At 39.5% G+C, this 57,671-nt stretch carries 43 protein-coding genes, 1 tRNA gene and 1 pseudogene (2 of these 45 running past the window's edge); 28 read left to right on the top strand and 17 right to left on the bottom strand.

Going from position 1 to position 57,671, the window contains the following annotated elements:
• The 11 genes in view from ACOQO1_RS14590 to ACOQO1_RS14540 are tightly spaced (at most 46 nt apart) and all read left to right on the top strand, a layout consistent with a single transcriptional unit that may run on beyond the window.
• On the top strand, positions 1–209 hold the end of the coding sequence (locus ACOQO1_RS14590) for an ABC transporter permease (RefSeq protein ID WP_420603614.1). The gene continues 2,176 nt to the left of window position 1, outside the view; 209 of the gene's 2,385 nt are visible here — the last part of the coding sequence; the start codon falls outside the window, past its left edge; it ends in the stop codon at positions 207–209.
• 46 nt (positions 210–255) lie between these two features.
• The gene (locus tag ACOQO1_RS14585) at positions 256–2,628 is read left to right on the top strand and encodes an FtsX-like permease family protein (RefSeq protein WP_420603613.1); all 2,373 of its coding nucleotides are present in this window, start codon (positions 256–258) and stop codon (positions 2,626–2,628) included.
• Positions 2,629–2,638: 10 nt separating this feature from the next.
• A complete protein-coding gene (locus ACOQO1_RS14580) occupies positions 2,639–5,098 on the top strand; it encodes an ABC transporter permease (RefSeq protein WP_420603612.1) in 2,460 nt (819 codons plus the stop codon).
• Between the two features lie 21 nt (positions 5,099–5,119).
• The gene (locus ACOQO1_RS14575) at positions 5,120–7,555 is read left to right on the top strand and encodes an ABC transporter permease (protein ID WP_420603611.1); all 2,436 of its coding nucleotides are present in this window, start codon (positions 5,120–5,122) and stop codon (positions 7,553–7,555) included.
• Between the two features lie 21 nt (positions 7,556–7,576).
• Positions 7,577–9,985 carry an FtsX-like permease family protein gene (locus ACOQO1_RS14570; RefSeq protein WP_420603610.1) on the top strand — a complete coding sequence of 803 codons (2,409 nt, stop codon included), beginning with the start codon at positions 7,577–7,579 and terminating at the stop codon, positions 9,983–9,985.
• Positions 9,986–10,017: 32 nt separating this feature from the next.
• Entirely contained in the window at positions 10,018–12,417 is a 2,400-nt protein-coding gene (locus ACOQO1_RS14565; protein ID WP_420603609.1) for an FtsX-like permease family protein, read from the top strand.
• A gap of 17 nt (positions 12,418–12,434) precedes the next feature.
• Positions 12,435–14,852, top strand: coding sequence for an ABC transporter permease (locus ACOQO1_RS14560; RefSeq protein WP_420603608.1), 2,418 nt, complete (start codon positions 12,435–12,437; stop codon positions 14,850–14,852).
• 17 nt (positions 14,853–14,869) lie between these two features.
• Complete coding sequence (locus ACOQO1_RS14555) at positions 14,870–17,233, top strand: ABC transporter permease (protein ID WP_420603607.1); 2,364 nt, start codon at positions 14,870–14,872, stop codon at positions 17,231–17,233.
• 17 nt (positions 17,234–17,250) lie between these two features.
• Positions 17,251–19,668 (top strand): ABC transporter permease, encoded by a 2,418-nt coding sequence (locus ACOQO1_RS14550; RefSeq protein WP_420603606.1) that lies wholly within the window; start codon positions 17,251–17,253, stop codon positions 19,666–19,668.
• A 20-nt stretch (positions 19,669–19,688) separates the two neighbouring features.
• Positions 19,689–22,055, top strand: a complete 2,367-nt coding sequence (locus ACOQO1_RS14545) for an ABC transporter permease (protein WP_420603605.1) — start codon at positions 19,689–19,691, stop codon at positions 22,053–22,055.
• 20 nt (positions 22,056–22,075) lie between these two features.
• Positions 22,076–22,741: an ABC transporter ATP-binding protein gene (locus ACOQO1_RS14540; protein WP_420603604.1), complete on the top strand. Its 666-nt coding sequence runs from the start codon at positions 22,076–22,078 to the stop codon at positions 22,739–22,741.
• Here the strand turns inward: ACOQO1_RS14540 and ACOQO1_RS14535 are convergent.
• From ACOQO1_RS14535 to pdxA, 7 genes are all read right to left on the bottom strand, one after another.
• A complete protein-coding gene (locus ACOQO1_RS14535; RefSeq protein ID WP_420603603.1) occupies positions 22,738–23,856 on the bottom strand; it encodes an NAD(P)/FAD-dependent oxidoreductase in 1,119 nt (372 codons plus the stop codon). The two genes, ACOQO1_RS14540 and ACOQO1_RS14535, sit on opposite strands and share 4 nt — an antisense overlap.
• 34 nt (positions 23,857–23,890) lie before the next feature.
• Positions 23,891–25,243 (bottom strand): acetyl-CoA carboxylase biotin carboxylase subunit, encoded by a 1,353-nt coding sequence (gene accC, locus ACOQO1_RS14530; protein WP_420603602.1) that lies wholly within the window; start codon positions 25,241–25,243, stop codon positions 23,891–23,893.
• An 81-nt stretch (positions 25,244–25,324) separates the two neighbouring features.
• Positions 25,325–25,813 carry an acetyl-CoA carboxylase biotin carboxyl carrier protein gene (accB, locus tag ACOQO1_RS14525; RefSeq protein WP_420603601.1) on the bottom strand — a complete coding sequence of 163 codons (489 nt, stop codon included), beginning with the start codon at positions 25,811–25,813 and terminating at the stop codon, positions 25,325–25,327.
• 26 nt (positions 25,814–25,839) lie between these two features.
• Entirely contained in the window at positions 25,840–26,835 is a 996-nt protein-coding gene (locus ACOQO1_RS14520) for a beta-ketoacyl-ACP synthase III (RefSeq protein WP_420603600.1), read from the bottom strand.
• A 173-nt stretch (positions 26,836–27,008) separates the two neighbouring features.
• Entirely contained in the window at positions 27,009–27,209 is a 201-nt protein-coding gene (gene rpmF, locus ACOQO1_RS14515) for a 50S ribosomal protein L32 (RefSeq protein WP_097044276.1), read from the bottom strand.
• Between the two features lie 7 nt (positions 27,210–27,216).
• Entirely contained in the window at positions 27,217–27,750 is a 534-nt protein-coding gene (locus tag ACOQO1_RS14510) for a YceD family protein (protein WP_420603599.1), read from the bottom strand.
• A 108-nt stretch (positions 27,751–27,858) separates the two neighbouring features.
• Positions 27,859–28,911: a 4-hydroxythreonine-4-phosphate dehydrogenase PdxA gene (gene pdxA / locus ACOQO1_RS14505; protein WP_420603598.1), complete on the bottom strand. Its 1,053-nt coding sequence runs from the start codon at positions 28,909–28,911 to the stop codon at positions 27,859–27,861.
• Between the two features lie 58 nt (positions 28,912–28,969).
• Here pdxA and ACOQO1_RS14500 point away from each other — a divergent pair.
• From ACOQO1_RS14500 to ACOQO1_RS14490, 3 genes and pseudogenes are all read left to right on the top strand, one after another.
• Positions 28,970–29,560: pseudogene (locus ACOQO1_RS14500) on the top strand (riboflavin synthase).
• Positions 29,561–29,588: 28 nt separating this feature from the next.
• Positions 29,589–29,831 (top strand): hypothetical protein, encoded by a 243-nt coding sequence (locus ACOQO1_RS14495; protein WP_420603597.1) that lies wholly within the window; start codon positions 29,589–29,591, stop codon positions 29,829–29,831.
• Positions 29,832–29,971: 140 nt separating this feature from the next.
• Positions 29,972–30,220 (top strand): hypothetical protein, encoded by a 249-nt coding sequence (locus tag ACOQO1_RS14490; RefSeq protein ID WP_420603596.1) that lies wholly within the window; start codon positions 29,972–29,974, stop codon positions 30,218–30,220.
• Positions 30,221–30,262: 42 nt separating this feature from the next.
• Here ACOQO1_RS14490 and ACOQO1_RS14485 read toward each other — a convergent pair whose 3' ends face one another.
• Positions 30,263–31,351 carry an acyltransferase family protein gene (locus tag ACOQO1_RS14485; protein ID WP_420603595.1) on the bottom strand — a complete coding sequence of 363 codons (1,089 nt, stop codon included), beginning with the start codon at positions 31,349–31,351 and terminating at the stop codon, positions 30,263–30,265.
• Positions 31,352–31,358: 7 nt separating this feature from the next.
• Positions 31,359–33,170 (bottom strand): sodium:solute symporter family protein, encoded by a 1,812-nt coding sequence (locus ACOQO1_RS14480; protein ID WP_420603594.1) that lies wholly within the window; start codon positions 33,168–33,170, stop codon positions 31,359–31,361.
• A 214-nt stretch (positions 33,171–33,384) separates the two neighbouring features.
• Here ACOQO1_RS14480 and ACOQO1_RS14475 point away from each other — a divergent pair, with 214 nt between their 5' ends.
• Positions 33,385–34,140 carry a sulfite exporter TauE/SafE family protein gene (locus tag ACOQO1_RS14475; RefSeq protein WP_420603593.1) on the top strand — a complete coding sequence of 252 codons (756 nt, stop codon included), beginning with the start codon at positions 33,385–33,387 and terminating at the stop codon, positions 34,138–34,140.
• 17 nt (positions 34,141–34,157) lie between these two features.
• Here the strand turns inward: ACOQO1_RS14475 and ACOQO1_RS14470 are convergent, their stop codons facing one another.
• Entirely contained in the window at positions 34,158–34,574 is a 417-nt protein-coding gene (locus ACOQO1_RS14470; RefSeq protein WP_420603592.1) for a response regulator, read from the bottom strand.
• 3 nt (positions 34,575–34,577) lie between these two features.
• Complete coding sequence (locus ACOQO1_RS14465) at positions 34,578–36,389, bottom strand: PAS domain-containing protein (protein WP_420603591.1); 1,812 nt, start codon at positions 36,387–36,389, stop codon at positions 34,578–34,580.
• Positions 36,390–36,516: 127 nt separating this feature from the next.
• Here ACOQO1_RS14465 and ACOQO1_RS14460 point away from each other — a divergent pair, with 127 nt between their 5' ends.
• The 3 genes from ACOQO1_RS14460 to ACOQO1_RS14450 all read left to right on the top strand — a co-directional run bounded on the left by ACOQO1_RS14460 (position 36,517) and on the right by ACOQO1_RS14450 (position 38,376).
• Entirely contained in the window at positions 36,517–37,116 is a 600-nt protein-coding gene (locus tag ACOQO1_RS14460) for a Crp/Fnr family transcriptional regulator (RefSeq protein WP_420603590.1), read from the top strand.
• A 75-nt stretch (positions 37,117–37,191) separates the two neighbouring features.
• Entirely contained in the window at positions 37,192–37,638 is a 447-nt protein-coding gene (locus ACOQO1_RS14455; protein ID WP_420603589.1) for a DMT family transporter, read from the top strand.
• A 6-nt stretch (positions 37,639–37,644) separates the two neighbouring features.
• On the top strand, positions 37,645–38,376 hold the full coding sequence (locus tag ACOQO1_RS14450; RefSeq protein WP_420603588.1) for a GNAT family N-acetyltransferase: 732 nt from the start codon (positions 37,645–37,647) through the stop codon (positions 38,374–38,376).
• A 178-nt stretch (positions 38,377–38,554) separates the two neighbouring features.
• Here the strand turns inward: ACOQO1_RS14450 and ACOQO1_RS14445 are convergent.
• Positions 38,555–38,628, bottom strand: a tRNA-Ile gene (locus ACOQO1_RS14445).
• Positions 38,629–38,688: 60 nt separating this feature from the next.
• Positions 38,689–39,096: a methylmalonyl-CoA epimerase gene (mce, locus tag ACOQO1_RS14440; RefSeq protein ID WP_420603587.1), complete on the bottom strand. Its 408-nt coding sequence runs from the start codon at positions 39,094–39,096 to the stop codon at positions 38,689–38,691.
• 102 nt (positions 39,097–39,198) lie between these two features.
• On the opposite strand from mce, the gene rbfA reads away from it, so the two are divergent.
• Positions 39,199–39,591, top strand: coding sequence for a 30S ribosome-binding factor RbfA (rbfA, locus tag ACOQO1_RS14435; RefSeq protein ID WP_420603586.1), 393 nt, complete (start codon positions 39,199–39,201; stop codon positions 39,589–39,591).
• 2 nt (positions 39,592–39,593) lie between these two features.
• Complete coding sequence (locus ACOQO1_RS14430) at positions 39,594–40,805, top strand: ABC transporter permease (RefSeq protein ID WP_420603585.1); 1,212 nt, start codon at positions 39,594–39,596, stop codon at positions 40,803–40,805.
• On the opposite strand, the gene dusB is transcribed toward ACOQO1_RS14430, so the two are convergent.
• A complete protein-coding gene (gene dusB / locus ACOQO1_RS14425; protein WP_420603584.1) occupies positions 40,802–41,794 on the bottom strand; it encodes a tRNA dihydrouridine synthase DusB in 993 nt (330 codons plus the stop codon). The two genes, ACOQO1_RS14430 and dusB, sit on opposite strands and share 4 nt — an antisense overlap.
• Before the next feature lie 51 nt (positions 41,795–41,845).
• A complete protein-coding gene (locus ACOQO1_RS14420) occupies positions 41,846–44,263 on the bottom strand; it encodes an outer membrane beta-barrel protein (protein WP_420603583.1) in 2,418 nt (805 codons plus the stop codon).
• A 157-nt stretch (positions 44,264–44,420) separates the two neighbouring features.
• Here ACOQO1_RS14420 and lepA point away from each other — a divergent pair, with 157 nt between their 5' ends.
• A complete protein-coding gene (gene lepA / locus ACOQO1_RS14415) occupies positions 44,421–46,217 on the top strand; it encodes a translation elongation factor 4 (protein WP_420603582.1) in 1,797 nt (598 codons plus the stop codon).
• Between the two features lie 12 nt (positions 46,218–46,229).
• Here lepA and ACOQO1_RS14410 read toward each other — a convergent pair whose 3' ends face one another.
• Positions 46,230–46,490 carry a hypothetical protein gene (locus ACOQO1_RS14410; protein ID WP_420603581.1) on the bottom strand — a complete coding sequence of 87 codons (261 nt, stop codon included), beginning with the start codon at positions 46,488–46,490 and terminating at the stop codon, positions 46,230–46,232.
• An 11-nt stretch (positions 46,491–46,501) separates the two neighbouring features.
• On the opposite strand from ACOQO1_RS14410, the gene ACOQO1_RS14405 reads away from it, so the two are divergent.
• The 3 genes from ACOQO1_RS14405 (at position 46,502) to ACOQO1_RS14395 (ending at position 50,575) form a co-directional block, all read left to right on the top strand.
• Positions 46,502–47,278, top strand: coding sequence for a response regulator (locus ACOQO1_RS14405; protein ID WP_420603580.1), 777 nt, complete (start codon positions 46,502–46,504; stop codon positions 47,276–47,278).
• 178 nt (positions 47,279–47,456) lie between these two features.
• Positions 47,457–49,109 carry a sensor histidine kinase gene (locus tag ACOQO1_RS14400; protein ID WP_420603579.1) on the top strand — a complete coding sequence of 551 codons (1,653 nt, stop codon included), beginning with the start codon at positions 47,457–47,459 and terminating at the stop codon, positions 49,107–49,109.
• A gap of 65 nt (positions 49,110–49,174) precedes the next feature.
• Complete coding sequence (locus ACOQO1_RS14395; RefSeq protein WP_420603578.1) at positions 49,175–50,575, top strand: hypothetical protein; 1,401 nt, start codon at positions 49,175–49,177, stop codon at positions 50,573–50,575.
• A gap of 9 nt (positions 50,576–50,584) precedes the next feature.
• On the opposite strand, the gene ACOQO1_RS14390 is transcribed toward ACOQO1_RS14395, so the two are convergent.
• Positions 50,585–52,411 carry a cation:proton antiporter gene (locus ACOQO1_RS14390; protein WP_420603577.1) on the bottom strand — a complete coding sequence of 609 codons (1,827 nt, stop codon included), beginning with the start codon at positions 52,409–52,411 and terminating at the stop codon, positions 50,585–50,587.
• A gap of 185 nt (positions 52,412–52,596) precedes the next feature.
• Here ACOQO1_RS14390 and ACOQO1_RS14385 point away from each other — a divergent pair, with 185 nt between their 5' ends.
• From ACOQO1_RS14385 to ACOQO1_RS14370, 4 genes are all read left to right on the top strand, one after another.
• Complete coding sequence (locus ACOQO1_RS14385) at positions 52,597–53,385, top strand: universal stress protein (protein ID WP_420603576.1); 789 nt, start codon at positions 52,597–52,599, stop codon at positions 53,383–53,385.
• Positions 53,382–55,604: a SulP family inorganic anion transporter gene (locus tag ACOQO1_RS14380; protein ID WP_420603575.1), complete on the top strand. Its 2,223-nt coding sequence runs from the start codon at positions 53,382–53,384 to the stop codon at positions 55,602–55,604. The genes ACOQO1_RS14385 and ACOQO1_RS14380 overlap by 4 nt, the downstream gene beginning before the upstream one ends.
• An 85-nt stretch (positions 55,605–55,689) precedes the next feature.
• Positions 55,690–56,556, top strand: a complete 867-nt coding sequence (locus ACOQO1_RS14375) for an MBL fold metallo-hydrolase (protein ID WP_420603574.1) — start codon at positions 55,690–55,692, stop codon at positions 56,554–56,556.
• Between the two features lie 28 nt (positions 56,557–56,584).
• Positions 56,585–57,671: the 5' portion of a S8 family peptidase gene (locus tag ACOQO1_RS14370; protein WP_420603573.1), read on the top strand. Its footprint extends 563 nt past the window's final position; only the first 1,087 of its 1,650 coding nucleotides appear in the window; it begins with the start codon at positions 56,585–56,587; its stop codon lies beyond the right edge, outside the window.

Here is a 57,671-nt window from a genome sequence, read left to right as displayed (position 1 = left end):
TGATATTGATTGCAGGAGTGTTTGCAACTCCAATCGCATGGTATTTAATGGAGCAATGGTTACAAGGATACACCTACAGAACTGAAATACATTGGTGGGTATTTGCATTGGCCATACTGTCCATAATGGCCATCACATTGTTTACCATCAGTTATCAAACATTAAAAGTGGCCGTGGCCAGCCCGGTTAAAAGCCTAAGGACAGAATAATCAAAACTTACCCTGAGTAAAGTCGAAGGGTCAAAAACGAACGATCATGTTAAAGAACTATTTAAAAACCGCTTGGAGAACCTTACTCAAGAACAGGGTGTATTTGTCCATAAACACCATAGGATTGTCCATTGCCATAGCGGTTTCCTTTTTGATGCTACTCTGGGTTTTTGACGAGTATGGCATGAACAAGTTCCATGAAAAGGACGATCAGTTGTTTTTGGTGAAAAGAACCATTCCTTTGGAAGAGGGTGTGTTCGATGTATATAGTGGCATATCATATCCACTATTGAAAACCGCCAAGGAAAAGTTTCCCGAGGTTGAGGAATACATTACACTTGGAGCTACTTTTCAAGATAACCTTCGAATTGAGGATACCGATTTTAGGGCACCGGGGGCATTTACCAATGCTGCCTTTTTCAAATCATTCTCTTTTCCTGTACTTGCGGGAGATATCAATGCCTTAGATGAAAAACCCGAAGCTATTGCAATCTCTGAGCGTTTGGCCCAACGGTTTTGGGGTGATGAATGGCCTCAAAAAGCATTGGGTAGTCCTGTTCATATCTACGACAATGGGGATTTTGCAGTAGAAGCTGTTTACAAAAATTTTCCAACGCAATCTTCTATACAAAACGATTTTTACTACGGCTTCGAGCGGCACCTAAGCCAAAATGATTGGATGTTGGAATGGGGTAACAATGGTATGCAAGGAGCCTTTTTACTTCGTAAAGATGCTAATCCGGAAGCTGTTGCAAAAAAAACTGAAACCCTCTTTCAAGAAAACATTACTGGTGAATTTAAGGAAGGTATTCTGATGCAAAAGTTTTCTGAAAGCTACCTTTATAACCGTTTTGATGAACAAGCAAAAGTATCGGGTGGCCGCATAGAATACGTTAGGATATTTACTTTGGCTGCAATCTTTCTTTTGATCATTTCCTGTATTAATTTTATCAATCTTTCTACAGCATACGCTACTAAAAGATCAGGCGAAATTGGTGTGCGAAAGGTGGTTGGTGCAAAGAAAAATATGTTGGTGGGGCAATTTTTCATGGAAACCTCTATAATTACCTCTCTTGCTTTTTTTATAGGTTTATTGCTTTCCGCGCTGCTTTTGCCTTCCATAAATACCCTTACCGGTAAGCAGCTTGCCATTGATATTGCCAGCCCACAGCTTTGGCTCATTATTTTTGGTGTTTTCACTTTTACCACACTTTTATCCGGAGCATACCCTTCTTTGATTATTTCATCCTTCAAACCTATTGAAGCCCTAAAAGGAGTTGGTAGAGAACAAAAGAATACCATCTCTTTACGAAAAGGATTGGTGGTGCTGCAATTCTCTTTATCCATCCTGCTTATCATTTCAGCCCTTGTCATTCAAAACCAGATAGATTATGTGAACAAAAAAGATTTGGGGATTGCTAAAGACCATATCATAACCATACACCAAGATCAAGTAATTACCGAAAAATATCAGGCCCTAAAGAATGAGCTAATCGCCTCGACCGGCATTGAAGATGTCACCTTGGTTGGCCCTTCACCTTTGGCAACACCTGCATCAAGTAGTGGGGTAAGTTGGCCAGGTAAAACCCAGGAGCAAGAAAACATTGAATTTGCACTTTTATGGACTGCCCATAATTTCCCAAGTGCTTTTGACATCCCTATAGATAAGGGTGACTATTATAGAGAAGGTTCGCAAGACACCTTGAACTTGGTAATCAATCAAACGGCTGCTGACTTAATGAAATTGGGCGAAAATCCTGTTGGGAAAACAGTCCAATTATGGGGGGCGCAACGGCAGATCATTGGTGTACTCAAAAATTTCCATAACAGATCACTGTACGAGCCTATACAACCAACCGTTTTTTTATTGGAACCTGATAACGCAGGTGAATTGATCATCAAATTGGATGGTGCGCAAACGAAGGAAGGATTGGCTTCCGTTCAAACCGTTTTTGAAAAAGTATTGCCCGACACACCCTTGCACTATGATTTTCTGGATGAAGAATATGCGGCAAATTACAGGACGGAAATGTTGACAGGTACTTTGGCGCGTTATTTTGCCATAATTTCAATCCTATTGTCTTGCTTGGGATTGTTTGGCTTGGCCACATTTATGGCCAAACAGCGTACCAAGGAAATTGGTATTCGGAAAGTCCTTGGGGCCAGCATCAACAACATCACATTTTTAATTTCCAAAGACTTTTTAAAATTGATTGCTATTTCAATATTAATAGCATCTCCTTTGGCTTACTATTTTATGACCGAATGGCTAAGCGATTTTGCCTATCGAATAAACATCCCTGTTTGGGCCTTTGGGCTAGCCGGTGTACTTACACTATTGGTAACACTTATCACCATAGGTTTCCAAGCAGTGAAGTCGGCCATGGCCAATCCGGTAAACAGCTTAAGAACCGAATAAAGAAAAGATTATGTTCAAAAATCATATTAAAATAGCATGGAGAAGTCTTAAAACCCAGCCATTCTTTACCTTTTTGAACATTTTTGGACTATCCGTAGGAATGGTGGGGAGCTTGCTCATTTCTCTTTATATATATGATGAGATGAGTTTTGATACCATGTTTGCTGATGCCGACAACATTCATAGAATTAACATTGACAACACCAATGGTGGTGAAACCAACAAATATGCTTCGGTTGCAGCTCCTTTAGGCCCTACTTTGGCGCAAGATTATCCCCAGATAAAAATGGTCACAAGGTTCAGGGATATGAATAGTGTTCTCCTCAAAAAAACGGAAGCTGAACAAAATATAAAGGAAAATCATGTTATTGGTGTTGACTCTACTTTTTTTGACATGTTTGGGTTAACCCTTTTAAAAGGCAACCCCAAAACAGCGCTCAAAGAACCAAACACCTTGATTTTGACCAAAAGTGCGGCTCAAAAGCACTTTGAAGATAGCGAGGCTTTAGGACAAGCAGTACTCTTGGACAATAAAGACGTTTATACCGTTACCGGAATTATTGCCGACTTGCCCAAAAATTCTTTTTTAAGGAACCATTCCATTTTTATTTCGATGGCGAGCTTTCCAGATGCCGAAAGTCCTTCATGGGCCAACTGGAGTTTTTCAACATTCATTAAACTTCATCCAGAAGCAAAAATCCAATCCTTAGAGGCTCCCTTGAATACCATATATGAAACCTATATGATTCCTTGGATCCAAACATTTGATCCCAGCATGACGTTAAAAAAATTCAGGGAAAGTCGCAAAGCATCTGGTAATAACATGGTCTGGAGTACTATCCCCTTGACCAAAATCCATTTACATTCTTTAAATAGAAAAGGAGAGCTGAGCCCTACCAATGATATTGAAAACATTTACATTCTCTCTGCTATTGGTTTGTTTCTTATTATACTGGCCAGCGTTAATTTTGTAAACCTTTCAACAGCGCAAGCGTTAAAAAGGGCCAAGGAGGTTGGCATAAGAAAAACACTGGGGTCTAAAAAATTTGGGCTTATCAAACAGTTCTTGTCTGAAGCTGTCATAATTTCATTCTTTTCACTAGTGCTTGCACTGATTATTAGCGCTATTGTTCTTCCTTTCTTTAACGAGCTTTCAGGGAAAACTATTTCCTTGCCTCTTGGCAGTCCTGTTTTCTGGATTCTTCTACTTCTTTCCGCTGCTTCATTGGGCCTGTTATCAGGTTTTTATCCCGCATTCTTCCTTTCAAGATTTAACCCCATAACTGCACTCAAAGGTGGTAGCAAAAGTGGAACGGGCAATAGCAAGGTCAGAAATTATCTGGTAGTGTTCCAATTTGCCATTTCCATATTTTTAATTATTGGAACTGTAGTGATTTTTCAGCAATTACAGTTCATTCAGAATAAGGATTTAGGTTTTCAGAAGGATCAAGTAGTAGTTATAGATGATGTGGATGCATCTGGAGATCGCATTCAATCCTTGAAGCAAGAGGTTGCTCAAGTTGGTGGTGTCAAGAATGTGTCATTAAGCAGTTTTTTGCCTACTCCTTCCGCACGCAACGGTATTACTTTTTTCCCGGAAGCGGGTAGTGGAGTAAAACATGATGGGTACATTTTTGAAAAGTGGGGTGTTGACCATGATTATGTGAATACTTTGGACATGAAAATTATTGCAGGTAGAAACTTCAACAGGGAATTCCCCACCGATTCCTCTGCGATAATTTTAAACGAATCAGCCGTAGCCATGTTGGGACTACAAAACGAAAACGTACTTGGCACAAGATTGACCCATGATTTTAAACGCCCAGATAAGGAAAACATGGAGTACTTAACCGTAATCGGTGTTGTAGAAAACTTTCATTTTGAATCATTGCGAAACGAAATCAATGCCATGAGTCTTTCCTTGGGAAGTAATTCCAACAGAATGTTGATAAAATTGAATGCCGGTGATTTCACAAATACCATAGCCCAAGTTGAACAAATATGGGATACCGTGGCGCCTGGCCAGCCTTTTCAATTTTATTTTATGGACGATTCGTTCAACGATACCTACAAAGCCGAACAACGACTGGGAAGTATTTTCATTGTCTTCACTTTCTTGTCCATCCTCATTGCATGTTTGGGCTTATTTGGTCTTGCGGTGTTCAATGCGGAAAAGCGCACCAAAGAAATTGGAATAAGAAAAGTGCTGGGTGCCAGTATTAGAGGAATTGTGTATACGCTCACTGCCGATTTCTTAAAGTTGGTTGGCGTAGCAATTGTAGTTTCATTGCCCATTGGTTGGTACGCTATGGACAAATGGTTACAAGACTTTTCATATCGAATAGAAATTGATTGGTGGGTTTTTCTACTAGCTTCAGCATTGGCTGTAGCAATTGCCCTATTGACTATTGGCTTTCAAAGTGTAAGGGCGGCCATTGCAAATCCTGTAAACAGTTTAAGAACTGAATAAACAAAACTAAAACGAACTATCATGTTAAAGAACCATATTAAAATAGCTTGGAGAAGTCTTAAAAAGCAGCCCTTTTTTACCTTTCTCAACATTTTTGGCCTTGCCATTGGAGTAGCCGGAGGCCTTCTCATCTCTCTCTATATTCTTGACGAACTGAGCTACGATACCATGTTTGCCGATGCTGATCGGATTCACAGGGTAAATGCCGATATCAAGTTTGGAGGTGAGGACCGTAAATTTGCTGTTACCCCAGCTCCCATTGCAGAAGCCATGAACAATGATTTATCTGAAGTGGAGCTCACTACAAGGTTTCGCACCCAAGGAAGTATGCTGATTAAACGAACTGGAACAGAAGTCAATGTAAAGGAGCTGCAATCCACTTTTGTGGACTCCACTTTCTTTAAAATGTTTGGTCTCAAACTATTGGCGGGAGATGAAAAAACAGCCTTAAAATCGCCTAACACTCTAATTCTGACCAAAACTGCCGCTGAAAAACACTTCGACATCAACAATGCTGTAGGCCAAACCCTACTACTAAACAATACCCAAACTTTTACGGTAACAGGGGTTATTGATGATTTACCTAAAAATTCCTTTTTAAGGGAACATACTGTTTTTATGGCAATGGCAGGTTACGAGGATTCCCGAATCGTAAACTGGGGCAGCAACAATTACCAAACCTTCATCAAACTAATTCCTGCGGCCAATATAGCCGATATTCAACAGCCATTACGTGACTTTTTGGGAAAATATGTTATCCCAGGGGTACAACAATTCATGCCCGGTATCACCGAAGAACAGTTCAAAGCTGCCGGCAATCATTTAATTTATAGTACCATTCCTTTAACAGATATTCATCTGAACTCTGATAGAGTGGCTGAAATAAGTCCCAACAACTCTATTCAAAGCATTTATATTTTGAGTTTTATCGCTGCCTTTCTCCTTGTTTTGGCCAGCGTTAATTTTATGAACCTTTCCACAGCACACTCATTAAAAAGAGCCAAAGAAGTTGGTGTACGGAAAACGTTGGGTTCAAACAAAATAGATCTGATTCGCCAGTTTTTGGTGGAATCTGGATTGGTTTCCTTTGGAGCCTTACTATTTGCAATTTTAATCGCGGTTATAGCACTCCCTTTCTTTAACGAGCTTGCGGACAAAGATATTTCCATGCCCTATGGCAATCCTTTTTTCTGGCTAATATTGTTGGCCGCCGGAATCGTTCTTGGTCTTTTTTCTGGAAGCTATCCCGCTTTTTTCATGTCAAAATTTATTCCTGTGGAAGTGCTCAAGGGTTCCAACAGCAACAGTCTTGGCGGAAGTAGGGTAAGAAATGGTCTGGTGATATTCCAGTTTGCCATTTCCGTTTTTCTCATCGTTAGCACCCTGGTTGTTTATCAACAATTGAAATATATCCAAAACAAGGACCTTGGCTTTTCCAAAGATCAGGTTTTGGTGGTCAATGATGTGTATGCCCTTGGTGACCAGACCGATTCGTTTAAAAAAGAGGCAAAAAAATTGGGGTATGTTAAAAATGCCTCCCTAAGCAGCTTTTTTCCTACCCCTTCGGCGAGAGGTGATAGCACTTTTGCCCCTGAAGATGGAGCAACTGACCAAGAAAGAGCAGTAAGCATGCAAACCTGGGGTGTAGACCACGATTATATCTCAACTTTGGGATTTGAAATCGTTGCAGGAAGGGATTTTGAAAAACAATTTAAAAACGACTCCACTAGTATCATCATCAATGAATCGGCAGTTTCAACAATTGGCCTTCCCCTAGAAGAGGTAATTGGTAAACGATATACCCAGGATTTAGGTTCAGACAACCCAAAATTTTATACTATAGTAGGTGTGGTGAAGGATTTTCATTTCTCTCCGTTCAGGGAAGATATTGAAGCCTTAAGCTTGCACCTTAGCACTTATGCAAGTGCTATGGCCATTAAACTGAATACTACCGATTTTCAAAATGCCATTAATGGTGTTGAAGATATCTGGAACAAGCTAGCGCCAGGTCAACCTTTTGATTACTACTTTATGGAAGATTCTTTTGAAAGAACGTATAGAGCAGAACAACGCCTAAGCCATATTTTTTTCATTTTCACCACGCTTTCCATTCTTATAGCATGTCTAGGGCTGTTTGGACTGGCCGCTTTCAATGCAGAAAAACGCACCAAAGAAATAGGTGTTAGAAAAGTATTGGGAGCCACTGTTGGTCAAATCACCTACAAGTTGACCCAAGATTTTCTCAGGTTGGTCGGTGTTGGCATCTTGGTGGCGCTTCCCATTGGTTGGTTTGCCATGGACAAATGGCTCCAAGATTTTTCCTATCGAATCAATATAGGATGGGAAGTGTTTATAATTGCTCCTTTATTGGCGGTGACCATTGCAATTTTTACAGTGAGTTATCAAAGTATAAAAGCGGCTGTAGTGAATCCGGTTAAAAGTTTAAGGACCGAATAATCAATCAAAAAACAAACCATCATGTTAAAGAACTATATAAGAACGGCCTGGAGGAATATCCGAAGGAATAAACTTCATTCATTTATTAATATTATGGGACTTGCCATAGCGTTTTCCGTAAGTATTGTGTTGTTCTTGGTGGTATATTTTCATCTTAGCTTTGATTCCTTTCATGATGGAAAAAGCCAATTATTCAGGACTTCCCTATTTACGAATTCCATCCAAGGCGCGGGAATCAATTCTACAATGCCCTTGCCCTTAAAAGCGGCCTTGGAGAATGATATCCCTGATATTGAAACCGCCGTAAGAATAATGGGCACAGTAGAAACCATTTCCTATCAGGATAAAAGTATAGAAAGGTCTATTACTAGAACTGATTCCGAATTTTTCGAAATGTTCAATTTTCCAATTCTAGTTGGGGATAAAACCATTGCCCTTTCAAACCTACAAAGCGTTGCTTTAAATGAAAGTACTGCAATTGCAATTTTTGGAGATGCCAATCCTCTAGGAAAGGAAATTAAAATAGGTAGAAAAGGGAGTGAAAAATCATATACTGTGTCCGCTATTATTAAAGATGCCCCAAGAAATTCCAGTATTAGATTTGACGCCATCGCCAGAGTCCAAGCACTTGATGATTATGCAGTAAACAATATGAGATGGGATGTTAACACTTCCAATATTTTCATTAAGCTATCTAGCAATAGCAATAGCCAATTAATGCAAAGCAAGTTGAATTCGTTGGTAGAGAAATACTATCCTGAGCAATTGGCGCAACTGAAACTGGAACATCCTGAAGTCAAGAATACTTCCGACTTAATGAGTTTGAATTTGACCAACATTGAAGACATTCATTTTTCAGGTCCAAAAAGTGCGCCCTTACTATTGATTTATGCAATTATGGCGTTAGGAGCATTTATTCTTTTGATTGCCTGTTTCAACTTTGTTAATCTTAATATAGCCCATGCTTTTAAAAGAAGTCGTGAACTTGGCGTTCGAAAAACCTTGGGCGCTTTTAAAGGGCAGCTTTTTGCCCAATTATGGGGAGAGGCTTTTCTTCTCTATTTTATCGGCTTCGTACTTGGAATTGTTCTTGCAACTCAATTAATACCATTTTTTAACTCACAATTTGGTGGAGGCATAAATGTTTCGACCTTGTTCGAAGCTGATTTTATTGCTATTATTTTTGGAGTCTTCTTGATGGTCACTTTAATTGCCGGAGGGTATCCGGCCCTTAAGATGACCAATTTTAATCTTGTTCAAATTTTAAAAGGAAATGTTTCTACGAAAAAACCCGGAGTACTTCAAAATACATTGTTGGTATCACAATTTGCTATTTCGAGTTTACTTATTTGTGTAAGCATAATTGCTGGTCAACAACTTGATTTCTTAAGACAAAAGCCCATTGGTTTTGATAAAGAACAGGTGGTGAGCATTCCGGTTGGCACTACGGAAGATGGTCGAAAAGTACTGGGTCTAATGCGCGATAAACTTGCAGGTGACCCTAGTTTTGTTTCCGTTACTGGCAGCAAAAATAATTTAGGCCGTGGAAAAGATAGAAGAACTTCTACAGAAAACGTGGATTTTATATACAATCAGAACCAAATCTTTACAGATTGGGTTCTTGCTGATTTTGATTATCTAAAAACCCTTGGAATCCCTTTGGTACAAGGAAGGGATTTTAGTCGCAATTTCGCTACCGACTCTGTAAACGCCGTAATAGTTTCAGAAAGCTTTGTAAAGGCCATGGGAGAGAAAAATCCTATCGGTAAGTTCTTTGGAGGAGAAACCAGCACTTCGGGCAATCGGATAATAGGTGTGGTCTCTGATTTCAATGTTAAATCGCCTTCCGCGGAAGAATTGCCTATTGTGATACATCTATCGGCCAGTGAAGCCATCAATTATATTTTCGTCAAAACCAGATCAGATAATCCGCAGCTTGCAATCCAAAAACTTTCTTCTGCTTGGGAAGAAGTGACTTCAGGCTCAGAGTTCAAAGGTTCTTTTTTGGATGAAAACCTTCAGGCCTGGTACGAAGTTGAAAAGACAATGACCACTATTTTTGGACTTGCATCCACAATAGCCATTTTCTTATCATGTCTGGGTCTTTTTGCCATTTCATTACTGGTTATTGAATCGCGCACGAAAGAAATCGGTATTCGAAAGGTAATGGGAGCGTCCGTTAATAATGTTGTCGGGATGATTTCATTTCACTTTTTAAAACTAGTGTTGGTAAGCCTATTACTTGCCCTTCCAATAGCTTGGTTTATTGCTCAAAGTTGGGTTGAAAACTATGAATATCAAATGGCTATTAACCCGTTGACTTTTATTTTGGTCGGAATATTAGTGGCTTTAGTTGCATTGGTTACAGTTGGTTTTCACACCATTAAAGCAGCCTTGACCAACCCGGTAATATGTTTGCGCACCGAATGAAATAGATAATTATCATCAAAAAACAACCCATCATGTTAAAGAACTATTTAAAAATCGCCTGGAGGAACCTTACCAAAAACAAGGGTTATACTATTATAAATGTAGGGGGGTTGGCTTTGGGTATGGCCGTTACCTTGATCATTGGTCTTTGGATGGAAGACGAGCTTACCCATAACGATTATTTCAAGAACAGGGATAAGATTGCACAAATAATGCAATCACAAACCTTTAATGGTGAGATAAATACCTGGTCAGCCATTCCACGTCCCTTAGAGAAAGCACTTCGTGACGGTTATATGGACAATTTTGAGCATTTGGTAATGTCTTCTTGGCAAAATTCGCAGTACCTAAAATATGAGGAGACCAGTATTTCCAGACAAGGCAATTTTATGCAAAGAAAGGCTCCGGAAATGTTGAACTTAAACATACTAAAGGGAGAAAAAGATGGCATTCGCGAAATCAATTCCATTATGCTGTCTGAAGAAACTGCCAACACCTTATTTGGCAATGAAGATCCCATTGGCAAGGTAATCAAGGTCAATAGCCAATTCGATATGATGGTTACCGCGGTCTATGAAGATATCCCTTTCAACAACTCTTTTTCCAACCTTGATTATTTAATGCCCTGGGATAAATACATCACCACACAAGAATGGATAAAAAAAGCAGAGGATAGTTGGGGCAATAATTCCTTCCAAATGTTTATCCAGATTGTAGGTAATACCTCAATGACCAAGGTGGAACAAACCATTAAGGATGTAAAGAAAAATGCGTCCGAGGAAACTCTAGAATACAACCCCCAGCTGCATCTACTGCCAATGGGTGATTGGCATTTGCGTTCTAATTATGAAAATGGTAAACAGACAGGTGGAAGAATTAAAAATGTTTGGCTTTTTGGTATTATTGGTGCTTTTGTATTGCTTTTGGCCTGTATCAACTTCATGAACCTGAGCACAGCCAGATCAGAAAAGCGTTCCAAAGAAGTGGGGATACGAAAATCCATTGGATCACAAAGAAGTCAATTGATCAATCAATTTTTGGGCGAATCTTTTTTGGTTGTTGTATTTGCATTTGTTGTCGCCCTGTTGATAGTTCTAATTTCGTTGAATGGTTTTAATGAGTTGGCGCGCAAGGAAATAACCTTCCCTTGGGTAAATCCTGTTTTTTGGATTGCTTCCGTTGTCTTTATTCTTTTCACCTCCTTATTGGCAGGTAGTTATCCTGCACTCTATCTATCCTCTTTTAGACCTGTTGATGTGTTAAAGGGGACTTTTAAAGCTGGAAAACATGCCAGTATGCCCCGTAAAATCCTTGTTGTTTTTCAATTTACCGTTTCAGTGGCCTTTATTATTGGTACTGTAATTGTAATGCAGCAGATAAATCATGCCAAAAACAGACCTGTCGGATATGATAAAGAAGGGTTGGTACAAGTACCGGTAATGAGTCAGGATTTTGAAGGAAAGTTTGAATTGATGCGCGATAAGTTCATCGGTTCCGGTGCAGTTGTAGCCATGTCTTCCGCCAGCAGTCCAACAACCTCGGTTTGGTCCAATTGGAGCGGGTTCAAATGGGAAGGAAAACCAGAAGGGTTTCAGGAGGATTTTGCATGGACTCAAGTGTCGCCTGAATATGCCAAATCTCTCAACTTGAAAATAGTTGAAGGCAGGGATTTTTCTAGGGAAATGGCCACGGATTCCAACGCAGTGCTCATTAACGAAGCTGCAAAAAAATACATGGGCCTTACCAATCCCATTGGTAAATTTTTGATGGATACAGCCGAGGAAGACCCACGACCTCCATTGAAAATTATTGGTGTTGTGCAGGATATCATTGTGCAATCTCCCTACGAGCCTGTAAAGCAAGCGGTGTACGAATTTGATAAACATGGAAACGCCACCTATTATAATCTTCGGTTGAATCCAAAGCAAAGTGCTAGCAAGAACTTGGCCATTATTGAAAGGATTTTCATTGAACAGTTTCCCAATATCCCATTTCAATACGATTTTATAGATGAAGAATATGGTCAAAAGTTTGCTGCCGAAGAACGTATAGGAACCCTTTCGGGAATCTTTACCGCATTGGCCATTCTCATAAGTTGTCTTGGGCTATTTGGCCTCACTTCTTTTGTTGCCGAACAGCGCACCAAGGAAATTGGGGTAAGAAAGGTATTGGGAGCATCCGTGTTCAATGTATGGAATATGCTTTCCAAGGATTTTTTAAAGTTGGTCACTGTTTCCTGTTTTATAGCGATTCCCATTTCCTATTACGTAATGAACGGTTGGTTACAGGAATACCCGTATCGGGTAATTCTGGAATGGTGGATTTTTGCCCTGGCTATGCTTGGCGCCATGGGGGTTACTGTATTAACAGTGAGCTTCCAAGCCATTAGGGCAGCAAGGGCCAATCCTGTTAAAAGTCTCAGGATGGAATAATCAAAAAACAAACAATCATGTTAAAGAACTATTTGAAAATTGCCTGGCGAAACTTAACCAAAGACAAGACGTTTACTCTTTTAAATGTAATTGGGCTTTCCGTGGCCTTTGGTGTGGCCATTCTATTGGTGATGGCCGGATTCTTCGATTTGTCCTATGATAAATTCCATACCAATGCAGATAGTCTTTATAAGGTTTATTGGGTAGGGCAATCTCCAAAAGGTCCCAAAGCATATACTACCCATCCAGCCCCATTGATGGATGCAATAAAGGCAGATGTTCCAGGAATCAAAAAAGCCACACGTCATCTACAGCAAGAGGCTGTTGTGTCTTATGGCGAAAAAGAAATCAATATGGACGCTATCTGGGTAGATGCCGATTTCTTTAGCATGTTTACATTCCCTCCTGTCAAGGGAAAAATGGAAAATCTTTTGACAGAACAATCCGATATTGTTATTACAGAAGAGACTGCTGAAAAACTCTTTGGGAAAGACCAGGCCATTGGTAAAACAGTTCAAATTTTGATAAATGGAGAAGATAGGTCTTTTTACGTTAGTGCTGTGGTCGAAAACAATTTACCACAAAGTACCATTGAATTTGATTTAGCCGTTCGATTTGAACAGGAAGCAAGTTTCTTGACCAACCAGAACACATGGAGTTCCAGATATCATGATGTTTATGTGCAATTGGAGAGTAGTGCAATCGCTCAACAATTTGAAAAAGCAACACGTTCCTTGGTGGATATCAACTTAAAGGAACGAATGGAAAATGCAAAACGTGATGGGGCACAGGCAAACAGTGACGGTCGTTTTTTTAAGTATGAGCTTTTACCTTTCAAAGATGAAAGTTTTGCAAGCTTCAAAAATGGATATGCCCATGTGAGTAGAAGCACTCCCTATCTAGTTCTAGGTGTTGCATTTTTAATTCTCTTCATAGCCTGTGTCAATTTTATAAACATGAGTGTTGCCAGAAGTGGACAACGTTTAAAAGAAATTGGCATGCGAAAAACCCTTGGGGCAAAAAGAAAGCAGCTTTTTCTTCAATTCTGGAGCGAAAGTCTTTTTGTGTTTGTCTTTTCCGTTGGTATTGGAATTTTCTTAAGCATTATGCTGATCGATGAGTTCAAAACACTATTCAGAACAGAAGTGTCTTTTGACATGGTCATTTCCCCTTCCATCATTACAATCTTCGTGTTGACAGTCCTGTTGATCACACTGTTTGTTGGAGGCTACCCCGCACTATTGTTGAGCAAGTTGGGAACCATACAGTCCCTAAAAGGCAAAATGGCGACATCAGGGAAAAATCGAGTGCGAGACGCCCTAATAGTAGTTCAGTTTTGCATAACAATTTTATTGATAAGCGGCACTCTTGTATTACAAGGGCAATTGGATTTTATGCGGAATAAAAACCTAGGTTTTAACAAAGAGCAGGTGCTTTCTTTTCCTTTGGATGGAAAAAAGAACAGCCATGAAGCACTAGAGCTACTGCGAAACGAACTAGCCGACAATTCGGATATTTTGCAAATAACCGGGGCCGACAATAATTTGGGATACGGAAGAGATGGCAATGTTTCAAAAAGTATGTTCGGGTTTGAGTATAAAAACCGAATTATAAATACTCATTCATTAAACGTAGACTATGATTATGTTGAGACTCTGGACTTAGAAATGGTTGCCGGACGTAATTTCCATAGAGATTTTGCCAGTGATAATAGTTCAGGAGTTGTCATCAATGAAGCTATGGCAAAAGAATTTGGTGAAAAAGACCCCTTAACGGCCTATGTGAGCTTTAGTGATTCTATAAACCTTCCTGTAATTGGAGTGGTCAAGGACTATAATTTTGAGCGTTTGGATAGAGCAATTGAACCCATCACTATGTTCATGACGCGCGATTGGGATTTGTATTATGCCTATGTAAAGATAGCTCCTGTAAACATGGCGAAGTCCTATGATGCAATTAAAGAAGCTTGGGCCAGAATAGAGCCAAATGCACAATTTTTGGGTTCTTTTTTAGATGAAAACATCGACAGAACTTATAGAAAAGAACAAAAGATGGCAACTATGGTTACCTCAGGAGCAATCATTGCCATTACTCTTAGTTGCATCGGTCTCTTCGCCATAACATTGCTAATAGTAACCCAGCGAACCAAGGAAATAGGAGTAAGAAAGGTAATAGGTGCCAGTGTCGCCAACATTACATTTTTATTGACCAAAGATTTTCTAAAACTAGTAGGAATGGCCTTTTTGATAGCCTCCCCCATTGCCTGGTGGTTTATAAAAGAATGGTTAAAGAACTATCCCTTTAAGATAGAGTTGAGCATTTGGTTTTTCCTGGCAGCAGGTTTGTTGGTCACTCTTATCGCATTAGCTACGGTAGGGACCAAAACCGTTAAAGCAGCAACTCAAAATCCCGTCAAAAGCCTCAGGATGGAATAATCAAAAAACAAAAAATCATGCTAAAGAACTATTTGAAAATTGCTTGGAGGAGCTTTGCTCAACATAAGGGGTATTCCTTTTTGAACATTGGTGGACTTGCTATTGGCATGGCGTGTAGCATACTTATTCTTCTTTGGGTCCAAAATGAATCTAGCTATGATACTTTTCATGCCAATGCGGATGAGCTCTATAGGTTAACGGCAATCGCCAACGAAGATTTTAAGGCGGCGGTAAGTCCGGCAGGGATGGTGGAGGAACTGCCTAATCTTATCCCGGAGATAGAAACCAGCGTTAGACTAAGTTCTCCATTTGAAGCATTGTTTGAAGCCGAAAATCAAAAATTCAAGGAAGAATCTGTCTTCTTTGCAGATTCCAATTTTTTGGATGTTTTTACTTTTCCATTGATCAAGGGAGATTCCAAAAAAGCCCTGGCACAACCTGACGGAATTCTACTTACCGAAGCAGCCGCAACAAAATTCTTTGGCACCACAAACGCATTGGGAAAAACTATAAAGGTCGATAACAATGACATTTTCACCGTAACAGGAATTCTTGAAAATATTCCAACCAATTCCCATTTACAGTTCGACATTCTGATGCCGATGTCTTATCACGCCAAGACAAATTCCGACCTTATCAACAAGGTGTGGGACAGTTTTAACTTTTACGGGTATTTTCAATTCAAGAAAAATGCCATTTCCTCACAGGAAGATTTGATTGCAATGACTAATCGAATCAACGAAATCTATGTCTCAAGAAGTGAGTTTGAAATCACATTCAACCTTCAACCGCTGAAGGATATCCATTTACATTCAGATCTGCAAATAGATGTTCCCGGACATGGAAACGTACAGTATGTAAACATATTTCTTATCGTCGCTTTTATTATTCTGATCGTGGCCTGCATCAATTATATGAACCTAGCTACTGCAAGATCAGCCAAAAGAGCCAAGGAAGTTGGCTTGCGAAAGGTAATTGGAGCAGGGCGACGCCAACTTATCTTTCAATTTTTGGGCGAATCATTAATTGTCTCCTTTATTTCTTTGCTCCTTGCCCTTGGCTTGGTTTATTTGCTTTTGCCTTCCTTTAATGACCTTGCCCAAAAAGAGCTTGCGTTTCGGTTAGGAGATCCCATGGTTTGGATGGCCCTTCTTGCCATAGCACTTACAACAGGCCTTATTTCTGGCAGTTATCCAGCGCTGTTTCTTTCCAAATTCAGGCCGGTTAGGGTATTAAAAGGCAGGATAAAGCTTTCAAAATACAATCTTATTTTTCGCAATGGATTGGTGGTTTCCCAATTTGTGATTTCAGTGTTGCTGCTTGTTGGAACCATTGTAATCTACAAACAACTCAATTTTATCAAGGATAAAAACTTAGGTTTTGATAAATCCAACCTCGTATATATTCCCATGGAAGGTGAGATATGGGGAAAGATGGAAGCCTTGCGAACTGCACTGACCGAAAATCCTTTAACAAACGATTTTTCCATAATGTCAGATCTTCCAGCCAATCTGGTCACGGGGGATTTTGATATCCACTGGGAAGGAAAGGACCCCAATCAGCAAATATTATTTCCAAGTATTCGTGCAGATGAAAATTTTCTGGATGTTTTTCAGATGACCCTTTTAAACGGACGGAAGTTTTCAAAAAGCTCATTCGAGAATAACGACTTTCTCATCAATGAAACTGCTGTTAGAATTATAGGAATGGACATTGAAAGTGTAATTGGTAAAAGTTTAACGTTTCGTGGAGACAAAGGAACTATAATAGGGGTTGTCAAGGATTTTAATTTTAAACCGCTCCAATATGCTGTTGAACCATTGGTTCTACAACATAACAAACGAGGGAGCCTTACGGTAATAAAAACAGCTCCCAATAGCACAGCAAATACCATAGCTGCTCTTGAGAAAATTTATGGTACACTGAACCCGGCCTATCCTTTGGTCTACAATTTTGTTGATTCCAACCTGGATGCCCAGTACAAAGGCGAGCAGCAAATGGGAGCCATATTCAATGTATTTGCCCTGCTGGCCATTTTTATTTCCTGTTTGGGACTGTATGGCCTATCCGCTTTTATGGCAGAACAACGTTTTAAGGAAATTGGGATAAGAAAAGTTTTGGGAGCCAGTGCTTTACGGTTGGTGAATATGCTTTCCAAGGATTTTCTAAAGCTCGTTTTTATTGCATTTGTTTTGGCCATTCCCATAGCATGGTATGCCATGACCCAATGGCTTCAAGGATTCGCCTTCCATATTGAATTGCAATGGTGGATGTTTGTCCTTGCAGGAGTGACCGTTTTGCTTGTGGCCCTATCAACGGTTAGTTATCAAAGTTTAAGGGCTTCATTGTCCAATCCTATAAAAAGCATACGGGCCGAATAATCAAAAACCAAAGAACAATGTTGAAATTATTTTTAAAAATTGCCACAAGATATCTGCTTAAAAACAAGCTGTATTCCTTTATCAACATTTTTGGGTTGGCCATTGGCATTGCATCTTTTGTGTTGATTATGCTCTATGTAAATTATGAGAAAAGCTATGACAAGTTTGAAGGTTCTGAATATGTACATCGCGTCTTTATGGATTATTTGGAAGGAGGGGAGTATGTGCCTGGAGATGCAAATGCTTACATAGTAAGCGGCCCTACGTTAAAGGATGAGTTTCCTGAAATTGAAAGTTTTGTACGATTCAGAAGAATTCGTGATTTAGTGGTATTAAACAATAATACCCCTTATGATGGTATTGTGGGGTCTTTGGCGGATCCAGAATATTTTGATGTTTTTGACCATGGTTTGGTCAGGGGTGATGAACGTACAGCGCTTAGTGAACCCTATTCTGTGGTGTTAAGCACCTCTGTGGCCAAAAAAATTTTCGGTGATACAAATCCTATAGGTCAGTCCCTTAAAATTGCAGGAGATGCCTCGGTGACCTTTACGGTAACCGGAGTCATGGATAATTCCAATAGAAACACCCATATTAAAAACGATCTGCTCATTTCCTTTAAAACATTCTACACTTGGAAGATATTTGAGAACGATTGGAAATACACTTGGAACCAAAACGAATATTTTACCTACATCAAGGTCGATAACTCAACAGATGTAGCTTTGCTCAATCAAAAGGTCATGGCTTTCACCCCTGAAGGACTAAAAAATGAAAGACACCATTTGGAACCCATAGAGGACATCCACCTATACTCAAACAAACCCTATGAGGCGGAGACCAATGGTAATGGCCATAACATCAAGCTTTTGTCCATTATCGCATTCATTACTCTTTTATTGTCATGGATGAACTACATGAACCTCTCCAGTAGTAAATCCCTGGAACGAGCTAAAGAAATAGGGATTCGTAAAGTAGTTGGTGGAAAAAAATCACAATTGACCTTGCAGTTTCTATCAGAGTCTGCATTGTTAAATTTCATGGCAATCCTATTGGCCTTATGCGCTGTTCTTCTACTGTTACCCGGTTTTAATGCTATAATCGGTCAGAATTTGGGTTTAGATGGTCCGCAATTACAAGCGCTCTTGCCTTATTTGGGAATCATGCTCTTAGGAGCTACTTTGGCAGCATTATATCCAGCATTTGTATTAAGTAGGTTCAACCCTGCCAAGGTGCTCAAAGGCCAGGTACAAACTTCAAAAAATGGATTCCATTTTAGAAAAGCTCTAATCATTACGCAATTTGTGGCCACCATCTCATTGTTGATATGTACTTTCATGGCAAACAAGCAGATTCACTTTCTCAAGAATCGTCCTATTGGCGCCAACCTTGATCAGGTAATAGCCTTGAAAGGGCAAGTATTAGATCGTGCATACGATTCCATATTCTATAAAGATTTTGATGTGCTATTAGAGGAACTTAAAAGAAATCCTTATGTAGCAGATGTTAGCTGCGCCCGCACTTATCCTGGAGATGATTTCTCCAATATGAATTCCAATATCGGACTTACCTTTCCTAATGGACATACCGATGAAACACACATTTGGTACAACTATGGAGCCAGGTCCAATTATTTTAATTTGATGGGTATGGATTTCGTTGCTGGGGATGCCTTTCTTCAAACCACAGAAAAACGGAGTCACAATGTAGTGGTCAATGAAGAAATGGCTCATTTTATGGGTGTTGAAGATGTAAATACCCTTATTGGAAAAACCGTCAAATTTTGGGGTCAAGATTGGGCCGTTAGTGGAGTGGTGGCAGATTATAACCACCTTGGAATGAAGTCCGCTGTGGTCCCCACTATTATCAGACACGACAGAAACACCCAAAATACTCTTGTAAAGTTGGACAAAAAGGCCATTACCTTGGCTGGAGTCGATAAAGCTCTAGATGAGCTAGAGCGCACATGGCACCAAGTTTTTCCTGTGAGCACTTATAACTACACTTTTCTGGATCAAAAGTTTGAGGCCTTGTTCAATGAAGACCGAAAATTTGCCAAGGCTTTTCAGATATTCACCATCCTCGCCATTCTAATTGCCTCTTTGGGTCTTTTTGGCTTGACCTCATACACCTGTACACAACGAAAAAAGGAAATCGGGGTTCGAAAAGTCAATGGAGCTACCATTACCCAAATACTACAATTGCTCAACCAGAACTTCATAAAATGGGTGGGTCTGGCCTTTGTGATTGCTGTACCCATTGCTTGGTTTGCCATGCATAAATGGTTGGAAGGCTTTGCCTACAAAACAAACATAAGTTGGTGGGTTTTTGTCCTGGGTGGTTTAGTCGCTTTGTCCATTGCCTTGTTAACGGTAAGCTGGCAGAGTTATAAGGCTGCAGTTGCCAATCCAGTGGATGCATTGAAAAATGAATAAAAAAATTAAAAAGAATCGTTATGCTTAAACACAACATATTGCTATTCTTACGAAATGTAAAAAAGAACAAAAACATCTTCTTGATCAAAACAATCGGGTTGGGTGTGGGTATTGCTTCATTTTTGATGCTAAGCCTTTTCGTGCACAATGATCTTACCTACAATCATTTTCATGAAAACCTTTCAAATATCTATAGGGTTCGCGAGTGGGAAAGTTTTCAGACCAAAGGTCCTTTATTACCCAAAATGTTGGCAGAAATCCCCGAAGTGGAAAATGGCACCCGTATTTTTGATTGGGAAGAGTTTAGATTGAGCTATGAAGACGTCGCTTTCGCAGAAAATGTTCGATATGTTGATAGTGGCTTTTTCTCTATGTTTTCCTTTCCTTTTACGGAAGGTTCTCCAAAAAATGCCATCAAAGACAAATATGATGTGGTCATTAGTACCGACTTTGCCCAAAAATATTTTGGAGAGGAATCTGCAATAGGAAAAGAACTCCAGGTAAAATTTGAAGATACCTTCCTTACTGTGAACGGAGTGGTTGACATTCCCAAAAATTCGTCAATTCAGTTTGATATTATAGCATCTTACGAAACCGGAGAGGAACTCTCCCCATGGATTAAGGACATTCATGATTGGTACAATACCTTTTCCGAAACTTATGTGCAATTGGCTGATGGTACAACCCCAACCTCCATAAAACCAAAGTTGCAGCGTATCGTCTCAGAAAATTATCTTCCTGTGGGGGAAAATGAGACTGATTTAAACCTCCTGCCCTTTTCCGAGTATCACAGTATTGCCGAATCGAACCGTACGTTTATCGTTATCCTGGCCCTAATAGCCATAGGTATTCTTGGTATCGCAATTGTTAATTTCATTAATCTTACCATAACAGATTCTTTAAAACGCACCAAGGAGATAGGAATCAAAAAGGTGCATGGAGCTACAGAAAAGAATCTGTTCTGGCAGATTATTGTAGAGAGTCTCCTAGTGGGCCTATCGGCACTTGTATTCGGCATCTTTTTATTGGTGTTGCTGTTGCCTTCATTCAACAACCTGTTCGAAACAGGTTTACAGTTTGCCCCTTTTGAAAACAGTTTTATCCTATATGTCCTGTTAGGTATTTGGTTGACAATAGGTCTATTTTCAGGGATAGTCCCTCCCCTTATGTGGGCCCGGGGGAAATTGGTAGATATTCTTCACGGCAAGCTGTCCAATACAAACAAGTCACAATTTTCAAGATATTCCTCCATAATTGTTCAGTTTGCAATCGTCATCATACTTATTTCAGGAACTTTTTTGATTCGCAAACAGATTGACTTCATGGTCAATAAAGATCCCAAATTTGACAATGAAAATGTAATCATTACGCAATTACAGAGCTGGCAGTTTCCTGATTTGGAGATTACATCAAAAAACTACAAACGAATTGCCGAAGAACTGGAAGCTAGCCCATATGTTGAATCTGTAAGCTTTTCTGGCAATATTCCAGGCACTTATCAAGAAAATTACAACGTGTTTTATCCACAAGGAAAAAGTGCATTGGAATCCATTCATTTGAGAAAAGCCTACGTGGGTGAGAATTATTTTAAAACTTTTGGCATTAAACTATTAAGCGGTCATGGGTTTGAAAAAGGTTCTATTTCACATAAAAATGCCATTGTATTGAATAGGGATGCTATGAATCAGCTTGGATATAATGATGCTACTGGGCAAGTACTGAATGAAAGTTCAACAACAGGAAACCCGAACAAAGTTGTTGGCATTGTTGATGATTTTAGCTATCAAGGTGTACAACGCGCAACCCAGCCTTTGGTTCATATTTTCTACGAACAAGAAGACTATACCAATTGGGGCTATTTATCGATAAGGGCAAAACAAGGGGCAAGTCTTCGGGTAATAGAACAATTAAAGGAACTCTGGGGAAATGCCTTTTCTGGAATAGAACCCAACTATTTTTTCTCTGACACCAAACTTAATGAGCATTACAAGGAATATATCCAAATCAACACATTGATTGCCTGGTTCTCCATATTGGCTATTGTGTTATCCTGTATAGGGTTGTTTGCGGTTGCTTCTTTTACCATGGCCAAAAGAACCAAGGAAATTGGTATACGAAAAGTAAATGGCGCAACCATTGGACAAATTTTATCCCTATTGAACATTGACTTTGCAAGATGGGTAGGGTTGGCTTTTATTGTTGCAGTACCGCTTTCATGGTACGCTATGCACAAATGGTTACAAGGGTTTGCCTACAAGACTACCATTAGCTGGTGGATTTTTGCCCTTGGTGGATTAACAGCTCTTTTTATTGCGTTACTGACGGTTAGCTGGCAGAGTTTTAAGGCCGCCATTGCCAATCCGGTAGAGGCGTTAAGAAATGAATAAAAACTACAAAAGATAAAAACATGTTATTAGAACTAAACAACATTTTTAAATGGGTCAACTCCGGTGGCCAGCGTATTTTCTTGCTAAAGGATATCAATCTAACTATTGAAGAAGGTGAATTTATCTCTGTTATGGGCCCCTCTGGGTCTGGTAAGTCCACATTGCTCAATGTTATTGGTATGCTGGATGGATTTGATGAGGGTGAATATCATTTTCTAGATGAATCCGTACATTCCTTAAAGGAAAAGCATAGGGCAAACCTCTATAAAGAATACATTGGGTTTGTATTCCAATCGTACCATCTGTTGGATGAACTGACCGTAAAGGAAAACTTGGAAATGCCCCTGCTCTATAAAAAATTCAAAGGGTCTGAAAGAAAGGCCATGGTGGCCGATATGTTGGACCGATTCAACATTGTGGGGAAAAAAGACTTGTTTCCCACTCAACTTAGTGGCGGGCAACAGCAACTTGTTGGCATTGCCCGAGCCTTGATTTCCAATCCTAAACTCATTTTGGCAGATGAGCCCACAGGAAACTTGAATTCGGCACAGGGTGAAGAAATTATGGAACTGTTCAAAAAATTGAATGAAGAGGATGGGGTAACCATTATCCAAGTGACCCATTCTGAAAAGAACGCAGCATATGGCTCACGCATCATCAATTTATTGGATGGGAGAATGGTCTAGGCGGTAAGTTCAGCAAGTTCCTTGCCGATTAAACTGCCCAAAGCAACACCCATTCCGCCCAAGCGAACGCCACAATACACATTGTTGGATATTTGCTTAACAATGGGTGTTTTTTGCTTGCCCACACCCATGATACCGCTCCAGCGATGTTCTATTTCAACCTTCTGATTGGGTAAAATGACAGTTTTAAGCAGTTCTTCCAATTTGTTCTGTACCAATTCTGTTTGTCCAAATTCTATGGTCTCCTCTGCGCTAAAATTGAGGTTTCGCCCACCGCCAAACAATATTCGGTCATCAATGTTTCGGAAATAATAGTACCCTTCATCCAAATGAAAAGTGCCTTTTATCTGCAGGTTCTTAATGGGTTTGGTCACCAATACTTGCGCTCTTGCGGGAAGTATGGTTTCGTTTTTTAGCAACTTGGCCGCGAATCCGTTTGTAGCAATAAGTAGTTTTTTGGTCTTAAAAGAAAACAAATTGGTTTCAATGGACACGCTGTTGCCCAAATCTTCAAATTGTTCAACTTCAACCGCATTTAATAGGTGTATTCCTTGTTCCAATACTTTTTGTAGAAGGGCATCCATAAGTCTTCCAGTATCCAATTGCCCTTCAAACTTATGGGTGATATACTTGTTTTTAATATTCCCAAATCCAAAAATGTTATTGTTTTGTTGAAAAGCATGCTCACCAAAAACCGGCTCAAGCAGCTTGTTCAAATCTTCCATTCCGTCCAAACATTCTTCGAACAGCGAGGTAGCCTCTTTCAAAAAAAGTTCATGTCCGCCACGTTGCTGAAAACCTATTGCTTCATCGCCTAAAAGTTGTCGCAAAAGTTGAATTCCATTCCAGCGCTTCTGCACCAAATTAACGACTTCCTCCTTAGTGTGCGACTTTAAATCGGACAATACCTCTGAAATGCTTCCAAAACAGGCAAAGCCGGCATTTTTGGTACTCGCACCTTGAGGCAATGTCCCTTTCTCAAGCACTAAAATTTTGGCGGTTGGGTACTTCTCCTTTAACTGAAGGGCGCAGTTGAGTCCAACAATGCCGCTTCCAATTATGGTAAAATCCACATTGGACAGCCAAGTCTTATATTCCCAATAGCTCAATTCCATAAAACAAAAACCCCGATTTACATCGGGGCTGGTATTAATATGAATATTTTTCGTCCATTTCAAAATCTTCCATGAACTTGGTGGTATAATTGCCCGCCAAATAGTCGGGATGATCCATCAATTGTCTATGGAACGGAATGGTGGTCTTTACTCCTTCAATTACAAATTCATCCAAAGCCCTTCGCATTTTGTTGATGGCCTCTTCCCGTGTTTGGGCCGTAGTAATCAACTTGGCTATCATGGAATCATAATTTGGAGGAATAATGTAACCGCTGTATACATGAGTGTCCAAACGTATACCATGACCTCCAGGGGTATGCAATGTTGTGATTCTACCTGGTGATGGCCTAAAGTCGTTATAGGGATCCTCTGCGTTGATTCTACATTCGATGGAATGTAGCTTTGGAAGGTAATTTTTCCCGGAGATAGGAACTCCTCCAGCTACCAAAATCTGCTCTCGGATAAGATCGTAATCCACTACCTGTTCCGTTATGGGGTGCTCTACCTGAATACGGGTATTCATCTCCATAAAGTAGAAGTTTCTGTGTTTATCCACCAAAAATTCCACTGTGCCGGCCCCTTCATATTTAATGTATTCTGCTGCTTTTACCGCGGCGGCTCCCATTTCTTCACGAAGTGAATCCGTCATAAATGGTGAAGGCGTTTCTTCAGTCAATTTTTGATGCCTGCGTTGAACGGAGCAATCTCTTTCCGATAGATGGCATGCCTTTCCGTATTGATCTCCCACAACCTGAATTTCAATATGTCTTGGCTCTTCTATCAATTTTTCCATGTACATTCCGCCATTGCCAAAAGCAGCAGTGGCCTCCTGTACCGCACTTTCAAAGTTGCTTTCCATTTCATCCTCTGACCAAATGGCTCGCATCCCTTTTCCACCACCACCAGCAGTGGCTTTGATCATTACAGGATAGCCCATTTTCTTGGCCGTCTTTTTGGCATCCTCCACATCTTTTAAAAGACCATCAGAACCTGGAACACAGGGCACTCCCGCCTTTTTCATAGTTTCCTTGGCTGTGGCCTTATCCCCCATTCTATCAATCTGTTCCCCTGAGGCTCCAATGAACTTAATTTCGTGCTCTGCACAAATCTTTGAGAATTTAGAATTCTCTGAAAGGAATCCGTATCCTGGGTGAATGGCATCTGCGTTGGTAATCTCTGCAGCGGCAATAATATTGGGAATTTTTAAATAGGATTCATGGCTAGGTGCGGGGCCAATACAAACTGCTTCATCCGCAAATCGTACATGAAGGCTTTCTTCATCCGCCTTGGAATATACCGCCACCGTTTTTATACCCATCTCCTTGCAAGTTCGTATAATACGAAGCGCTATCTCACCCCTATTTGCAATCAATACTTTTTTGAACATAATACCTTGAATTTTCAACTCTCAAGCCCCATTGCCAAAAAATGATGTTGGCGTTTTAAAGCTTGGGTATTGTAATTTGAATTAAGAAGGGTCGACCAAAAATAACGGCTGGTCAAATTCTACTGGAGATGAATCATCCACCAATACCTTTACAATCTTTCCTGCAACTTCTGATTCAATATCATTGAAAAGTTTCATTGCTTCTATAACACAAAGTACGTCTCCAGGATTAATAGTGCTACCTACCTCAACAAAAGGTGGTTTATCTGGAGATGGTTTTCTATAGAAAGTTCCGATTATTGGAGATTTGATGGTAATATATTTTGAATCATCCTCGGCTGAAGCTGGTTCCTTTGCTGGAGCAGCCGACTCAGCTGCTGCAGGTGCTGGTGCAACAGGCATAGCTGGAGCTTGTGCCATCGGAATTTGCTGTACAATTGTAGTCTCAGGAGTAGAAGATACACTTCCCGTACGGATTGTGATTTTAATGTCTTCCATCTCCAATTTTACCTCGCTGGCACCCGATTTGGCTACAAACTTGATTAAACTTTGAATTTCCTTAATGTCCATGGAATATGATTTAGTTAGTTGTTTCTTTATGAATTATATGCCCATTTTAAATAAATGGATCCCCAGGTAAACCCTCCACCAAAGGCAGCAAAAATTAGATTGTCACCTTTTTTCAACTGCTTTTCATAATCGTGTAGCAACAATGGCAAGGTCGCAGATGTGGTATTACCATATCTTTGAATATTCATCATTACTTTGTTGGCATCCAGTCCCATTCTCTTGGCCGTGGCATCAATTATTCGCCTATTGGCCTGATGTGGTACCAACCAGTTTACATCTTCATGCGTAAGCCCGTTGCGCTCCATAACCAAGGCTGAAACATCAGCCATGTTCGAGACTGCAAACTTGAATACCGATTTGCCATCTTGATATACAAAATGCTGTTTGTTCTTAACTGTATCTTCTGAAGCCGGCAGAATAGATCCTCCTGCTTCAATCTTTAAAAACTGACGGCCAATACCATCAGTTCTTAAGTATTCATCCTGATGTCCAAGACCTTCATCATTGGGTTCAAAAAGTACCGCTCCCGCACCGTCACCAAAAATGATACAGGTGGTACGATCTGTATAATCTATAATAGAAGACATCTTGTCCGCACCGATCAACAATACTTTTTTATACCTCCCGGATTCTATATATGAAGCCGCGGTGGACATTCCATATAAAAAACTTGAGCATGCAGCCTGCAAATCGTATGAGAATGCATTAACCGCCCCTATCTGTGATGCCACATAAGCAGCAGTTGCCGCAACGGGAAGATCAGGGGTTGCAGTGGCGACCAAAACAAAATCAATTTCAAGTGGGTCAACTCCACTTTTCTTGATCAAGTCCTCAGCAGCTTTTATCGCCAAATATGACGTTCCTGCATTTTCCTTTTTTAAGATTCTACGCTCTTTTATTCCAGTCCTTGTAGTAATCCATTCATCATTGGTGTCTACCATGGTCTCCAACACTTTGTTGGATAAAACGAAGTCAGGAACATACCCTCCCACAGCTGTAATCGCTGCTGTCTGTTTTTTCATATTAGTGTCTTTTTTCGTCAAAAAAGTTAAAATTTGACCCAAAAACGGTGAAAAATAGTCATTTTATATGACTTTTTGGTCAAAATTGACTGGTTTTTAAAATTAGCTATAGTCCATAAAAAAACTCCCGTTGTTAAAAAAACGGGAGTTGGTTTATTTTAAAGCATTTGCGATTAAGCAGCAGTTTCTTCTTCTGTTTTGTCTATCAAAACTTGACCTCGATAGTACAGTTTGCCTTCATGCCAATGTGCTCTGTGGAACAAGTGCATTTCTCCTGTTACGGAATCCTTGGCAATTGTGGGAGCTGTTGCCTTGTAGTGGGTCCTTCTTTTGTCCCTTCTGGTTTTTGATATTTTTCTTTTAGGATGTGCCATTATAAACCTATTTGTCCGTTAGTAACTTTTTTAAATCGTCCCATCTGGGATCTGTATCTTCTGATTCTTCTTTGATTTCTTTTGGCTGTAATTCTTCCAGCTTGTCCAAGATTTCAGATTGCAATGTTCCATCCAGTACGCCTGGATGTATACGTTTTTGAGGAACGGCCAACACCAGCATTTCATAAATGTATTGTGAAATATTGATTTGGTACTCTCCGTGGGGAATGATCAAAATTTCATCATTCTCATCATTGTATTCCTCCCCAAACTTAATCACTAAGTGCAGATTTGAACTAATAGGCTGGTCGTAAGGTTCGCCTGTTAAGTCGCAATCCACATTTATTGTTCCTTTTGCTTCAATTTCCAATTCCATCATATTGTTCATTTTGTCCAAAATGGCGGTAATGTCTATGGAAGCCGCATTAAATTCTTGGTACTCAAAAGATTCAAAGAACGTATTGTCAATCTCATACTCAAACTCGTGTTTTCCTAACTTCAATCCTGAAAAAGGAATAAAAAACTCCTTTAGCTCCATCATTTCTACACTTAAGGTTTGTGTACCAGCCCCTAAAGGCGGGGGCAAAGATACTATTTATTTAGAAAACCACAATTCAATTGCAAGAAATATAATATGTGCACACAAGTTTTAACTTGCTCGTTTTGTCTTTTGCTTTTGCAATGGGTTTTTATTCCATGTTGTATAGTCCTTTCGGCTTTTAAAAACCTGCAACGCAGTGAAAACTGCCTCCTTAAAAGAACTTGCATCCGCCTGTCCTTTTCCGGCAATTTCATAAGCGGTTCCATGATCAGGAGAAGTGCGGACTTTTTCAAGCCCCGCAGTATAGTTTACTCCTTTTCCAAAGGAAAGTGTTTTAAATGGTATCAGCCCTTGATCATGGTATGCGGCAAGGACAGCATCAAAATTGCCATGGGAATTGGAGCCGAAAAAACTATCGGCCGAATATGGGCCATATACTAAAGTGCCTTTGTTGAACAATTCCTGAATACTTGGTTTTAAAATTTTGTCATCCTCTTCCCCAATCGTTCCATTATCTCCACTATGCGGATTAATCCCAAGCAAGGCTATTTTAGGCCTTCGAATGCCAAAATCCATTTTAAGGGATTTTTCCATCGTCATCACCTTATCCCTAATCAACTTTGGAGTAATGGCTCCTGCCACATCTTTTACTGCAATGTGATCGGTAAGCAGCCCAACCCGCAGACTATCAGTGACCATAAACATCAAGCTCTCTCCATTTAGTTCCTGCGCAAGAAAATCAGTATGCCCGGGGAACTTAAAATCCTCGGATTGGATATTGTTTTTATTAATTGGAGCGGTTACCAAAACATCAATCTTGTCATTTTTTAATGCGGCCACTGCTGCCCGAAGTGATTTTATAGCATATTTTCCACCATCTTCAGTAGCTTGCCCAAATTCAATTTTTGGGTTTTCTTTCCAAACATTGACTACATTGATTTTCCCTTCAACAGACTGGGAGGCATCCCGAACTCCATTAAAGTTGATGTTTAATCCCAAATCTGCTTTTTGTTGGGATATTATTTTGTTGGAAGCAAAAATAACCGGCGTACAAAAATCCAGCATTCTTGAATCTTCAAACGTCTTTAGTGCTACTTCACATCCAATTCCGTTGAAATCCCCAATTGAGATTCCCAGCCTAATTTTTCTGTTTTCCTTCATAGAATCACTGCCGTTATGGCTACATTTACATTACAAAACTACTCAATTAAAAAGATTCATGTTTACAGGTATTATTGAGACTTTGGGGAATGTTGAAAAGTTGGAAAAAGAGGGTGATAATTTGCATATCACCGTTTCTTCAGAAATCACTCCGGAACTAAAAATTGACCAAAGTGTTGCCCATAATGGTGTTTGTTTAACGGTTGTTGCAATACTTGGGAACTCGTACACCGTTACCGCAATTGAAGAAACCCTGATCAAAACCAATCTGGGCGATTTAAAAGTGGGTGACAAGGTGAATCTGGAAAGGGCAATGAAACTGGGTGCACGATTGGACGGTCATATTGTACAGGGGCATGTTGACCAAACCGCAAATTGTACTTACAATAGAAGAAAAGGATGGGAGTTGGATCTATAGTTTTGTATATGATTCAAGTTTGAGCAATGTTACCATTGAAAAAAGGATCCATTACCGTGGATGGCGTTAGCCTTACCGTGGTAGATTCCAAAAAAGATAGGTTTTAGTGTGGCCATTATTCCGTATACCCATGAACACACCCGATTCCATTCCTACGAAGTAGGAACCCAAGTAAATTTGGAGTTTGATGTGATTGGGAAATATGTGGCCAGATTGATGGAAATTAGATAATCACCAGCAAAGAAATTTGAAATCAACAATGAGTGTTATTGATAAATTGTCATCTTCCCTTAACCGAAGAGATGAAGTCCCCAATCAGGAGTTGGCCAAAGAAATTGTATTGTCGCAAGACAAAGAAGCGGTCAAAGTATTGATTGAAAACCTTTCCAATAAAAAAGCCATTCAAAATGACTGTATCAAGGTACTTTATGAAATAGGGGAACAAGCTCCGCAACTTATCTCCGCCCATATCAATGAATTTTATTGTTCATTTAGCGAGTAAAAACAATAGACTTCAATGGGGTGCTATGACTGCGCTCTGAGGACAATTACGCAAATGAACGGCCAAAAGATATTTATACCGCGCTTCCTACTATTCTTGCTGCAGCGGACAAGGGTTCTGTAATCACTAAAGACCATGCCGTGAATATTTTAATAACATTATGTTCCATTGAAGATTATGCAGAAAACACTTTTCCTCTGTTGATTGAGCAACTCTTAAAAAGCGCAACAAATCAATTGCCGATGTATGCTGAAAGGGCAATACCGATAATTAATGATCAGAATAAAACTCTTTTTGTTAAAACACTTGCTTCAAGGCTAGACGATATTGAGAAAGAGTCAAAAAGAAAACGTGTAGAAAAAGTAATAAAGAAATTTAACGTTCAGTAAGCCATTTCTGCTCCCCGTAACCTCCTCTTCTGTTTTTATAAACTAAACCTTTATAAAAATCTTTCTTTTGTACATCACATAGGCCACCAAGCAATAAAAAGCCACCACACTTAATCCATAGAGCAAAGACGAAAGTTCCATGGACATAAAATCATGTACATAGATTTTATTGAAAAGCCACCCATGCAACGAAGTATCGGCATCCACTTTTATGGAATAAAACAGTTTGGTAACAAAACTGGATAGAAAATAAACCGTTATGGCATTGGCTCCTGCATATTTGAATATGCTTCCAAATTTTAGGCCCTTAACGTCTGTTAGATAATAGATCAATGCCAAAACAATGTTGGCCCAGCCTGCAGTGACCAAGACAAAACTACTGGTCCAAAGTGCCTTATTAATTGGAAAAATGAAATCCCATAAGTGCCCAACAACCAATAGTGCCACTCCCAGCCCAACTAAGAGGGCAGTCTTTTTTTCCTGTTTTGAACGCAATATCAGTCCTGTAAATATGCCCAAAAGAGAACTCACAATGGCAGGAATAGTGCTCAGCAGTCCTTCTGGATCGTAATCTGGTTTATAGTTGTGTGTCCCAAATACTTTTACATCCAAGTAATTGGCCAAATTGTTTGGAGCGCGTTCAAAAGTGGAAACCACTCCTTCCACAGGTACAAATGCCATCAACAGCCAATAACCTATCAAAAGGATAACAGAAACCGCTATTAGTTTTTTCCAATCCAGGTTTAAAAAAAGTATGGCCGCAAAAAAGAAAACCACCCCTATACGTTGCAATACACCTGGAAACCGTATATCTGCAAACTCCTTAATAAAGGGAAAACTGATAGTAAACGCTCCTAGAAAAAGCCCCAATCCAATCAATTTTAAAGCTCGGACGGATATCTTTTTATAGGTAGACGCATTTGGTTTTTTATTTTGATATGCAAAAACAATGGACGTTCCCACAATGAACAGGAAAAAGGGAAATACTAAATCCGTTGGGGTATACCCATGCCATTTGGCATGCAACAAAGGAGCATACACATTAGACCAAGTGCCCGGGGTGTTCACCAAAATCATTAAAACAATGGTTGCCCCTCTAAAAATATCAACGGATATGACCCTATTTTTCATAATCGTGTTATAAAACAGAGTCTTTTATCTTATTCCAAGCTCTAATAAGCAGGATTCCCGATACTACAACTACCGCGGTCAATATCAATGCTAGTTTGGTTTCACCATAAATCCAATACCCTGTTGCGAACATTATTGAATAAATTAATACGACACCCAGCAACATTGCCATAATACCAGAAGGCACACTCCATTTTTCTTTGGAATCAACAATGTCTGCATTGTCCGCCTCAGCCTCATCTACAATCTTAGACCAACCTGGACCTCCTGGCTGTATTTTCTTGTAAAAGCTCCTTAACACATCCTTGGTTTCGGGTTGGGTAATAAAAGTAGCTGTCAACCAGATTATGGTAGTCACCACCATTATAAATGGCAATTCTCCCCAATCTGGGAATATTCCGGTATCGGTATCAAAGAGAAAGCTTCTAAGCGATGTAGTTTCTAAAAGGATGGCAAGAATCCCCGATGAGAACATTGCTGTAATCTCACTCCATGCATTGATTCGCCACCAGAACCATCTCAGAATAAAAATAAGACCGGTCCCTGCTCCAAATGATAGCAATAAATTGAAAATTCCCATAGCATTCTGCATGGCCAAGGCAAGAAACGCGCTTAAAACCATCAACACAGCTGTTGAAATTCTCCCTACTGCAACCATCTGCTTCTCTGTGGCATTGGGATTAATCTGTTGTTTGTAAAAATCGAAAACAATATAAGATGACCCCCAGTTCAATTGGGTAGAAATGGTACTCATGTATGCTGCCACCAATGATGCCAAAACCAATCCAAGCAATCCGCTAGGTAGTTTGGTCAGCATAGCTGAGTAAGCCAAATCGTGACCCAATTTATCCTCTGCCACATTTGGAAAGGCTTCATGAATACTTGCAATGTCTGGGTAAACCACCAATGATGCCAAAGCCACCAAAATCCAAGGCCATGGTCTTAGGGCATAATGCATAATGTTAAAGAAAAAAGTGGCTCCGATAGCATGATTCTCATTTTTGGCAGCCAACATTCGTTGTGCGATGTAACCTCCACCTCCAGGCTCTCCACCAGGATACCAAGAACTCCACCACTGTACAGCCAATGGAATAACCAACAAAGTGATAACCGCTTTGGTATCACTCATGTTTGGCAGGATACCAAGTTTATCTTTGACATTATCATTTTCTATGACCGCTTGAATACCCCCTACTTCAGGAATATTAATAAGATAATAAGCAGCTCCTATTGCCCCTGCCATGGCAACAAAAAATAGCAAAAAGTCGCTATAAACAACTCCTTTAAAACCTCCAAGGGCACTAAATACCACAGTAATCAAGCCAGCGGCCACAACAGTTACCCAAGGTTCAAGCCCCAACATAACCCCGCCAATCTTTATAGCAGCAAGGGTAACTGCAGACATAGTGATTACATTATATATAACTCCCAAGTATACTGCCCTAAATTTGCGCAAAAAACTTGCTGCCTTACCACCATATCTCAGTTCATAAAACTCTAGATCGGTTTTTACATTGGATTTTCTCCAAAGCTTGGCATATACAAATACGGTAAGCATTCCCGTAACCAAAAAACACATCCATCCCCAGTTTCCTGATACTCCGTTGGTACGAACAAGATCGGTCACCAAGTTCGGTGTGTCCGTAGAAAATGTAGTGGCCACCATGGAAAATCCTAAAAGCCACCATGGCATTGTCCGTCCTGATAAAAAGTATTCTGAAGAATTCTTTCCTGATTTTTTGGAAACGTAGATTCCGATAGAAAGAACTATGGCGAAAAAACCAAAAATTATAATGTAATCTAAAGTTTGTATGTCCATCTGCTTGGTTTTGGTTAATCACTAAAGATATTATTTTTTTATACTTAGTGTATTATTATGCCACTTTTTGAAATTTTTATAGTACTATTTGACAATTTTATATCAAAAAGAGAGAATAATCACAGATTAAAATCCTTTTGATACGTGCTATTGGCCAATAATGACCATCGTGTTTTTAATGCCTACTTTTGTTCCCGATTGCACAAGAAGCTTCATGTTTTCATTATTCACTGATCACATTTCCATAAGTGCCTGGGTAATGGCTGCCACAGCTACCTTCTTAATGGGAACATCAAAAGCAGGATTAAAAGGACTTGCCACATTTAATGTAACCTTGCTTGCCCTTGCCTTTGGTGCCAAAGAATCTACAGGATTAATCATGCCCTTATTAATGGTAGGCGACGTTTTTGCCGTTTTTTATTACAACAGACATACGCAATGGAAATACATTATAAAGTTTTTGCCCTGGATGCTGGCCGGAATTTTAATTGGTGTTGTTGTGGGCAAAGACCTTCCTGAAACGGAATTCAAGATGGGGATGGTAGTGGTGATTTTCATTAGTTTGGGTATGTTGTATTGGTGGGATAAAAGAAAATCTGAACATGTTCCATCACATTGGTTATTTTCAGGTCTAATAGGAATCATGGCTGGGGTATGCACCATGATAGGGAATTTGGCCGGAGCGTTTACCAACATTTTCTTTTTGGCCATGCGACTTCCAAAGAATGAATTTGTGGGCACGGCTGCTTGGTTGTTTTTTATCACCAACCTATTTAAGCTCCCGTTCCATGTTTTTGTTTGGGAGACCATTTCTTATGAAACTTTGTTAATCGACCTTAAATTACTGCCGGCAATTTTTCTGGGGCTTTTTGCCGGTGTGGCCATTGTAAAAAGAATCAACGACAAAAACTACAAAAGATTTATTTTGGTGGTCACCGCCATTGGGGCTATAGCAATGTTGTTCAAATAAACTTCTATTCTCTTTCGCTAGACCTGTCCGTAAGGGTTAGCCGCAGTAGTTGCCATTTTCTTTAGGTCGGCCTTGGTAAGTGGTTTGGTAATGTACCCCCGAATAAACCCGTATTCTTTGGATAAGTTCAAATCGTCCGGAGCAATGGAAGAGGTAAGAATATATATATGTACTTGATCGTTGATCAAGTTAGGGGCCATCCGAAGTTCTTCTAAAAATTCCCATCCATTCATCACTGGCATGTTAATATCCAACAAAATTATATCGGGCAGTTCGTTGGGTGTCCCTGTCAGCTCCAACAATCTATTATACGCATCCAGACCGTTCCCATATTGTACAACGGTACTTGTAAGTCCTTCCGATTTGATTAAAATTTCAGCGGCAGTCCTAAAAATATCATCATCGTCCACTAAAAAAACCTTGTTTACTTCCATTCCCTACTCAGCTTTATTGGTAAAATATAAGTTAAATGAGGTGCCTTTATCCACTTCACTCTCTACTTCAATAGTAGCATTCATGGCATCCATCTGGTTCTTGGAAATAAATAAACCTATTCCTTTTGCGTCGCTATTCCCATGAAACGTTTTATACATTCCAAATAGTTTTTCTCCATGTTTTTTCAAATCAATACCTCGTCCGTTATCTTCAAAAGAGATTATTGTCTGGTTTGATGTTGTTTTTGCCTTAATCTTTATTTTGAGTTTTTCCTTTGGCCTTCTATACTTGATACTATTGGTTAGAAGGTTTAAAAATATACTGGACAGATATGGTTTTATAGCATACACTTTTAGCTCTTTATGGATTTGGATGCTGATGTCCGGGTCAGTTTCCTCAATATGGGCGTTAATGCTTTCCAACGCATTTTTAAGTGCCGGTTCTACTTTTACCCATTGCAGGTTCTTGCCATGATCAGATTGTATCTTTATAATTTCGTTCAGCTGGACAACGGTTTCATCCAATCGTTCTGATGATATGCGGATCATGTCTAAGAACTTCTCCTGATTTTTAGGATCAGTATTATCCAATAGCATGCCCGTGAGCATAGAAAGGTTGCTGGAGTTTGACCTTAGGTTATGGGATACGATATGCGCAAAGTTCAAAAGGTTTTTGTTCTGTTTTTCAGTAATGTTCAATAGTTGTCTAAGGCGTCTATCCACTTTTTTTATACGTGTGATATCAGCATTGGCACCTACCATTCGGACCGGATTCCCCTTTTTATCTTTAAAGACTTTCCCTTGCCCGTGAATGTGTCGTATAGAACCTTCTGGCGTTATGATCCTGAATTCGGTATTGAAATTTTTCTCCCCCCGTATGGCCATTTCAACTTCTTTAATACTTCGCTCTTTATCATTTGGGTGAATGGTTGTTTCCCAAGCGGCCACCTCTCCGATAAAATCTTCTTTTTTTACTCCATATAGGTTGTACATATTGTCGTCCCAAACCAAAATATTGTCAACAATATTATAATCCCATATTCCTATGTTAGAACTTTCAACCGCAACTCGCATCCTATCGGTCAATTCTTGATATTTTATACTTGCCCTTTTTTCCTCGTCTATATCTTGAAATACCCCGAACATCCTGGATGCTTTCCCATTGATCATTTCTGAGCTTCCGATGGCCCTGACCCATTTTTCATTCCCTTTGGCCGTTACAAGAATGAGTTCCTCATCATAAGGAGTGCCTTTTTCAATACATTCTGAAACTACTTCAATGATTCGGTCTCTATGCTTTCCTTCCTTGTAAAAATTAATTCCTGTCTCCAGATCGGGAACATGACTTTTTGGTGCTTCGTGAATTTCCCGGGTCATATCGGACCAAAAGACCTTATGATTGACCAAGTCCACTTCCCAACTTCCAATTCTCGCAGCTCGCTCGGCCTGAAGCGAAAGATCTATAGTCTTCTTTTTTTGTGTTACATCATCAAAATAGAGGTAGTAGCATTTCTCCCTTTGCGAGGGATACAATACCATTTTGAACCATTTCAATTCATTCTTTCTTGTAACATGAGCCGTAAATTCCTTTAGTTCCTTATTTAAAAAAGTCTTTCTATTTAAGATTTTGGAAAATGAAACGGGCAATTCCCCAATTACCTCTATCAAATTAAGCGATTGAGCATTTGTGGGCTCCAGTTCAAAAAAATCAAAAAAGGCTTTTGAGCAATCTTGTATCTCTAATTTTTTATTGAGTAAAGCAATGGGAAATGGTAGATTTTCAATTGCAATGGTAGGTTGAGCATTGGTTTTCATTTGATTTTTCAAGGTATCTATATCAAAACGTAGGAAATTTCCTAATATTATGTTTTGTTTTGATGCTCTAAAACAATTCTTCAATATTTAATATATTTTGCTCCTATTCTATATAAATTAGCCATGAATGATTTTTAACGATGACACCTTTATAGACTTTTTTAAGGAGTCGTTAAACAAATATGCACCCATATCCTCCAATTCCTTTAATGCATTAATCGCATCGATTAAGATTAGGGAGGTAAGCAAAGGAGAAACAATATTATTTGTTGGTCAAATAGCCAAAAAAATACTATTTGTATGCAAAGGCATCCTTGTTTCCCAGTGGTACGATAGTGACGAAAATGTATACATAAAAAATTTTTTCCAGGAAGGAAATTTTGCGGGTTCAACGGTATCCATGATGACTGGTGCCCCTTCTGGGTTTGGAATAGAATCTTTGGAAGATGGTATTGTTCTTGAAATAAATTATGACGCTTATAGGCAAACTATTTTAAAGCATGAGGATTTAAAGAATTTCTATATTGCCTATTTGGAGCAAAATTGGGTCATTGAAAATGAAAAGCGCCAAATTTCTTTTGCTGCCCAAAATGCTACCGAGCGCTATTTGGATTTTTTAAAGAATTATCCCTTACTGCCAAAGAGAGTTCCACAACGATTGATCGCCTCTTACCTTGGCATTACCCCAACACAGCTCAGTAGAATTAGGAAAGATTTAAAAAGTTAAGGCGTATCAACATATGTAAATGCAAGCCCTTATACACCTTGCTATTTTTGCCCTATAAATTAAAAAAATAAGATAGTGGGGCAATCAACATCAATCTTTTTAGCATTTGTGGGAGGGGTCTTTTTGGCAATGCATGCAGGTTTTAACACGCAATTAAACGTTCAACTCAAAAGCCCCATAGTAACACTCCTGGCGGTTTATATAGCAAGTACTTTGTTCGTTTTTTTAGTTCTGTCCATTGTTAATCCAAGCTTCCCTTCTTTTGGTCAGCTAAAGGAAGTTCCCTTCTACCTCTGGTTCTCTGGAGCTCTTTTTAGCGTTGCGGGAATTGCTCTTTATTATCATACCATTCCAAAATTAGGTATTTCCACTATGGTCTCAATTGGTTTGTTTGGGCAAATCATCTTTTCTGTAGTTGCAGGGCATTTTGGTTGGTTTGGGCTACCTGTAGAACCTGTGGCGAGCAAAAAACTAATCGGCATTGTTGCTATGACTTTGGGAATAATCTTGATAAAAAATTAAGGCATAATGAATATCACAAACAAAAATATTAGCAATTTAACATCTCTTTGGAAACTGATCAACACACAGGTTGGAACCCGCATCGAAGAAAAAACCTTTGAGTATGGGAGTGCTCATTACTCTGACTGGCCAAATAGGTTGTGGTTTCACAATTCTCCCGATCTGGAGTCCATTACATCGGCCAAAAAAATCATTGCTTCATCTCCTGTTAAGCTGACCATACCCTATTGGCATATTTATAATGATGATTCCCATACCTTATTGGAAAAAAATGGTTTTAGCAAGGTCTTTGAGCAAACTGGGATGTTCCTCTCACTAGAAAACTATCGTAAAAACTCCGAGGGCTTGAAGCTTAAAAAAGTGGACAACAAAGAATCTGCCATATTATGGGAAGATTTGCTCCAAAAAGCATTTAAATATAAGGTGAGCCATAAATTGCTGCTACAAAGTTATAATGAAGTTGATTTTATGATTGCCCAAGATCAAAACGGTCCCGTTGGAACTGTGGTTTTGCATTCTACTAGCCCTAATATATTAGGAATCCATGCCATGGGCATTATCCCAGAAATGAGAGGAAAGGGGCTCGCTGAAAAAATGATGCATACGGTATTATCAAGGGGCTTAGAACAAGGAATGGAAAATGTAACTTTACAAGCCTCGGATATGGGGAAAAACCTTTATCTAAAACTTGGTTTTAAAGAACATTTTAAAATGAGCAATTATATTCTTCAGTCCTAGTCAAAAACACGATCATTAGGTCAATGAGCACATTATCTTCTTATGCTTTCCGTAAATTTCAAACAACTAGGAACGCAAAGTATGCCAAGGTTTTTTACGAATAACTATTTTCAGTCGGTTTTTATAAAAGAAAAAATCCGCAACCATCTTTTTTTCAATGTGTTACGGATTTTTGGAGTGGTCCCACCTGGGCTCGAACCAGGGACCCCCTGATTATGAGTCAGGTGCTCTAACCAACTGAGCTATAGGACCCGCGAATTTGCGGATGCAATATTACTACTTATTTTTCTTCATCGCAAGGTTTTAACGCCCTTACACCTCTTTTATTTCTTGACAAAGTTCCACCAAAACCCCATTTGTTCCCTTTGGGTGCAAAAACGCCACCAATTTATTATCGGCTCCTTTTTTTGGGGTTTCGTTCAAAATCTTAAAGCCCTCTTCTTTAAGTCTATCTATTTCAGCTTTTATGTCAACCACAGCAAAGGCAATATGGTGAATGCCCTCTCCTTTTTTTTCCAAAAACTTGGCAATCGGGCTATCAGCTTTTGTTGCTTCCAGCAATTCTATCTTATTGGGACCAGATTTAAAAAAGGAGGTTCGAACCCCTTCGGAGACCACCTCTTCAATCTTATAATGTTCAGTTCCCAAAAGTTTAGCAAATAAGACATTGGATTCTTCCAAACTTTTTACTGCAATTCCCAAGTGTTCTATTTTATTCATCGTAATATTATTTGAACCTTCAGTTTCCAATTACCCTCAAAAATAAGCACTGTTTGCTAAGCATATCATGAGGTTCGTCATTAATTCCGTTATTTTGCAGTTATGGAAACACAACGGCAAAAGAAAATAGCTGGAATCATCCAAAAGGATATGGCTGATATTTTACAAAGGGCAGCTACAGATGGAGGGCTAAAGGGAACTTTAATCTCTGTTTCCAAGGTCTATGTAACCACAGATTTATCCATTGCGAAAGTCTATGTGAGCATTTTTCCCAATAAGGATGGAAATACGCTACTAGAAGGGATTAAATCAAACCAAAGCCTTATTAAACATGAATTGGCTCAGCGTACAAAAAACCAATTACGCCGAGTTCCAGAGCTCAATTTTTATCTAGATGATTCCCTAGAGTACATTGATAAAATTGAAAAGTCACTTAAAGGAGAAGAAAACCCCATTGAAAATAGAGACCTTCTGGATAAACGAAAGAAATCCTGATTTTGAATTTTCCTTTTTATATAGCTAAGCGTTACCTGCGATCCAAAAGCAGTCAAAATGCTGTGAACATTATCAATTTCATCACTTTTTTGGTGATTGTAATCGGCTCAGCAGCACTTTTTGTTGTACTCTCTGCCTTTGCAGGTCTAAAAACCTTTAGCTTGTCGTTTACCAACACCTTTGATCCAGACCTGAAGGCTTTGCCCGTCACTGGGAAGTATTTTTCCATCTCACAAAGCGAGGAAAATGCATTGAAAAACGTTGCAGGCATTGCTGATTATTCCAAGGAACTGGAGGAGCGCGCCTATCTTACTTTTCGTGAAAAAAGTTGTATTGCCCATATAAAAGGTATAGATACTAATTACCGCTCAGTAACCGGGGTGGACAGTACCTTGTACTTTGGCAATTGGGGCATCACGGAGTACAATGGGGTGGTTGGAATTGGGATTTACAATCAACTTGGAGTGCCCATTGATAATTACCAAACCCCTATGACCATTTTGGTGCCAAAACCCGGCAAGGGTTCTTTTTCTCAACAGGGTCTTAATCCCCCAAAACCCTACAATGAGTTACCCATTGTGGTAAGCGGAGTTTATGCCATTGAGGAAAATTTGGATAAAAAATATGTGTTTGCACAGCTTTCTTTGGTACAGGCCCTTTTGGAGAAGGACAGCACACAAATTTCAGGAATCAATTTTAAAATAAACAATACCGCAACCATCGAAACCGTTAAGGAAGACATTAAATCCATTATGGGCAATAAAGTTCTGGTGCTGGACCGTCAAGAGCAGAATAGTACGCTCCATAGAATGCTGAATACTGAAAATTTGGCAACATACCTCATTTTTACGCTAGTGCTGATTATTGCCCTTTTCAATGTGGTGGGTGCCATAATTATGATGATCTTGGATAAGCAGCAAAATTCAAAAACTTTGTATAGTTTGGGAGCTACAATAAAAGAATTGCGAACTATTTATTTTACCCAAGGACTTTTGGTTACATCGTTGGGCGGGCTTATTGGGGTTTTGATAGGTTCACTGCTGATAGCTTCACAATTGGCCTTTCGCTGGCTAAAAATTACTCCGTCATTGGCCTATCCTGTTGAATACAATGTAATGAACGTGCTGTTGGTCTTGTCCACCATCGTTGTGTTGGGTTTTATCTCTTCAAAGATTGCAAGTAGCAGGGTTACAAAAAGATTGATTTCCAGTTAGGCAAACTGAAAATCTCCAAATTTTTCCAGCACCTCGTCAAATGCAGCAAAAACATCTGCTGATTCATCACTGGTGACCATTTTCATACGATACTCCTTAAAATGTGGAATGCCTTTGAAATAATTGGTATAGTGCCTTCTGGTTTCAAAAACACCCAGCTTTTCACCCTTCCAATCAATGGCCATTTGAAGATGTCTTCGGGCTGCTTCCACCCTTTCTTCCATAGTAGGGGGAGCTAAATGGATCCCTGTTTTAAAATAGTGCTTAACTTCTTTAAAAAACCATGGATAACCAATACTTGCCCTACCAATCATGGCGCCATCCAATCCAAAATCATCACGCATGCTTGCAGCAGCTTCTGGGGTATCCACATCACCATTTCCAAAAACGGGAATATGCATTCTAGAGTTGTTCTTTACCTCTGCAATAGGTTTCCAATCTGCTTCTCCCTTGTACATTTGAACACGAGTACGACCGTGAATTGATATGGCTTGAATACCCACATCCTGAAGTCTTTCAGCAACTTCCACAATTTTTATGGAACCGGTATCCCACCCTAAACGTGTCTTTACCGTAACTGGAAGCTTTGTTCGTTTCACAATCTCCTCAGTCAATTTCACCATTAGGGGGATATCCCTTAAAATTCCCGCTCCGGCATTTTTGCTGACCACTTTTTTTACCGGGCAACCAAAATTAATATCTATAATGTCTGGGTTGGATTTTTCCACAATATCCACGGCCTGCAACATGGAGTCCAGTTCAGCGCCAAAAATCTGGATGCCCACAGGACGCTCCTTTTCATAAATATCAAGCTTAATGACACTTTTTGCAGCATCCCGTATAAGCCCTTCCGAGGATATAAATTCAGTGTATACCACATCTGCACCCTGTTCCTTGCACAAAGCACGGAAAGGTGGGTCACTTACATCTTCCATCGGTGCAAGAAGTAAAGGAAAATCAGGAAGCTCTATGTTTCCAATTTTTGGCAAACCCTAAATTTTTTGGACTGCAAAAATACGAAAAGCCAATAAATCAATACATTATTCTTCAGTCCCCAACCTTTCCCTTTCTTTTTTGTCAATCCCGCGTTGGTTGTCCTGTAGTTTAAAATTGCCAAAGTTATAGGTAAAACCAACCCGAATAAATTGGGTCTCGGGGCGCCTTCTATAGAAATTGTCTTGATTAAGATATCTTGAGGAGTAGGTAGGCACGTACTTTTGAAGCAAATCTTCCACTGATACAGAAATAGAAATTTTATTTTTCAACAAGGTTTTTCGAAGCCCTGCCGTTACATTTAACTGACTATCGGACACATAAGACCCCAGCAGCCATTTAGATATGTAAGTCATCCCAAGCTCTCCAGTAAATGTGCCGTCTTTTGTAAGCGTAAGATAGTTGGCCAAATATCCATAAAACCCATCTATAGCATTAGTGTACTCTTGATTATTACTGGTAACTGCCAAAAACGTTTCCTCCTCATGAAATAGAGAGGTATAGGCGTATAAGAACCAAAAAGGTGTTACCCCTTTACTAACTGTAACATCTAAGCCGTAAGATTTACTGGCCAAAACATTCTGTTTTAGCTCTGCCAACGTTTGGTTATTATTGTTTTGAAAAATCAATCTCGCAATATTATTGCCATTATCCCGATAATAAATATCAAAAAACAACTCACTATTAAAAGTGTAGTTTAAATTGAAATTATTACTAAAGCTTGGTTCAAGCCTAGGGTTTCCCTCTTCAAAATCATTTTCATTAAAGAAGAACCTAAAAGGGTTTAAATCATTGTACTTTGGTCTATCCACATTTCGTCCATAGTCAAATGCAAAACTGTGTTTTTCTGAAGGAGAATATAGAACATAGAGAGATGGAAAGGGCTCAAAAAAGTTCAAAGTATTAATTTCGTTTAATGTCAAAGATGTTCCTGAGGCCTTAGTCAACTCGCCACGTACTCCAAGTTTCATAGACCATTTTTCCCAGTTTTTTACAAAACTTAGATACCCAGCGTATACCTTTTCATCATAATTGTAGTCGTCCGACAAGGACGCATCCACATTATCATCATTTCCTATAAAATTGAAAAAACTTATGCTATTTTTAGATTCTACAGAAGAAACCTTAACTCCAGATTCTATTGACGCATTTCCAATGGGTGACGCATAATCTGCTTGCCCTGTAACAATTTGGATGTCTTGTTTGGAATTTGTGTCAAATCCAAAGTTTCTCAAAAATCCACCGCCTCCGTCAGAATAAGTAGAAGCCAAGCCCTGCATTGCTGACCCATCAAAATAAGTATAATGCCCATTGAAAGATAGTTTTGCACCTGGTTTTTTTAGTTTATGTACGTAAGTAAGGTCAAATGCAAGGTTGGTATTGTCTATGTCCTCCATGTTTTGGGTAATAAATGTAGAGTCTAGTTGGCTCTGCCCATTTCTTATTTCCGCATCTAAATTGGTAATCCGCTCATTGCCGGGGTTAATGGCCAGATTGGAGGTGAAATTCAAGCTATTCTTATCATCAAAATCGTAATCCAGTATTAAATTTGCGTTATGGACCATTGATTTTTCGGTCTGATTATATTCAGATTTCCACCTCGAAAAAACCATTTGATCATTATCAATAAAATTAATCCCTTTTTTTGCCTTTCTTATTTCCTTTTTAGGGTTAATGGAATAATTGGCAAACAAGTTCAGTTTGTCCGTTTTGTAATAGTGGCTAGTTCCAAAACTAAATTTTGGAAAGACGGCCTGAGTGTAAGTGCCATTAATACTGCCTTTGTACCCAGGAACAATGTTTTTACTTGTCACAATGTTTAGAATGGGTCCACTTTCAGCATCATATCTTGCTGGTGGGTTTGCCATCACTTCCACCGATTTTATGTTAACTCCTGAAAGACCTTCCAAAAGGTCCTTGACTTCTTGACCGGACAATTGCACTTTTCTGTCATTAAGATATACTGTCGCATTTTGACCCTTAATTTGCAACTCTTCCTGATTTACAATAACTCCAGGCGTACTTTTCAAAATATCCCAGGAACTCCCTTGGGAAATCACAGTGTTTTCTACTGAAAAGACCAGCCTATCCGGTAATCTTTGAAGTGTTGGCCTCTTTGAGGTTACTACCACCTCATCCAAACTGTTAGCCTCCAGCGGAATTACCAAAGCTCCGAGAGAAACATTTTGCTGGATATCCAAGGCCCTAGGTTCAGAACCTCTACCCACATAACTGGCTTGTAACAAATATAGGTCGGGAGCTATCTCTGTCAATACAAATAATCCATTATCATCTGCAGAAGTACCTTGTACAAAAGTGGAATCTGAAGCCTGCAAAAGTAAAATATTGGCAAAAGGGATGATGTTGTTTTCACTGTCTACAACCTTTCCTTCTATCTGAAAAGTTTGTGCACTTAAGTTTAGAGCTGTCAAAAACACCAATAAAAAAATACAGGTGATTCGCATTAGTTGAGTTTGGGGTTCTGTATCAAATCTAATAAAATATTTTAGAGCAAAGCACCCCTTCTCTCTTTCATATTTACAAAAAACACATTTGTAGGCAATGAAAAGACCTATATTTGCAGTTGCTTATATATCCTCATTTTATTGAGTTGTAGTTGATATGGAGAAGATTAGGAATTTTTGCATAATTGCGCATATAGATCACGGGAAAAGCACTTTGGCCGACCGTTTACTTGATTATACAGGTTCTGTTACGGAGCGTGAAAAACAAGATCAGCTTTTGGACAATATGGATTTGGAACGTGAACGTGGCATCACCATTAAAAGCCATGCCATCCAGATGGAATATGAGCACCAAGGAGAGACCTATGTGTTGAACCTAATTGATACTCCCGGGCATGTGGACTTCTCCTATGAGGTTTCCCGATCCATTGCCGCCTGCGAAGGAGCTCTTCTGGTTGTTGATGCTGCGCAAAGCATTCAAGCCCAGACTATTTCCAATTTATACCTGGCCCTTGAAAATGATTTGGAAATCATACCCGTCCTCAATAAAGTTGACCTTCCAAGTGCCAACCCTGAGGAAGTAACGGATGACATTGTTGATCTATTGGGATGCAAGCCCGAAGAAGTAATCCCAGCCAGTGCCAAAACCGGAATTGGGATTGAGGATATTCTAACTGCCATAATTGAGCGGGTTCCTGCTCCCGAAGGAAACCCCGAAGAACCCCTGCAGGCTTTGGTGTTTGATTCTGTTTATAACCCCTTTAGGGGAGTAGAGACCTATTTTAGGGTCATTAATGGAGAAATAAAAAAAGGGCAAAAAATAAAGTTTGTTGCCACGAACAAGGATTACTTTGCCGATGAAATTGGGACCTTAAAATTGACCCAAGTGCCTAAAACTACCATTTCTTCTGGTGATGTAGGGTACCTAATAACAGGGATAAAAGATGCAAGGGAGGTAAAAGTTGGTGATACCATTACCGATGCCAGTAATCCCACCCAAAATGCCATTGACGGTTTTGAGGATGTAAAGCCCATGGTTTTTGCAGGGATTTACCCTGTAGATACCGAGGATTTTGAAGAATTGCGTTCCTCCATGGAAAAGCTTCAGCTCAATGATGCTTCTTTAGTGTTTACTCCTGAAAGTAGTGCTGCCCTTGGCTTTGGTTTCCGTTGTGGATTTTTAGGGATGTTGCACATGGAAATCATCCAGGAGCGATTGGAACGGGAGTTCAACATGACCGTAATTACTACAGTTCCCAACGTGAGTTATCATGCATATACAACAAAGGACAGGGAAACTGCACTTATCGTTAACAACCCATCAGATTTGCCAGATCCTTCCACGGTTGATAGAGTTGAGGAGCCCTACATAAAGGCAACTATTATTACTAAATCTGATTTTGTGGGCAACGTAATGTCCCTCTGTATTGAAAAACGGGGACAGATTACCAATCAGACGTATTTGACAACAGAGCGTGTAGAGCTTACTTTTGACATGCCTTTGGCCGAAATCGTTTTTGATTTTTACGACCGATTGAAAACCGTTTCAAAAGGATATGCTTCTTTCGATTATACCCCAATAGGTATGCGAACCTCCAAATTGGTCCGGGTAGATATCCTTTTAAACGCCCAGCCCGTTGATGCTTTATCTGCATTGGTCCATTTTGATAATGCACACACTATTGGTAAAAAGATGTGCGAAAAGTTAAAAGAGCTTATTCCAAGGCAACAGTTTGATATTCCAATCCAGGCTGCCATTGGTTCCAAAATTATTTCAAGGGAAACCATAAAGGCCTTGAGAAAAGATGTTACCGCCAAATGTTATGGGGGTGATATTTCCCGTAAACGAAAACTGTTGGAAAAGCAGAAGAAAGGGAAAAAAAGAATGCGCCAAGTTGGGAATGTTGAAATTCCACAACAAGCTTTTATGGCCGTTTTAAAGTTGAATGACTAGAAGAAAGAACTTTTAAATTCCTCCTCCGGTTGCACATACCAACAGTATATATTCCTCTGCGGTAAGTTCCAAAACGTCTAGTTGATCTTGGGTTATTTCTACTGTTTGTCCGCCATACTTCGCTGTAAAGGTATCATCCCCGTTATCGCAAATTTCTGCTCTACCATCACTCAAGTCGCAAGACTCACATTTTTTGCTTGGGCCATCATCCTTGGAACATCCAACAAATAGCATTGTAGCGGTTACCACAGAAAAAATCGACTTTTTCATCATTTAAAAAAATTTTGGTTTATGCAGCAAATGTATTGCAGCCAAAATCTAATCTTCCCTTCCAATTGACCAATGCCCCAAACCAATTGATGGATGCGCCTTTATCCAAGCAATCTTTTGTAACTTACTTCACAGATGTACGTATCGTGAATAACCAACCTCAAAAAATTCTAATTTGTGAAGACCATCAAATTGTTATAGATGGACTGCGTTCCATTATCTCAAATTTTTCAGGATTTGATGTAATTGATGCCATCAACAGTTATTCTAATCTGAACACTTCCCTAGAAAAACATCAGCCAGACATTCTATTGCTTGATTTAAACCTTCCCCATAAAAATGGTCTGGAAATTTTACAGGAACTCAGGAGCAACAAGAATGAAATCAAAGTGCTTATCCTAACCATGTATAACAAAAAGTCCATTGTCAACAAAACCATCGCCAAAGGCGCAAATGGGTTTTTGCTAAAAAACTGCTCTTCGGAAGACCTCAATGATGCGCTAAAGCATGTTTCTCAAGAAACGAACTTTTACTATGGTGAAGGTGTGGTGAAAAGCAATAAAGAAGATTTATTAAAGAAAGATGGATTTTATAAACGCATACAGCTGACCCCTAGGGAAAAGGAAATAATTAGGCACTTATGCAGCGGCAACAAGGTTCCCGATATAGCCAAATCAATGCATATTAGCCCTTTGACGGTAGAAACGCACAAAAAAAATATTTATAGAAAACTTGGGGTCGATAGTAGTATTAAACTTGTAACATTTGTACATGAAAATCAACTGTTATAACTTTTGTTGTTCTCTCTTCTTTCTGTTTTCAGTTTGTTCTTCCCCTGTTCATTCCAATGACGATATTGTAATAGACAGTACTTCTATCACAAAAAACCTAAAGGATTTTTCTCAAATTTTCGTTTCGCAACAAACGAATTCCAAATTTACCTTGGAAACGCTTGATCGGTTCAGCCTTATGAAAGATAATCGGTCTTTTGTCTATTTGGGTTTTGATGTAACCCAGGCCTATTCAAAGTTCATTTTAAAGAATGAGTCAACTACTTCAAAAGAGGTTGTCTTATCTTTTTCATATCCATTTTTGGAAGATGTAAAGCTTTATAAAGTTGAACAGGATACATTAAAACTGGCAGGAAATGTTGGAATAAAGACCTTAAAACAATCAGTTGAACGCACTTGGAAGGTGATCATGACCTTATTGCCCAATGAAACAGCATCGTATTATCTGGTATTTGAAAAATCCAAAGGCAAGCCTTTGGCCACAGATGTTTTTGTTCAGGACAGAGATACCTACTATAGCAAGAATGCCTTTCAAAGCATAGCTATTGGCTCCTATGTTGGACTTATCCTGCTGTCCATTCTTTTTACAACCCTCATATTTGTGTTTATAAAACGCACCCTTTTCTTATTGTATGGGCTTTACCTAACCGTATTGTTGATTTTCATTGGTTCCTATCTTGGTTACACCAACGTACTTTTGCCTGCAGAATCACTGGATGCGGGACGTGCCATTTATGTAATTTCCATTGAACTCTCTACGGCCACTTTTGTTCTTTTTGCCCAACAAATTCTTATGGCGAAGGAGTACCTGCCCAAACTCAAAAGAAGTGTTGAGGTGGTCATTGTTTTTCAATTTGCATTTCGAATTTTTCTGCATTTCATGGCAAATTCTATGTATGCTGCACAAATTGAGTTCTTTATGAAATTATGGTACCTGTCCCTTGTGTTTTTAATCTGTGCGCTGGTCTATGAAATATTCGTATACATTAAGCACAATAAAAAAATAGGCGCCTATTTTACTATTTCATATTTGTTCATGGCCTTCGGGTCCATCCTTCTGGTATTGCACCATAGTTTTGGGCTTTTAAAGTTTTCATTTTACGGCCTTCCAGGAATTTTTTACGCCTCGGCCATCGAAATATTCTTTCTTACTATAACGCTGACCTTGGTAGTTGGGCAGATTTATCAAGAAAGAAATGTACTTGCCAACAAACTTGTGCTTCAACAGCAAAAATTCCTCAATGCCTTTGTTCAAGGCCAAGAAGACGAACGAAAACGTGTGGGAGGTGAGCTTCATGACAATATAGGCAGTAAGATAGCCAACCTGAAAAGGCTATTCAGCTCTAAATATACCGATGAAAAAATGCAAAAGGAATTCGACGATATTTGCGAGGATGTAAGGACCGTGGCACACAGTATTACCCCAGCTGAAATTTCACTTGTAGGACTCTCAGGTGCCATTGATGAATTAGTAGAGACCATTGAGAAAACAGAGCAACTGACCGTAAACTTCAACACCTTTCAGTTTCCAGAAAAACTTAATGAGAACATTTCCACCCATCTGTTTAGAATTGTTCAGGAATTGCTCCAGAACGTCATTAAACATGCCAATGCTTCCATGGTGGATATTCAGTTGTTTGGGCATAATAACTCCGTTACGCTAAGTTTTGAGGATGATGGACAAGGTGTCTCCCAAAAGAACGGCTCACCCGGCATTGGACTAAAAAATATTAGATCTAGGGTGACACAACTTAATGGGGAGTTCCTTTTTGATTCCATTCAGGGTAAAGGCACCTCGGTCTTGGTCATAATTCCTACAAAATATACCTGAGTTCTGGTATTGTTTTACCTTCTTTAAAACCTTCTATTTGGTTTATTAACTAAAAAGAGCGGGCCATGAAATTCAATATTCCTTCTAAATCTCTGATAACATTCGTAATATGCCTTTTTCTATTCTACAGTTATTCTCAAGAGACAACAATTCAGGCTAAGGAAGCAGTTGAAAAGGCCATAGAACAAGCTAATCTTGCAAAACAAGCTTATATCAATAAAAGAGCAGAGGAAGAGTATAAACATATTGAGAGTGCTTTTCTGGATATGTTTCGCAAAGCGAATGCAAATTATGTAAATGCAAATGCCCAAACTTGTGACCCTTTCAGTTATGTAAAAAATCTAAAGGAGGACAAATATGTTACAGAGGGTTTCAAATCCGAAACCAATTACAGGTTTCAAGGAATGTTCGAACTGTTTTTAGACGAAAACAGGAGTAATTTGATTGGTAGTCTGTTGGATAAAAACAAAAAAAATCTCGAGGTTGAGGTTGACAAAGACAGTTTTAAAACACTTCTAGATAAACTTTTGAGCACCTCAAGCAACTCGAAGGACTTTATCGATTTTATTTCCCTTTTTACAGGAAAATCTATTGGGGATTTAAGTAAAAATGACTTAGAATATTTAAGAGCTCAATATGATAAATCAAAAGGGTTAAGGGCAGCTCATTTATATAGTGCTTACCAATATGAAGACTATATCGAATATCCCAGAAAAGACTGTAGTGTATCCGTTAAGAATTCCATACGTGAAACCAAGAATAAATACCCAAACTCGGAGTGGTTATTCACTTCAGTTATAGATTATGACTGTGGTTGTCAAGAAGGTTCGAATCAAAGCACATTGAGTACGGCGGTATATAAATATACCGGTAAAGTTACTTCCCTTTCAACTGCTACAAACATTGTTTTTAACACCAGTGTTTCTAATCCAAAATTATCAATAAGTAATGTGGTCTGCTGCCCAGAAAAAAAAGAAGAGGACAGTAAAACAAGTACTGATGAGGTCAATTTCGATTACGATTGGTCGGGTGATGGTTTTTCCATTACCGTAGGCGCAGGTCCTACAATTGGGGATGAGGCCGATTTTTTTGGCTTAACCTATAGTGCGGGTATTGGTTACTATCAAAGCCTAACCGAAGATTTTCAAATTGGTGCAACAGCAGGTTATAGCAGATATACAGGTAAAGAAACCGATTTTGGTTTTGAGACCGAAGGTGAAAGTTTTATCCCCGTTATGGCTAAAGCCAGCTATGGTTTTAGCGATGTCTTTGGTGCGGAAGCTGGTTTGGGTTATGCCATTTCTACAAGTGAAGGTGGAGAAGGTGGGCTTACCTATAGCGTTGGTCCCTTTTGGAGGCCTTTAGAAACTGTTATAATCACCATAAACTATGTGAATATTTCATTTGGAGAAGGTAGCCTGGGTGCTTTTGTTTTAAGTGGGCGTGTTTCACTTTCAAAAAAATAATATCAATTATTAATCTATGTCAAACATCTTTCCCAAATACACCAACTTGTGCCCTTCACCATTCGGAGAGAAATCCTTGCTGTTAGCAGGCATGATCTCTATACTTCCATCAGGAGATTTGGTGAAAACCGGAATAATGTCGTTATCCTTTAGGGTGATATCGATAAGACTATCATAGTGTTTCTTGTCTCTCAAGTCAATTTCATGGATGGCCGGGTATTTACGCACGGCATCCATGAGTTTGATGAAATCATCCGTATGCGAAAAAAGCCCTTCTATCGGATTATTTTCAGGGTCGTTCATTTCTTCAGAATTGACCAAACGAAACGCCCCATTTTCACCAAATTGATCCTTGAACTTATCAATGGCAAACTTGTTGATGTCCGAATTTCCGGTTAGGGCCATTAAATATCCCATATCGTTCAGTTCGATATTGTCCGTTAACGTGTCGGAAAAAATGTTCGCCGACATGGCCTCCAAACCTAAGTTTTTTGCTTTTTCAACATTGGTGTCATTGTTGTCTATGAGCACTACATGCCTATTGTTTTTCTTTAGGTAATTTCCAATCAAACGGGATACTTTTGAAGCACCGATAATCAAAATACCTTCGGACTTTGTCAAAAACACCCCTATCATTTTGGCAAAAGCCCTAGCGGTTGTGGCATTTAGGAGTACGGTTCCCAAAACAATCATAAACACCAAAGGAGTAATATACTCGGCCCCAGGCTCACCCTTGACTAATAATTTGGATCCAAATAGTGAGGCAATACCGGCCGCAACAATACCTCGTGGCCCCACCCAACCAATGAACAGTTTCTCATTCAATTTTAGGCCTGAGCCTTTTGTGCTTAAAAAAACACCCAACGGCCTAATAATAAAAACAATTACTGCAAACAGGATTGCTGTGTTCCAATTGAAGATCAACATCATATCGCTGATATTGATATTGGCCGCCAACAATATGAACAGAATGGAAATCAGAAGCACACTCAACGATTCCTTAAAATAGAGCAGCTCTTTTAGATTGGGCAGATTCATATTTCCCAAAACCATTCCCATAACCACTACCGCCAATAAACCAGATTCATGCGCAAAGACATCCGACTCCACAAATACCAAAAGCACAACGGAAAGTGAAACTACGTTCATTAAATAATGTGGAATGAAGTTCTTTTTGATGGCAAATGCCAATGCATGGGCAAAGGTGAATCCAAAAGTGAATCCAAACAATAGAATTTTACCAAACTCTACCAAAGCGGTCTGTGTAAAGGCGCTTCCCTCTCCAACACTTATAAATTCAAAAACCAATACAGCCACCAAAGCACCAATGGGATCAATTAGAATTCCCTCCCATTTTAACACAGCGGAGACATCTTTTTTTAATGGGATATTCCTAAGAATCGGTGTTATCACCGTAGGGCCGGTAACAATGATCAATGCGGAAAACAAAAACGAAATCTGCCAAGAAAGGCCAAAAATATAATGTGCTGCGATTCCCGCGCCAAAAAAGGTGACCACGGAGCCCAGGGTTATCAATTTGGTAATCACAGGGCCAACATTCTTGATTTCGGAGCGCTTTAAGGTAAGCCCTCCTTCAAAAAGGATAATGCTTATAGCCAAAGACACAAAATAATACAGTCCTTCACCAGGGAACAATCCTTTTTCCCCATTCCAGATCGGTTCTATCAGTTTTGAGCCATCATCAGTATAAAGCGTAGCGATCGGGCCCACCAATAGACCAATTAAAATAAGTGGCAAAATTGCAGGTAATTTAAAGCGCCATGCAACCCATTGTGCAATAATCCCAAGAATAATAATCCCTGCAAGCTCTAACATCCTTATAGTTTTCTTGAAAAATACAGCTTTTCCTTCAAAAATTTAACTAATCTAAAAAAGCACTGTTATCTCTTTGTTCATTATGTACTATATTGGCGCCTTATCTAAATGAAGAATCCTTGAATCACCCATTTAAAACTGTCTTATTTGGATTTGCCTTTTCGCCTTCCCTGAAAATCAATATCATGGAAACTTCAAGGATAGCCCATTTTTTTAAAGCCAAGCTGCTCTTGTTGCACGTGGGTGAGAAAACCGAGGAAAAAGAGCGGCAGATTTTGGAGATCCTATCACAGATTGAACATAAAGATCTTGAGGTCTCCATTGAGTGGAAAACTGGGAAACCAGATCAAGTTTTATTGGAAACCTGCAAAAGTTCAAATATTGACCTTCTTATCCTGGGTGCCCTTCAGCATGAAAATCTATATCAATTTTATGTAGGATCCATTGCCAGAAAATTGACCAGAAAAGTGTGTTGTTCTGTGTTACTTTTGATAAAACCTTCTGAGGAAAGGATTCCCTGCAAACATGTTGTGGTAAATGGTTTGGAGGATGAAGGAACTGCTTTGGCAATTTCTAACGCAGTTTATGTATCAAACGCTTTGGGAGCCAAACAGTTGACCATTGTTGAGGAAATTCGGCAAAAGGAAGTTGCGGTAAGCGTTCAAGATGATAAATCCCTGAAAAAAGCCTCTATTTTAAAAGAGCGCTTAAGACATCGTGAAGACTCAAGAGTTAGAAAACTCCTGAAGTCAATACCCGGAGATTATCTAAAAAATTTAAAAGTCAAAACCCAGAGTATTTTCGGAAAACGGGGATATTCCATTGGTCATTACGCCGAAGTTGTCCGTGCCGATTTATTGGTGATGAACGCACCAAAAAAGACAGGGCTTCTGGATCGGGTTTTTCCACACGATATAGAATATATTTTATCCGATTTACCAACAGACCTACTTATAGTTAGAAAAACCCATTGACGCCAAAAACTAGCCATACCAAACTCTTTGTTAAAGACTTGCCCAAAAACCTGTTTTCAGGTTTTGTGGTTTCTTTGATTGCGCTTCCGCTGGGCCTTGGTCTGGCCATTGCAAGTGATGCACCGCCCATTTCCGGAATCATTGCAGCTATTGTTGGCGGAACCGTGGTGGCCTTGTTAGGAGGTTCAAATGTTACCATTACCGGTCCGGGAAACGGATTGGTCATTGTGCTTTTGGGAGCCATTACCACTTTGGGTGGCGGAGACCTTTACCAAGGCTATCTGTTTACCTTGGCGGCCATTGTAGTCTCCGGAGTTTTAATGTTGTTGCTCGGTTTCCTAAAAATGGGGCGCCTTGCCGATTTTTTCCCAGCTTCAGCCATCGAGGGAATGCTAGCAGCCATTGGCTGGGGCATTTTTGCAAAGCAATTCCATATTATGATCGGCCATAACAATGAACATGGAAGTATTGTTCAGTTGTTGGCCCAAATTCCAAACGGATTAATTGATCTGGTCCAAAATGCCACCGTTGAAGAGTTCGTTGCTGCTGGAATTGGCATTGTGAGCCTTTTAATCATGATTTTTTATTCAAAAATCAGAAACAAGTATTTTCAGCTGATCCCGGCACCTATGTGGATATTGATATTGTCGGTAAGTTTTAGTTATTCCTTTGGATGGTTGAACCTGCCTTTTCCAATGGATGCCTCCTATCTTATCTCTATTCCTGATAACGTGCTTTCCAATCTGGCTTTTCCGGATTTTTCAAAAGCATTGCAAAAAGATTTTATTGTAAGTGTCTTTGCAATTACCCTTATTGCCAGCATAGAATCCTTATTGAGCATTAAAGCAGTGGACAAGTTGGACTCCCAAAGTAGGCGATCCAATGTAAATAAGGATTTAAAGGCATTGGGTTTGGCAACTTCCTTAAGTGGTTTGGTAGGAGGGTTAAATGTGGTCACGGTAATCGCCCGAAGCTCAGTAAATGTGAACAATGGTGCCACAAACAGATCGGCTAACTTTTTCCATGCTACTTTTCTGGTCATCTTTATTTTGTTGTTTCAAGAGCAGCTCAAAAAAATTCCCTTGGCAGCCCTTGCCGCTATTTTGGTATACACAGGATATAAACTGGCCACTCCAAAGACCTTCAGAAAGGTGGCAAAAATTGGAAAGGAGCAAATCATCATTTTTTTGGCCACACTGGTCACTACGCTTTTCACCAATCTTATTACTGGCATAAGCATGGGTATCCTTACCACCTTGCTTATCCACATCATCATCAACAGAAGCGCGTTCTTGTTTGTTGGAAACCTTTTTAAACCCAATGTGCTTCTTTTTCAAGAACACGAGGAGAAAAACTATTATGTAAGCGTTAAGTATTTTTGCAGTTTTCTCAACTTTTTTAAGCTCAAAAACAAGTTGGATGCCATTCCAGAGGATCAAAACGTGATCGTTGATTTTTCTATGTGCGGATTTGTGGACCATACCGTAATGGAAGGCTTGGAATCCTATATGCAGGTTTTCTCCAAAAAGGGAGGTAGTATAGAAATTGTAGGGTTGGACAAACATGGCACCGATTCAAAGCACCCCTTTGCCATACGGAAGATTCTTCCTTTGGAAACTTTAAAGCCCATTGAAAAGTACCTTACCCGTAGGCAATCGCATTTGGAAAAAACCACAACGGAGCTTGGTTGGGAATATCGCGCCAAAAAAAATACGGAAACTGCTTTTTTATCCGATTTTATCTTTTTCAAAACCCGTGAAATAAGCTATTTGTACAACCATCTGGTTGATGCCAAGGACAACTGCTCCGTGTTTGATCTAGAGTTTACCGAAGGTGCCTTTGTGGCCAAAGAGGTAATTAAATCAACTGTAATGCACATTGACCTGCCTCATCAATTTCCGGTATTCACCTTGGACAAAGAAGGCCTTTTGGAACGAATTTATAAGTTAGCGGGGTTTAAGGATATTACGATTGAAAATCATCCCGATTTTAACCGAAGGTTCTTTTTAAGTGGAGAAAAAACAAGTGAAATACAAGATTTGTTCCATGATGAGCTTATCTTGTTTCTGGAAAGCAATCCCTATTATCATATCGAATCCAACGGAAACTCCTTGTTCATTCTTAAAAAAGAGCGGTTGTTGAGCGTACAGGAAATAAAGGCCATGATTTACTTTGGCCTACAGCTCCAAAAGCTCTTAAAGCCTTCTTTGGTTATCTGATTTTGTTAAAATACGGCCAATAAACCATCATTTTTTAACAATTTGCATCAGGCTTTTCTTATTTTGCACGGCATTTATTTTCTGAATGACTATTTATCCTGTTGAGACCGGTAATTTTAAGCTAGATGGAGGCGCAATGTTTGGCGTCGTCCCAAAATCCATTTGGAACAAAACCAATCCGGCAGACTCCAACAATATGATCGACATTGCCGGACGATGTTTGCTCATTCAAGATGGTGACAAGCTTATTTTGATTGACAATGGAATGGGTAACAAACAATCTGAAAAATTCTTTGGTTATTATTACCGTTGGGGCAATCATTCCTTGGGCAATTCTCTAAAGGAATTGGGATTCCATAGGGATGACATTACAGATGTGTTCTTGACCCACTTGCATTTTGATCACTGTGGAGGAAGCATACAATGGAACAAGGACAGGACCGGTTATGAGCCCGCTTTTAAAAATGCCCGTTTTTGGACCAACAAAAATCATTGGGAATGGGCCATAAAACCCAATGCCCGTGAAAAGGCTTCCTTTTTAAAAGAGAACCTACTGCCCATGCAAGAAAGTGGCCAGCTCAACTTTGTACAACAGCACAACGTTGGGTTTGTTGATCAATCGGAATTGGGGTTTGGTATCTTTTTTGTGGATGGACATACGGAAAAAATGATGCTTCCAAAATTGAATTATAAAGGGAAAACAATCGTCTTTATGGCAGATCTTATCCCTACGGTTGGGCACATTCCCCTACCGTACGTTATGGGTTATGACACCAGACCTTTGTTAACCTTGGACGAAAAGGCCAACTTTTTAAACAATGCCGTTGAAAACAATTGGCTTTTGTTCTTTGAACATGATGCCCACAATCAACTTTGCACCCTAAAACAAACTGAAAAAGGAGTACGATTGGACGAATTGTTTTCTTTCGATGAAATATTCAAATCACAATAAAGTTTTACATTTCAATAAAATACGATTTATGAACATCAAATACATAAAAATACCATTTGCCTCGCTTTCGGCTTCTATTTTTTTAATGGGTTGCGGCGCCACTACCTTGGTTTCCACCCCTGTGGAAAATATTGATGCTGTGCCACTCAAAATTTCGGAACTCTCCGAAGACCAGAAAAAAACTTGGGGACATGCAGATCTTATCTCAGATACCATTCCGGGCATGAGTGTGGACAAGGCCTATAAACAGATCATCAAAAACAAAAAGGGCAAAACCGTCATTGTTGCCGTAGTGGATTCTGGAATGGATCTGGAGCATGAGGATCTGGATGATGTATTGTGGACCAACAAAGGCGAAAAACCCAATAATGGCAAGGACGATGATGGCAATGGATATATTGATGACATTCATGGGTATAATTTTTTGGGTGAGGCCTATAATGAGCAGTTGGAGTATGTTAGAATGCTTCGCTTGAACATAGGTGACGCCTCTGCTAGAGCAAAAGCTCGACTAAAATTGGATGAGGAATATCCAAAGGCCCTTCAGAACAAACAACAATACGAGCAGATTTTCCAGGTGGTGAAAAATGCCGATGAAGCCATTAAAAAGGAACTCGGCAAAGATTCATACACCAAAAAAGAGTTGATGTCCATTGAGGCAAAAACGGAGGAAATGAAGCAGTATGTTGCGGTAATTAACCAGATGTTCTCCTATGGAGAAAACATTCATGATGTTATGGAAGAGCTTTCCGAAGGAATCACCTATTTTACCGAGCAGGTAAATTATAACCTCAACAAAGACTTTGATGGAAGGACGCCTGTTGGAGACAATCCATATGACCTAAAAGACAAAAAGTACGGTAACGGAAACCCCAAAAATAGGGTAGATACCGAAAGCCATGGTACCCACGTAGCAGGAATCATTGCTGCGGAACGTAACAACGGAAAAGGCGTTAACGGTGTTGCCAAAAACGTGAAATTAATGAGTGTGCGTGCCGTACCCAATGGTGATGAATATGACAAGGACATTGCCAACGGCATCCGCTATGCGGTGGACAATGGTGCAAAAATCATCAATTGTAGCTTTGGAAAGTCCTTTTCGCCAAATGCACAAT

Origin of the sequence: Flagellimonas sp. (assembly GCF_965222555.1) — a bacterium.
Classification (GTDB): Bacteria; Bacteroidota; Bacteroidia; order Flavobacteriales; family Flavobacteriaceae; genus Flagellimonas.
This window is presented reverse-complemented; position numbering and strand designations above follow the sequence as displayed.

What these genes read in the sequence shown, in the direction of transcription:
- mce (WP_420603587.1), bottom strand. Translation starts at nt 39,096, where the DNA reads ATGAATAAAATAGAACACTTGGGAATTGCAGTAAAAAGTTTGGAAGAA.
- ACOQO1_RS14560 (WP_420603608.1), top strand. Translation starts at nt 12,435, where the DNA reads ATGTTAAAGAACTATTTGAAAATTGCCTGGCGAAACTTAACCAAAGAC.
- ACOQO1_RS14485 (WP_420603595.1), bottom strand. Translation starts at nt 31,351, where the DNA reads ATGAAAAATAGGGTCATATCCGTTGATATTTTTAGAGGGGCAACCATT.
- ACOQO1_RS14400 (WP_420603579.1), top strand. Translation starts at nt 47,457, where the DNA reads ATGAAAGATAATCGGTCTTTTGTCTATTTGGGTTTTGATGTAACCCAG.
- ACOQO1_RS14470 (WP_420603592.1), bottom strand. Translation starts at nt 34,574, where the DNA reads ATGGAAGTAAACAAGGTTTTTTTAGTGGACGATGATGATATTTTTAGG.
- ACOQO1_RS14510 (WP_420603599.1), bottom strand. Translation starts at nt 27,750, where the DNA reads ATGATGGAGCTAAAGGAGTTTTTTATTCCTTTTTCAGGATTGAAGTTA.
- ACOQO1_RS14580 (WP_420603612.1), top strand. Translation starts at nt 2,639, where the DNA reads ATGTTCAAAAATCATATTAAAATAGCATGGAGAAGTCTTAAAACCCAG.
- ACOQO1_RS14410 (WP_420603581.1), bottom strand. Translation starts at nt 46,490, where the DNA reads ATGATGAAAAAGTCGATTTTTTCTGTGGTAACCGCTACAATGCTATTT.
- rpmF (WP_097044276.1), bottom strand. Translation starts at nt 27,209, where the DNA reads ATGGCACATCCTAAAAGAAAAATATCAAAAACCAGAAGGGACAAAAGA.
- ACOQO1_RS14575 (WP_420603611.1), top strand. Translation starts at nt 5,120, where the DNA reads ATGTTAAAGAACCATATTAAAATAGCTTGGAGAAGTCTTAAAAAGCAG.
- ACOQO1_RS14375 (WP_420603574.1), top strand. Translation starts at nt 55,690, where the DNA reads ATGACTATTTATCCTGTTGAGACCGGTAATTTTAAGCTAGATGGAGGC.
- ACOQO1_RS14545 (WP_420603605.1), top strand. Translation starts at nt 19,689, where the DNA reads ATGCTTAAACACAACATATTGCTATTCTTACGAAATGTAAAAAAGAAC.
- ACOQO1_RS14520 (WP_420603600.1), bottom strand. Translation starts at nt 26,835, where the DNA reads ATGAAAAAACAGACAGCAGCGATTACAGCTGTGGGAGGGTATGTTCCT.
- ACOQO1_RS14475 (WP_420603593.1), top strand. Translation starts at nt 33,385, where the DNA reads ATGTTTTCATTATTCACTGATCACATTTCCATAAGTGCCTGGGTAATG.
- ACOQO1_RS14420 (WP_420603583.1), bottom strand. Translation starts at nt 44,263, where the DNA reads ATGCGAATCACCTGTATTTTTTTATTGGTGTTTTTGACAGCTCTAAAC.
- ACOQO1_RS14495 (WP_420603597.1), top strand. Translation starts at nt 29,589, where the DNA reads ATGAGTGTTATTGATAAATTGTCATCTTCCCTTAACCGAAGAGATGAA.
- ACOQO1_RS14465 (WP_420603591.1), bottom strand. Translation starts at nt 36,389, where the DNA reads ATGAAAACCAATGCTCAACCTACCATTGCAATTGAAAATCTACCATTT.
- ACOQO1_RS14460 (WP_420603590.1), top strand. Translation starts at nt 36,517, where the DNA reads ATGATTTTTAACGATGACACCTTTATAGACTTTTTTAAGGAGTCGTTA.
- ACOQO1_RS14555 (WP_420603607.1), top strand. Translation starts at nt 14,870, where the DNA reads ATGCTAAAGAACTATTTGAAAATTGCTTGGAGGAGCTTTGCTCAACAT.
- rbfA (WP_420603586.1), top strand. Translation starts at nt 39,199, where the DNA reads ATGGAAACACAACGGCAAAAGAAAATAGCTGGAATCATCCAAAAGGAT.
- lepA (WP_420603582.1), top strand. Translation starts at nt 44,421, where the DNA reads ATGGAGAAGATTAGGAATTTTTGCATAATTGCGCATATAGATCACGGG.
- ACOQO1_RS14550 (WP_420603606.1), top strand. Translation starts at nt 17,251, where the DNA reads ATGTTGAAATTATTTTTAAAAATTGCCACAAGATATCTGCTTAAAAAC.
- ACOQO1_RS14565 (WP_420603609.1), top strand. Translation starts at nt 10,018, where the DNA reads ATGTTAAAGAACTATTTAAAAATCGCCTGGAGGAACCTTACCAAAAAC.
- ACOQO1_RS14390 (WP_420603577.1), bottom strand. Translation starts at nt 52,411, where the DNA reads ATGTTAGAGCTTGCAGGGATTATTATTCTTGGGATTATTGCACAATGG.
- ACOQO1_RS14480 (WP_420603594.1), bottom strand. Translation starts at nt 33,170, where the DNA reads ATGGACATACAAACTTTAGATTACATTATAATTTTTGGTTTTTTCGCC.
- ACOQO1_RS14395 (WP_420603578.1), top strand. Translation starts at nt 49,175, where the DNA reads ATGAAATTCAATATTCCTTCTAAATCTCTGATAACATTCGTAATATGC.
- ACOQO1_RS14540 (WP_420603604.1), top strand. Translation starts at nt 22,076, where the DNA reads ATGTTATTAGAACTAAACAACATTTTTAAATGGGTCAACTCCGGTGGC.
- ACOQO1_RS14450 (WP_420603588.1), top strand. Translation starts at nt 37,645, where the DNA reads ATGAATATCACAAACAAAAATATTAGCAATTTAACATCTCTTTGGAAA.
- ACOQO1_RS14570 (WP_420603610.1), top strand. Translation starts at nt 7,577, where the DNA reads ATGTTAAAGAACTATATAAGAACGGCCTGGAGGAATATCCGAAGGAAT.
- ACOQO1_RS14385 (WP_420603576.1), top strand. Translation starts at nt 52,597, where the DNA reads ATGGAAACTTCAAGGATAGCCCATTTTTTTAAAGCCAAGCTGCTCTTG.
- accB (WP_420603601.1), bottom strand. Translation starts at nt 25,813, where the DNA reads ATGGACATTAAGGAAATTCAAAGTTTAATCAAGTTTGTAGCCAAATCG.
- accC (WP_420603602.1), bottom strand. Translation starts at nt 25,243, where the DNA reads ATGTTCAAAAAAGTATTGATTGCAAATAGGGGTGAGATAGCGCTTCGT.
- ACOQO1_RS14585 (WP_420603613.1), top strand. Translation starts at nt 256, where the DNA reads ATGTTAAAGAACTATTTAAAAACCGCTTGGAGAACCTTACTCAAGAAC.
- pdxA (WP_420603598.1), bottom strand. Translation starts at nt 28,911, where the DNA reads ATGAAGGAAAACAGAAAAATTAGGCTGGGAATCTCAATTGGGGATTTC.
- ACOQO1_RS14535 (WP_420603603.1), bottom strand. Translation starts at nt 23,856, where the DNA reads ATGGAATTGAGCTATTGGGAATATAAGACTTGGCTGTCCAATGTGGAT.